Source organism: Methylobacterium sp. 174MFSha1.1 (assembly GCF_900116815.1).
Lineage (GTDB): Bacteria > Pseudomonadota > Alphaproteobacteria > Rhizobiales > Beijerinckiaceae > Methylobacterium.
Genome location: NZ_FPCB01000026.1, coordinates 54,568 through 112,238, shown reverse-complemented (window position 1 = coordinate 112,238; position 57,671 = coordinate 54,568). Strand labels below are relative to the sequence as shown.

General features: G+C 71.6%; 25 protein-coding genes and 1 pseudogene (2 of these 26 only partly in view). 9 read left to right on the top strand and 17 right to left on the bottom strand.

What is annotated here, in order from left to right; translation table 11 throughout:
* The 6 genes from BM430_RS22285 to BM430_RS22260 all read left to right on the top strand — a co-directional run.
* Positions 1-17,284, top strand: the 3' portion of a protein-coding gene (locus tag BM430_RS22285; RefSeq protein WP_210188456.1) for an Ig-like domain-containing protein. It extends 2,555 nt beyond the left edge of the window; 17,284 of the gene's 19,839 nt are visible here — the last part of the coding sequence; the start codon falls outside the window, past its left edge; it ends in the stop codon at positions 17,282-17,284.
* Between the two features lie 44 nt (positions 17,285-17,328).
* A complete protein-coding gene (locus BM430_RS22280; protein ID WP_093569434.1) occupies positions 17,329-19,044 on the top strand; it encodes a TolC family protein in 1,716 nt (571 codons plus the stop codon).
* A complete protein-coding gene (locus BM430_RS22275) occupies positions 19,041-19,793 on the top strand; it encodes an efflux RND transporter periplasmic adaptor subunit (RefSeq protein WP_093569433.1) in 753 nt (250 codons plus the stop codon). The genes BM430_RS22280 and BM430_RS22275 overlap by 4 nt, the downstream gene beginning before the upstream one ends.
* A complete protein-coding gene (locus BM430_RS22270) occupies positions 19,790-21,172 on the top strand; it encodes an efflux RND transporter periplasmic adaptor subunit (protein WP_093569432.1) in 1,383 nt (460 codons plus the stop codon). Before BM430_RS22275 ends, BM430_RS22270 begins: the two co-directional genes overlap by 4 nt.
* Positions 21,169-23,322 carry a site-2 protease family protein gene (locus BM430_RS22265; protein WP_093569431.1) on the top strand — a complete coding sequence of 718 codons (2,154 nt, stop codon included), beginning with the start codon at positions 21,169-21,171 and terminating at the stop codon, positions 23,320-23,322. Before BM430_RS22270 ends, BM430_RS22265 begins: the two co-directional genes overlap by 4 nt.
* A gap of 290 nt (positions 23,323-23,612) precedes the next feature.
* Positions 23,613-25,559: a putative bifunctional diguanylate cyclase/phosphodiesterase gene (locus BM430_RS22260; RefSeq protein WP_093569430.1), complete on the top strand. Its 1,947-nt coding sequence runs from the start codon at positions 23,613-23,615 to the stop codon at positions 25,557-25,559.
* A gap of 581 nt (positions 25,560-26,140) precedes the next feature.
* Here the strand turns inward: BM430_RS22260 and BM430_RS22255 are convergent.
* From BM430_RS22255 to BM430_RS22240, 4 genes are all read right to left on the bottom strand, one after another.
* Positions 26,141-27,145: an HWE histidine kinase domain-containing protein gene (locus tag BM430_RS22255; RefSeq protein WP_093569429.1), complete on the bottom strand. Its 1,005-nt coding sequence runs from the start codon at positions 27,143-27,145 to the stop codon at positions 26,141-26,143.
* Between the two features lie 283 nt (positions 27,146-27,428).
* Complete coding sequence (locus BM430_RS22250) at positions 27,429-29,141, bottom strand: ATP-binding protein (RefSeq protein ID WP_244539619.1); 1,713 nt, start codon at positions 29,139-29,141, stop codon at positions 27,429-27,431.
* Positions 29,138-30,655 (bottom strand): ATPase domain-containing protein, encoded by a 1,518-nt coding sequence (locus tag BM430_RS22245; protein WP_093569428.1) that lies wholly within the window; start codon positions 30,653-30,655, stop codon positions 29,138-29,140. Before BM430_RS22245 ends, BM430_RS22250 begins: the two co-directional genes overlap by 4 nt.
* Positions 30,645-30,980, bottom strand: a complete 336-nt coding sequence (locus BM430_RS22240; RefSeq protein ID WP_093569427.1) for a HigA family addiction module antitoxin — start codon at positions 30,978-30,980, stop codon at positions 30,645-30,647. Before BM430_RS22240 ends, BM430_RS22245 begins: the two co-directional genes overlap by 11 nt.
* Positions 30,981-31,311: 331 nt before the next feature.
* Between BM430_RS22240 and BM430_RS22235 the strand changes: the two genes are divergently transcribed.
* Complete coding sequence (locus tag BM430_RS22235; RefSeq protein ID WP_244539618.1) at positions 31,312-34,890, top strand: PAS domain S-box protein; 3,579 nt, start codon at positions 31,312-31,314, stop codon at positions 34,888-34,890.
* Between the two features lie 35 nt (positions 34,891-34,925).
* On the opposite strand, the gene BM430_RS22230 is transcribed toward BM430_RS22235, so the two are convergent.
* The 3 genes and pseudogenes from BM430_RS22230 to BM430_RS22220 all read right to left on the bottom strand — a co-directional run bounded on the left by BM430_RS22230 (position 34,926) and on the right by BM430_RS22220 (position 39,785).
* Positions 34,926-36,839, bottom strand: coding sequence for an HWE histidine kinase domain-containing protein (locus BM430_RS22230; protein ID WP_093569425.1), 1,914 nt, complete (start codon positions 36,837-36,839; stop codon positions 34,926-34,928).
* Between the two features lie 88 nt (positions 36,840-36,927).
* Positions 36,928-37,203, bottom strand: a pseudogene (locus tag BM430_RS34175) (hybrid sensor histidine kinase/response regulator); the annotation flags it as partial.
* A 353-nt stretch (positions 37,204-37,556) separates the two neighbouring features.
* On the bottom strand, positions 37,557-39,785 hold the full coding sequence (locus tag BM430_RS22220; protein ID WP_093569423.1) for a CHASE3 domain-containing protein: 2,229 nt from the start codon (positions 39,783-39,785) through the stop codon (positions 37,557-37,559).
* A gap of 260 nt (positions 39,786-40,045) precedes the next feature.
* Here BM430_RS22220 and BM430_RS22215 point away from each other — a divergent pair, with 260 nt between their 5' ends.
* Positions 40,046-40,288 carry a hypothetical protein gene (locus tag BM430_RS22215; RefSeq protein ID WP_093569422.1) on the top strand — a complete coding sequence of 81 codons (243 nt, stop codon included), beginning with the start codon at positions 40,046-40,048 and terminating at the stop codon, positions 40,286-40,288.
* A gap of 553 nt (positions 40,289-40,841) precedes the next feature.
* On the opposite strand, the gene BM430_RS22210 is transcribed toward BM430_RS22215, so the two are convergent.
* On the bottom strand, positions 40,842-42,332 hold the full coding sequence (locus BM430_RS22210; protein ID WP_093569421.1) for a tyrosine-type recombinase/integrase: 1,491 nt from the start codon (positions 42,330-42,332) through the stop codon (positions 40,842-40,844).
* Between the two features lie 163 nt (positions 42,333-42,495).
* Between BM430_RS22210 and BM430_RS22205 the strand changes: the two genes are divergently transcribed.
* On the top strand, positions 42,496-43,305 hold the full coding sequence (locus tag BM430_RS22205) for an IS5 family transposase (RefSeq protein WP_093569420.1): 810 nt from the start codon (positions 42,496-42,498) through the stop codon (positions 43,303-43,305).
* Positions 43,306-44,271: 966 nt separating this feature from the next.
* Here the strand turns inward: BM430_RS22205 and bcsN are convergent.
* From bcsN to BM430_RS22155, 9 genes are all read right to left on the bottom strand, one after another.
* Positions 44,272-45,312 carry a cellulose biosynthesis protein BcsN gene (gene bcsN, locus BM430_RS22195; RefSeq protein ID WP_143132100.1) on the bottom strand — a complete coding sequence of 347 codons (1,041 nt, stop codon included), beginning with the start codon at positions 45,310-45,312 and terminating at the stop codon, positions 44,272-44,274.
* Positions 45,309-47,177, bottom strand: a complete 1,869-nt coding sequence (locus BM430_RS22190) for a hypothetical protein (protein WP_093569417.1) — start codon at positions 47,175-47,177, stop codon at positions 45,309-45,311. Before BM430_RS22190 ends, bcsN begins: the two co-directional genes overlap by 4 nt.
* 188 nt (positions 47,178-47,365) lie before the next feature.
* On the bottom strand, positions 47,366-48,520 hold the full coding sequence (locus BM430_RS22185) for a family 8 glycosyl hydrolase (protein ID WP_244539617.1): 1,155 nt from the start codon (positions 48,518-48,520) through the stop codon (positions 47,366-47,368).
* Positions 48,517-51,045: a cellulose biosynthesis cyclic di-GMP-binding regulatory protein BcsB gene (locus tag BM430_RS22180; RefSeq protein WP_244539616.1), complete on the bottom strand. Its 2,529-nt coding sequence runs from the start codon at positions 51,043-51,045 to the stop codon at positions 48,517-48,519. Before BM430_RS22180 ends, BM430_RS22185 begins: the two co-directional genes overlap by 4 nt.
* Before the next feature lie 44 nt (positions 51,046-51,089).
* A complete protein-coding gene (gene bcsA / locus BM430_RS22175) occupies positions 51,090-53,453 on the bottom strand; it encodes a UDP-forming cellulose synthase catalytic subunit (RefSeq protein WP_093569416.1) in 2,364 nt (787 codons plus the stop codon).
* A 79-nt stretch (positions 53,454-53,532) separates the two neighbouring features.
* On the bottom strand, positions 53,533-54,255 hold the full coding sequence (gene bcsS / locus BM430_RS22170; RefSeq protein ID WP_093569415.1) for a cellulose biosynthesis protein BcsS: 723 nt from the start codon (positions 54,253-54,255) through the stop codon (positions 53,533-53,535).
* Positions 54,256-54,364: 109 nt separating this feature from the next.
* The gene (locus tag BM430_RS22165) at positions 54,365-55,873 is read right to left on the bottom strand and encodes a PDC sensor domain-containing protein (RefSeq protein WP_143132099.1); all 1,509 of its coding nucleotides are present in this window, start codon (positions 55,871-55,873) and stop codon (positions 54,365-54,367) included.
* Between the two features lie 1,090 nt (positions 55,874-56,963).
* The gene (locus tag BM430_RS22160) at positions 56,964-57,311 is read right to left on the bottom strand and encodes a hypothetical protein (protein ID WP_093569413.1); all 348 of its coding nucleotides are present in this window, start codon (positions 57,309-57,311) and stop codon (positions 56,964-56,966) included.
* A gap of 208 nt (positions 57,312-57,519) precedes the next feature.
* Positions 57,520-57,671, bottom strand: partial view of an HpcH/HpaI aldolase/citrate lyase family protein gene (locus BM430_RS22155; RefSeq protein ID WP_093569412.1) — the 3' end only. It continues 733 nt past the right edge of the window; the window shows 152 of its 885 coding nt (coding positions 734-885); its start codon lies off the right edge, out of view; it ends in the stop codon at positions 57,520-57,522.

Sequence of the window (57,671 nt, the reverse complement as noted above, 5' to 3'; positions counted from 1 at the left end):
GAGCGACGTCGACGGCGACGTCGTGACCTACGGGCCGGGCAGCCGCCAGCCGGCGAGCGGCCGGGTCGACATCCGTCCCGACGGCACCTTCCTGTACGTGCCGGAGGCCAATGCCAGCGGCCTCGACAGCTTCACCTACACGGTCGACGACGGCACGGTGACGCGCGAGTACACGGTCACGGTGTCGGTCGCGCCGGTCAACGACACGCCGGTCGCCGCGCCCGATGCCGCCGCCACCGACGCGAACATACCGGTCGCCGCGAGCCTGCTCGCCAACGATGCCGACGCGGACGGCGACCCGGTGGCGATCGTCGCGGTGAACGGGGCGGCCGGGCAGGTCGGCGCCCTCGTGGCGGGATCGGCCGGGGGGCGCTTCGTCGTCGCCGCCGACGGCAGCGCGACCTTCGACCCGGCGGGCGCCTTCGCCGACCTCGCCGAGGGGCAGACCCGCGCGACCTCCATCACCTACCGCATCGCCGACCCCTCGGGGGCGGCGTCGGACGCGAGCTTCACCGTCACGGTCACCGGTCGCAACGACGCGCCGGTCTCGGCACCGATTCCGGACCAGGCCGCCCAGGACGGCGCGGCCGTCGCGCTGGCCCTCGCGGGCAGCTTCGCCGACCCGGATGCCGGCGACGCGTTACGCTTCACCGCCGCCGGCCTGCCAGCGGGCCTGACCATCGATTCCGCGACGGGCCTCGTCAGCGGCACCCTCGCGGCCGGTGCCAGCGCGGGCAGCCCCTACGCGGTCACGGTCACCGCCACGGACCGCCTCGGCCTGAGCACCAGCCGCACCTTCGCCCTCGCGGTGGCGAACCCGGCGCCGGTGGCCCGGGACGATTCCTTCGCGACCGACCAGAACACGCCGGTCGGCGGCTCGGTGCTGGCGGATAACGGCGCCGGCCCGGATCTCGACCCGGACGGCGACGCCCTCGCGGTCGCCGCCGTCAACGGCGCCGCCGGCCTCGTCGGCGTGCCGGTCGCGGGCTCGGCGGGCGGCCGCTTCACGATCGCCCAGGATGGCAGCTTCGGCTTCGAGCCCGGCACCGACTTCGTCGACCTCGCGGCGGGCGAGACCCGGGTGACGCAGGCGACCTACACGCTCTCCGACGGCCAGGGCGGCACCGCCACCGGCACCGCGACCGTGGTCGTGACCGGCACCAACGACGCGCCGGTCGCGCAGGGCGACGGGATCGCGACCCGCGAGGATCAGCCGGTCACCGTCGATCCGCGCCTGAACGACACCGATGCCGAGGGGGCTCCGCTGACGGTCGCGGCGATCGACGGGCAGGCCATCGCGCCCGGCCTCACGGTCGCGGTGGCGAACGGCGCCGTGACCCTGAAAGGCGACGGCACGCTGACCTTCACGCCCGCCCCGAACGCCAACGGCGCGGTCTCGTTCAGCTACACGGTATCGGACGGGCAGGGCGGCAGCGCCACGGCCGCCGTCAGCGGCACCATCACGCCGGTCAACGACGTCCCGGTGCCGGCCGCCGACGGCTTCATCACCGCCGAGGACACGCCCGCGACCCTCGCGGTGCTGACGAACGACATCGACGTCGACGCCGACCCGCTGACGATCACCGCCATCGACGGCCGGGCGATCACCGCCGGCACGACGGTCGCGGTGGCGGGGGGCGCGATCACGCTCAACCCCGACGGAACGCTCGGCTTCGTGCCTCGGCCCGACTTCAACGGGCCGGTCTCGTTCACCTACACCGTCTCGGACGGGCAGGGCGGCAGCGCCACCGCGACGGTGAGCGGCGTGGTGACGCCGGTCCAGGACCCGCCGGTGGCGCTCGCCGACAGCTTCACCGGCACCGAGGATACGCCGGCGCTGATCGCGGTGCTGGCGAACGACCGCGACGCCGACGGCGACCCGCTGACCATCGCCGCCATCGACGGCACCGGCATCGTGCCCGGCGGCACGGTCGCGGTGGCGGGCGGCGCCGTGACGCTGAACCCCGACGGGACCCTCGCCTTCGTGCCGGCCCAGAACCTCAACGGCCCGGTCTCCTTCACCTACACCGTCTCGGACGGGCGCGGCGGCGTCGCGACGGCGACCGTCACCGGCGCCCTCGCGCCGATCAACGACGCGCCGGTGCTCGGCGACGACAGCTTCAGCGTGCCGGAGGACGGCGCCGTCACCTTCGACGTGCGCGGGAACGACAGCGACGTCGACGGCGACACCCTCGGCCTGATCCAGATCAACGGCGCCTTCATCGCGCCGGGCGGCACCATCGTGGTCGCCGGCGGCGCGGTGACGCTCAATGCCGACGGCACCCTCACCTTCGTGCCGCTCCCCGACTTCAACGGCCCGGTCTCCTTCACCTACTCGCTCTCGGACGGCAACGGCGGCAGCGACAGCGCCACCGTCTCGGGCCTGGTGACGCCGGTCGAGGACGCACCCACGGTGCTTCCCGACAGCTTCGCCGGCACCGAGGACACCCCCGTCACGATCGCGGTGCTGGGCAACGACGGCGACCGCGACGGCGACCCGCTGACGATCACGGCGATCGACGGCACCGGCATCGTCCCCGGCGACACGGTCGCGGTCGCGGCCGGCCGCGTCACGCTCAACCCCGACGGCACCCTGACCTTCGTGCCGATCACGGACGTCAACGGCCCGGTCTCGTTCACCTACACGGTGTCGGACGGGCAGGGCGGCACGGCGAGCGCCGCGGTCACCGGCGTGCTCGCTCCGGTCAACGACCCTCCGGTCGCAGCGGATGCCGCCTACGCCACCGGCGAGGACACGGCGCTGACCGCCGCCCTGCCGGCGGCCTTCGACGCGGACGGCGACACGGTCACCTACGCGCCCGGCAGCACGACGCCGGCGAGCGGCACCGTGACGATCAACCCGAACGGCACCTTCACCTACCAGCCGGCACCTGATTTCAACGGCACCGACCGCTTCAGCTACGTCGTCAGCGACGGGCGCGGAGGGCTTGCCGAGTACGACGTCGTCGTCGCCGTGGCGCCGGCCAACGACGCGCCGGCGGCGACGACGCCCCTGCCGGACCGGATGCGCACCGACGGGCAGGCGGTCAGCTTCGACGCCGCCGCTTATTTCGCCGACATCGACGGCGACCGTCTGACCTTCACGGCGACCGGCCTGCCGCCGGGCCTGACGATCTCGCCGGACGGCGTCGTCTCGGGCACCATCGACCGCGACGCCAGCCAGCGTGGCCCCAACGGGAACGGCACCTACACGGTCGTCGTCACCGCCTCGGACGGGCAGGGCGGCACCGCCAGCGACAGCTACGCCGTGGTGGTGGCCAACCCGGCCCCGGTGGCGCGCAACGACACCGCCGTCACCCTCGAGGACATCCCCGTCACCCTCAACGTGCTCGACGGCAGCGCCAGCGGCGGCGTACCGGATGCGGATCCCGACGGCGACCCGCTGCGGGTGATCGCCGCCAGCGCCGGGCACGGCACGGTGACCCTCGGCCAGGACGGGGCGATCACCTACGCGCCGGCCCCGAACTTCAACGGGGTCGACACGATCGTCTACACGATCTCGGACGGCAACGGCGGCACCGCGAGCGCCGCGGTGAGCGTGACGGTGGCGGCGGTCAACGACGCGCCCGTCACGGCCCCGATCGCCGACCGCATCCGCAACGACGGCGACGTCGACGCGATCGACGCGGGCGCGTTCTTCAGCGACCCGGAGGGCGAGGCGCTCATCTTCGCCGCGACGGGGCTGCCGCCGGGGCTCGGCCTCGACCCGGTGACCGGGCGCATCACCGGCCGGCTGGCGGCCGACGCCTCGGGCCCGACCGGAACCCTGACCTACCCGGTGACCGTGTCGGCGCGGGACGCGAGCGGCGCGACGAGCAGCGTGAGCTTCGCCTACACGGTGCTCAACCTGCCGCCGCAGGCGCGCGACGACGTGGCGACGACGGCCGAGGACACTCCCGTCATCATCCCGATCCTCAGCAACGACACCGACCCGGACGGCGATTCCGAGCGGCTGATCGCGGTCAACAACGTCGTGCTGGTGCTCAACGGCCCGGCGGTCGCCACCGCCAACGGCAGCGTGCAGCTCATCCTCGACGGCGCTGAGACCGAGGTGCTGCGCTTCACCCCCAACCCGGACTTCACCGGCCAGGAATCCTTCACCTACACGATCATCGACGGCAACGGCGGCCGTGACACCGCGACGGCCCTGGTCACGGTCACGCCGGTGAACGACGCGCCCCGGATCGTCACCCCGGTCCCCGACCGCGTGCGGGCCGACGGCCAGACCTTCACCTACGACCTCGCCGACTTCTTCCGCGACCCGGACGGCGACCGCCTCGCCTTCGCGGCGACCGGCCTGCCGCAGGGCCTCGCCATCGACCCCGTGACCGGTTTCCTCTCCGGCACCATCGCGGGCGGCGCGAGCCAGGTCGGCGGCGGGATCTACGCCGTCACCGTGACGGCCACCGACCCGGGCGGCCAGTCCCTGAGCCAGGCCTTCACCCTGACGGTGACCAACCCGGCGCCGGTCGCCCTCGACGACGCCGCGACCACCCCCGAGGACGTGCCCGTCCGCATCGCGGTCTTGGCCAACGACGTCGATGCGGACGCCGACCCGCTCGCCATCGTGGCGGCCTCCGCGGGCGCCGGCAGCGTCGCGATCGACGGCGGCGCGCTCGTCTACACGCCGGCCCCGGACTTCAACGGCACCGACACGATCGTCTACACGATCGCCGACGGCAACGGCGGCTTTGCCAGCGCCAGCGTCAGGGTCACGGTGCTGGCGGCCAACGACGCCCCGGTCTCGGCCCCGATCGCCAACCGGATCGACACCGACGGCCAGGCGCTCGTGCTCGGCGAGGCCCAGGACTTCTCGGTCTACTTCTCGGATCCGGAGGGCGGTGCCCTCACCTTCGCGGCCACCGGCCTGCCGCAGGGCCTCATCATCGATCCCGCCACCGGCCTCGTCTCGGGCACGATCGCCGGGAACGCCTCGACCGTGGGGGGCGGCGTCTACGGCGTGACGATCACCGCCTCGGACGGGACCCTGAGCACGAGCCGCGCCTTCACCTGGTTCATCGCCAACATCCCGCCCAAGGGCTTCTCCGACACCGTGTCGGCGCCCGCAGGCGCGGCCTCGGGCGACGTGCTCGCCAACGACCAGGACGACGACGGCGACCCGCTGACGGTCACCGGCGTCGACGGGGTGGCGGTCGCGCCCGGCGTGCCCGCCACGGTGCGGGGCTCGGCGGGCGGCAGCTTCACGCTCGCGGCCGACGGCGCCTTCACCTTCACGGCCGGACCGGACTTCGCCGACCTCCGGGCCGGGGAGACGCGCGCGACCAGCGTCGTCTACGCGCTGCAGGACACCGACGGCGGCGCCGACACCGCGACCCTGACGGTGGTGGTCACCGGCGCGAACGATGCGCCCGCCGCCGCGACGATCCCGGCGGTGATCCGCGCCGACGGCGACGGCCTCGGCCCGCAAGGGCTCGTCCTCGCGCCGTTCTTCGACGACGCCGAGGGCGACACCCTCGCCTTCACCGCCACCGGCCTGCCGCCGGGCCTCGCCATCGATCCCGTGACCGGCTCGGTCACCGGCACGATCGCCCGCGACGCCAGCCAGGGCGGGCCCGCCGGCGACGGCGTCTACACCGTCACCGTCACGGCGTCGGACGGCGCCTCGACCACCGCGACGAGCTTCGCCTTCACGGTCACCAACCCGGCGCCGGTCGGCGTCAACGACGCCGTGACGATCCCGGAGGACACGAGCGTCGACATCGACGTCGTCGGCAACGACGTCGATCCCGACGGCGACGCCCTGTTCGTCGATCCCGCCTTCGCCCCGGTGGCGGCCAACGGCACGGTCGCGATCAACCCGGACGGCACCCTGCGCTACACGCCGAACGTCGATTACAGCGGCGTCGACACGGTGGTGTACCGGGTCAGCGACGGCCAGGGCGGCCTCTCGACCGCGATCGTCAACGTCTCGGTCAACGCGGTGAACGACGCGCCGGTCGCGACGGCGCCCATCGCCGACGCCGTGCGCAACGACGGCGATACGCTCACCATCGACGTCTCGGGCGATTTCCGCGATCCCGAGGGCGAGCGGCTCACCTTCTTCGCGACCGGCCTGCCGCCGGGGCTCGGCATCACGGCGGGCGGCGTCATCTCAGGCACGATCGCCCCCGGCGCCTCGGGGCCGACCGGCACCCGCGACTACCTGATCACCGTCACCGCCGAGGATTCCCAGGGCGCCCGGGCGTCGAGCCAGTTCACCTACACGGTGAACAACCTGACGCCGCAGGCCCAGAACGACACCGTGATCAACGCGGTGGAGGACGTGCCGGTCCTCGTCGACGTGCTCGGCAACGACGTCGATCCGGACGGCGACACCAACGTGGTGATCCGCGTCGAGAACGTCGCGCTGGTCGTCGGCGGTCCCGCCGTCCCGACGAGCAACGGCATCGTGCAGCTCGTCGCCGGAGGGGCCGGGCGCCCGGTCCTGCTTTTCACGCCGAACCCGGACTTCAACGGCACCGAGTCCTTCACCTACACGATCGACGACGGCAACGCCGGCACCGACACCGCGACGGTGGCGATCGTGGTCGCCCCGGTCAACGACGCGCCGGTCGCCGGCACGATCCCCGACCGCGTGCGGGCCGACGGCGAGGCCGTGGACTTCGACGTCTCGGACTTCTTCTCGGATGCCGACGGCGATGCCCTCGCCTTCACGGCGGCCGGCCTGCCCCCCGGCCTGACCATCAGCCCGGCGGGCGTCATCTCCGGCACCCTCGACGCGTCCGCGTCGCGGGGCGGCGCCTACACGGTCACGGTCACGGCCTCCGACGGCGGCGCTGCCCCGGCCCAGGCGAGCTTTACCTTCACCGTCACCAACCCGGTCCCCGTCGCGGTCAACGACACCGTCACGACGACCGAGGACGTCCCGGTCACCTTCGATCCGATCTCCGGCCTCGGCACGACGAGCGGGCCCGCCGGCGCCGATGCCGATCCCGACGGCGACGCGCTCCGGATCGCCATGGTCGAGGGCCGGCCGATCGCGCCGGGCGGAACGGTGGCCGTCGCCGACGGCACGGTGACGCTCAACGCCGACGGCACGCTCACCTTCGCGCCGGCCGCGAACTTTAACGGCACGACCGTGATCACCTACGGCATCGTCGATGCGGACGGCGCCATGGCGGATGCCGCCGTGAGCCTCACGGTCGTGGCGGTCGACGACGCGCCGGCGATCGACCTCGACCCGGCGAAGCCGGGCCCCGATTCCGCCGTCGTCTTCGTCGAGGGCGGCGGTCCCGTCGCGGTGGCGCCGGGCGTAAGCCTCGCCGACGCCGAGGACGACGCCGTCGGGGTGCGGGTCGTGTTCGGCGGCGAGCCGGCCGATGCGGCAAGCGAGATCCTGCATCTCAACGGCGCCGTCGACATCCGGCGCGACGCGGCCGCGAGCGGGACGATCGCCTTCGGCGGCAGCCTGCTGGCTTACGCCTATGACGGCAACGGCGCCCTCACGGTCGTGAACGCCGCCGGCGCCGGGACGCCTCTGCCCGCCGGCACCCTGCGCTCGCTCGTGGCGGCGATCCGCTACGAGAACGTGAGCGACGCGCCGACGCCCGGCGCACGCACCCTGACCTTCACCGTGGTCGACACCGCCGGCAACGTCTCGCAGGCCGCCGTCGCGACGGTCGCGGTGGTGCCGGTGAACACCGCGCCGGGAGCGGCCGACGACGCGGCGGCGACGGGGGAGGACGCGCCGATCCTCGGCGGCGCCTCGGTGCTGGCGAACGACCGCGATCCCGAGGGCGACGCCCTCACGGTCGTGGCGGTCGCCGGCCTGCCGGCCGGTGTCGGGACCGCTGTGGCGGGCTCGGCCGGCGGCACCTTCACGATCCGGCCGGACGGCACCTACGACTTCGATCCGGGCGCGGCCTTCCAGGACCTGCAGCAGGGCGAGAGCCGCGCGACGCGCGTGACCTACACGGCCGCCGATCCGTCCGGCGCCACCGCGACGGCGACGCTCACCGTCACGGTCGCCGGCGCCAACGATGCGCCGGTCGCCGCCGACCTCGCGGTCGCGACCGCGGAGGACGGGGCCCTGGTGGGAGCCCTGCCGGGTGCGACCGACGCCGACGGCGACGCGCTCGTCTACGCCGAGGGCGCGCAGGCAGCGAACGGCACGGTCGCGGTCAGCGCCGACGGCACCTTCACCTACACGCCGGACCCCGACTTCACCGGGACCGACCGCTTCACCTACACGTTGAGCGACGGCCGCAGCACCGTGACCTACGCGGTGACGGTCGCCGTGGCGCCGGTCAACGACGCGCCGGTCGCGGCGCCGATCCCCGACCGGGCCTTCGCCGACGGCGAGCCCGTCCGCCTCGACGTCTCGGGCTTCTTCACCGATATCGACGGCGACGCCCTGCTGTTCGCCGCCGCCGGCCTGCCGGCCGGGCTCGCGATCGATCCCGCCACCGGGGTGATCGCCGGCACCGTCGACGCGGCCGCCTCGCAGACCAATGGCGGCGTCTACGCCGTCGCGGTGACGGTGCGGGACCCCTCCGGCACCACGGCGACGCAGGCTCTCGTCCTGCGGATCGCCAACCCGGCCCCGGTGGCCGAGGCCGACGCCGTCGCGACGGTCCAGGGCGTGCCGGTATCGGGTTCGGTCCTCGCCGACAACGGCGCCGGCCCCGACCGCGACCCGGACGGCGATTCCTTGAGCGTCGTCGCGGTCGGCGGCGCCGGTGCCGGAATCGGCGCCCCGCGCGCCGGCTCGGCCGGCGGCCTGTTCACGATTCGCGCCGACGGCACGTTCGACTTCGCGCCCGGCTCCGATTTCGACGACCTGCCGGCCGGGATCACCCGCACCTCGAGCATCGCCTACACGGTCTCCGACGGCCAGGGCGGCACCGCGACCGCGGTGCTCACCGTCACGGTCGCGGGCGCCAACGACGCGCCCGTCGGCAGCGACGCGACCCTCGCGGCGATCGAGGACACGCCGGCGAGCGGCCGCCTGCCGACCGCCGCCGACCTCGACGGCGACGCCCTGACCTACGCCCTCGCGACGCCGCCGACGAACGGCACGGTCGCGATCGACCCGACCGGCACCTTCACCTACACCCCGGCGCCGAACTATTCCGGGCCCGACGGCTTCACCTACACGATCAGCGACGGCACCACGGCCGTGACCTACACGGTCACCGTCGCGGTCGCCGCGGTGAACGACGCACCGGCGGCGGCCGCCGACGCCTTCGTCACGCCCGAGGACGTGCCCGTCACGATCCGGGTGCTCGCCAACGACACCGATGCCGACGGCGATCCCCTCGCGGTGACGCAGATCGACGGCGTCGCGATCCTTCCCGGCGGGAGCGTCGCAATCGGCACCGGTTCGATCGCGCTGCAGGCGGACGGCACGCTGCTGTTCACCCCGGCCCCCGATATCGATGGCCCGGTCTCCTTCACCTACACGCTGGCGGACGGGAGCGGCGGCACGGCGACCGGGCTCGTCACCGGCACGGTGATCCCGGTCAACGACGCCCCCGTCGCGGCCGACGACGCCGCGGCGACGGACCAGGACACGGCGGTCACCGGCAACGTCATCCTGGGGTCGGGGATCTCGGGCCCGGCAGGCCGCGACACCGACGTCGACGGCGACGTCCTGACGATCGTGGGCGTGGGCGCGCCCGCGGGCGGGGTCGGCGCCGCCGTCGCCGGCTCGGCCGGCGGCACCTTCACCATCCGGGCGGATGGCGGCTTCGCCTTCGATCCGGGCGCTGACTTCGTCGGCCTCCCGGCGGGCGCGTCGCGGGCGACGAGCGTCGGCTACACCGTCTCGGACGGCGCCGGCGGCCTCGCGACGGCTTTGCTCACCGTACGGGTCGACGGATTGAACGACGCGCCGGATGCCGACGCGTTCGCGCCGCTCCGGAACGCCGACGGGGAGACGGTCGCCCTCGCGGCGGGCGCGGCCTTCCGCGACGCCGACGGCGACGCGCTCGCCTTCGCGGCGACGGGCCTCCCGCCCGGGCTCGCGATCGACCCGGCGACAGGGGCGATCTCCGGCACGGTCGCGCCCGGCGCCTCGGGGGCCGCGGGGAGCGCGACCTACCGGGTGACGATCACCGCCACCGATCCGTCCGGCGCCGCCGCGAGCCGCAGCGTCGACTGGACGATCGTCAACCCGGCCCCGGTCGCCGCCGACGACGCCTTCGCGGTCGCCGAGGACGGTGTGCTGACCGGCAGCCTCGCGGTGGACAATGGCACCGGGCCGGACGCCGATCCCGACGGCGACGCCCTCGCCTACGGGCTCGTCACGGGGCCTGCCAACGGCACCATCGTGCTCCTGCCGGACGGCCGCTTCACCTACACGCCGAACCCCGACTTCGCCGGCTCCGACGGCTTCACCTACCGGGTCTCGGACGGCAACGGCGGCACCAGCCTCGCCGCCGTCACGATCACGGTGGCCCCGGTCAACGACGCGCCGGTGGCGCTCGCCGACGCCTTCGCGGTCGCGGAGGACGGCATCGTCTCGATCCCGGTCCTCGCCAACGACCGCGACGTCGACGGCGACCCGCTCGCGATCGTCGCCATCGACGGCCGAGCGGTCGCACCCGGCAGTGCGGTCGCGGTCGCGGGCGGCACCGTGACGCTGAACCCGGACGGCACGCTCACCTTCGCGGCGGCGCCGGACTTCGCCGGCCCGGTGCAGTTCGCCTACACCCTCTCCGACGGCATCGCCGCCTCGGTCGGGCAGGTGACCGGGATCGTGACGCCGGTGAACGACGCGCCGGTCAACGGGCTGCCGCCCTCCTTCACCGGGCAGGAGGACGCGCCGCTCCCGCTGCTCGGCCTGTCGATCGCCGACGCCGATGCCGGCCCCCTCACGGTGACCCTGACGGTCGATGCCGGTGCGCTCGCGGCGATCCCGGCGGGCGGCGTCACGGTCGTGGGCAGCGGCACCGGCGCGCTGACGCTGTCGGGCACGCGCGACGCCCTCAACGCCTACCTCGCCGCCTCGGCCCCGGTCTTCACGCCGCCGGCGAACGGCACCGATCCGATCACGCTGACGATGCGGACAGCGGATGACGGCGCAGGGGGGGCCGGCGGGCCGCTCGCGGACGTCGATACCGCCACGATCCTGATCGCGCCGGTGAACGACGCCCCGACGACCCAGAACCTCGCCCTGACGACGACCGAGGAGCAGCCGGTGGCCGGCGCGATCGTCGCGGCCGACCTCGACGGCGACGCCCTGACCTTCGCCCTCGTGGCGCAGCCGGCGGGCGGGACCGTCCGCCTCGATCCGGACGGCACCTTCATCTACAAGCCGAACCCGGATGCCAGCGGCGTCGAGACCTTCCAGGTCCGCATCGACGACGGCCAGGGCGGCACCGCGCTCGCGACCGTCACCGTCACCGTGCAGCCGCTCAACGACGCCCCCGTCGCCGCCCCGCTCGCCGTGGCGACGCTGGAGGACGCGCCGGTCTCCGGAACCCTGCCGCCGGCCTTCGACGCCGAGGGCGACGCGGTCGCCTACGCGCTCGCCGCCGGCCCGGCCAGCGGCCGCGCCACGGTCACGGCCGACGGCCGCTTCACCTACGTGCCGAACCCGGATTTCAACGGGACGGACCGCTTCACCTACGCAGTGTCGGACGGGACGGCGACGAGCACCTACACGGTGACCGTGACGGTCGGCCCGGTGAACGACGCGCCCGTCGCCGCCGCCGACGTCTTTGCGACGGCGGAGGACGCGCCTGCCACCCTGGCGGTTCTCGCCAACGACCGCGACGCGGATGGCGATCCGCTGACGATCACGGCGATCGACGGCCAGGCCGTCGCGCCAGGCGGCACGGTCGCGGCGTCGAACGGCGCCGTGACGCTGAACCCGGACGGCACGCTGACCTTCGCGCCGGCCCCGGACGCCAGCGGCGCGGTCGCCTTCACCTACACGGTGTCGGATGGCCGGGGCGGCACCGCCACGGCCACGGTCACCGGTACCATCGCTCCGGTCAATGATGGGCCGGTAGCGGCTGCCGACGGCTTCGCGGCCGCCGAGGACACGCCTGCGACCCTCGCCGTGCTGGCCAACGACGCCGATGTCGACGGTGACCCGCTGACGGTCACGGCGATCGACGGTCGGGTGATCGGGGTGGGCGGCTCGGTCGCGGTGGCGGGCGGGACGGTCACGCTCAATGCCGACGGCACGCTGACCTTCACGCCGGTCGCCGATTTCAACGGCCCGGTCTCGTTCGCCTACACCGTCTCCGACGGGCAGGGCGGCAGCGCGACCGCGACGGTGAGCGGGATCGTCACGCCGGTCCAGGACGCGCCCGTCGCCATCGCCGACGCCTTCACGACGGCGGAGGACACGCCCGCGACCGTCACGGTTCTCGCCAACGACCGCGACGCGGACGGCGATCCGCTGACGATCACGGCGATCGACGGGCAGGCCGCCGCGCCAGGCGGCACGGTCGCGGTCGCGAGCGGCGCCGTGACGCTGAACCCGGACGGCACGCTGACCTTCGCGCCGGCCCCGGACGCCAACGGCGCGGTCTCCTTCACCTACACGGTGTCCGACGGCCGGGGCGGCACCGCCACGGCGACCGTCACCGGCACGGTCACGCCGATCAACGACGTCCCTGCGCCGGTTGCCGACGGTTTCACGACTACCGAGGACACGCCGGTCCCCGTGCTGGTCCTCGCCAACGACGCCGATGCCGACGCAGACCCGCTGACGCTCACGGCGATCGACGGTCAGGCCATCGCGGCGGGCGCCTCGGTCGCGGTGGCGGGCGGTACGGTGACGCTCGATGCCGACGGCACGCTCCTCTTCGCCCCTGCTGCCGATTTCGACGGTCCGGTCTCGTTCACCTACACCGTGTCGGACGGGCAGGGCGGGACCGCCACGGCCGCCGTCACCGGTACGGTCACGCCGGTGAACGACGCGCCCGTCGCGACGGCCGATGCCTTCACGACGGCGGAGGATACGCTGGCGACCGTCGCGGTTCTCGCCAACGACCGCGATGCCGACGGCGATCCGCTGGCGGTCACGGCGATCGACGGGGTTACCATCGCGCCCGGCGGCACGGTCGCGGTGGCGAACGGCGCCGTGACCCTGAACGCGGACGGCACGCTGACCTTCGCGCCGGCGCCGAACGTCAACGGCGCGGTCTCCTTCACCTACACGGTGTCGGATGGCCGGGGCGGCAGCGCCACGGCGACCGTTGCGGGCATCGTCACGCCGGTCAACGACGCACCGGTTCTCGGGGACGACGCGTTCACCGTGCCCGAGGACGGCGCCGTCACCTTCGACCTGCGCGCCAACGACAGCGACGTCGACGGCGATCCGCTGACGGTCACGGCGATCGACGGCCGGGCGATCGCGGCGGGCGGCTCGGTCGTTGTCCCGGGCGGCACCGTGACGCTCAATCCGGACGGCACCCTCACCTTCGTCCCGGCGACGGACGTCACCGGACCGGTCGGCTTCAGCGCCACCGTGTCCGACGGGCGGGGCGGCTCCGCCACGGCGACGGTGGCCGGCACCATCACGCCGGCGAACGACGCGCCCGCCCTCGGGGCCGACCGGTTCACGACGCTCGAGGAGATTCCGGCGCGGATCGCCGTGCTGGCCAACGACCGCGACGCGGACGGCGACCCGCTGGCGATCACGTCGGTCGACGGCGTCGGCATCGCGCCGGGCCTCACGGTCGCGGTCGCGAACGGCGCGGTGACCCTCAACCCCGACGGCACGCTGACCTTCGCGCCGGCCCCGGACGTCAACGGCGCGGTCTCCTTCACCTACACGGTATCGGACGGCCAGGGCGGCAGCGCCACCGCGACCGTGACCGGCATCGTCACGCCGGTGAACGACGCGCCTGTCCCCACCGCCGACGGCTTCACGACGGCCGAGGACACCCCCGTCGTCATACCGGTGCTGGCGAACGACGCCGATGCCGACGGCGATCCGCTGACGGTCGTCGCCATCGACGGTCAGGCGGTCACCGCGGGCGGGTCCGTAGCGGTGGCGGGCGGGACGATCACGCTCGACGCCGACGGCACGCTCGTCTTCGCGCCGACCGCCGACTTCAATGGTTCGGTCTCGTTCGCCTACACCGTCTCCGACGGGCAGGGCGGGACCACCAGCGCGAGCGTCGCCGGCACGGTCGCGCCGGTCGACGACGCGCCCGTCGCGACGGCCGACGCCTTCACGACGGCGGAGGACACGCCCGCCATCGTCACGGTGCTGGGGAACGACCGCGACGTGGACCGCGATCCGCTGACGGTCACGGCGATCGACGGGCAGGCCGTCGCGCCAGGTCTCACGGTCGCGGTGACGAACGGCGCGGTGACCCTGAATCAGGACGGCACGCTCACCTTCGTGCCGGCCCCGAACGCCAACGGCACGGTCGCCTTCGCCTACACCGTCTCGGACGGGCAGGGCGGGACCGCCACGGCGACCGTCACCGGCACCATCACGCCGGTCGACGACGCGCCGGTCCCCGCGGCCGACGCCTTCACGACCGCCGAGGACACCTCCGTCCTCGTGCCGGTGCTTGCCAACGATGCCGACGCCGACGGCGATCCCCTGACGGTCACCGCCATCGACGGCCGGGCGATCACCTCAGGCGGCACCGTCGCGGTGGCGGGCGGCACGGTGACGCTGAACGTCGACGGCACGCTCGTCTTCGCGCCGGCCGCCGACGTCAACGGCCCGGTCTCGTTCGCCTACACCGTCTCCGACGGGCGGGGCGGCACCGCCACGGCGACCGTCAGCGGCACGGTCACGCCGGTCGACGACGCGCCGGTGCCGGGCGCCGACACGCTCGCGGCGATCGAGGACACGCCCGCCACCCTGGCGGTGCTCGCCAACGACCGCGACGCGGAGGGCGATCCGCTGGCGGTGACGGCGATCGACGGTGTCGCCATCGCGCCAGGCCTCACGGTCGCGGTCGCGGGTGGTCGCGTGACGCTGAATCCCGACGGCAGCCTCACCTTCGTACCCCAGCCCGATTTCGACGGCCCGGTCTCGTTCGCCTACACCGTGTCGGACGGCCGGGGCGGCAGCGCGACCGCGACGGTGAGCGGGCTCGTCACGCCGGTCAACGACGCGCCCCTCGCCGGCGCCGATGCGTTCACGACGGCCGAGGACACGCCCGCTACCCTGGCTGTGCTCGCCAACGACCGCGACGCGGACGGCGATCCGCTGGCGGTCACGGCGATCGACGGCCAGGCCGTCGCGCCGGGCGGTACGGTCGCGGTCGCGAGCGGCGCGGTGACGCTGAACCTTGACGGCACGCTCACCTTTGCGCCGGCCGCGGACGCCAACGGCGCGGTTTCCTTCACCTACACGGTGTCGGACGGCCGGGGCGGCAGCGCCACCGCGACCGTCAGTGGCGTCGTCGCGCCGGTCAACGATGCGCCGGTCGTCGCCGCCGACGCGCTCGCGACCTCCGAGGACCGGCCGACGGTCGTCGCCGTGCTCGCCAACGACCGCGATGCCGACGGTGATCCGCTGGCAGTCACGGCGGTCGACGGCGTCGGCATCCTGCCAGGCGGCACGGTCGCGGTGGCGGGCGGCGCCGTGACCCTCAACCCGGACGGCACGCTCACCTTCGTGCCGAATCCCGACTTCAATGGACCGGTCTCCTTCACCTACACGGCATCGGACGGGCAGGGCGGCAGCGCCACCGCGACCGTCGGCGGGACCGTCTCGCCCGTCGACGACGTGCCGACCCCCGCCGCCGACCGCTTCGTCACGGCCGAGGATACGTCGGTCCGCGTGCCGGTGCTCGCCAACGACGCCGATCCCGACAGCGATTCCCTGACGGTCACCGCCATCGACGGTCGGGCGATCACGGCGGGCGGTTCGGTCGCGGTGGCGGGCGGCACGGTGACGCTGAACGTTGACGGCACGCTCACCTTCGTGCCGGCCGCCGACTTCAACGGCCCGGTCTCGTTCGCCTACACCGCCTCCGACGGGCGGGGCGGCAGCGCCACGACCGTCGTCACCGGCAGCGTCGCGCTGGTCGACGACCCCCCGGTGGCGGGCACCGACACCTTCGTCGTGGCCGAGGACGGTGCGGTGACGATCGCGGTGCTGGCCAACGACCGCGACGTCGAGGGCGACGCGCTCAGCCTCACGGCGGTCGACGGGCGGCCGATCGCGCCTGGGGAGGCGGTCGCCGTCGCCGGCGGCCTCGTGCGCCTCGCCGCCGAGGGCACGCTGGTCTTCGTCCCGGCGCCGGACGTCAACGGCGCGGTCCGCTTCACCTACACGGTGAGCGACGGACGCGGCGGCACCGCGACCGGCACGGTCCTCGGCACGATCGCCCCCGTCGCGGATGCCCCGATCGCGGCCGACGACACCTTCGCGAGCACCGGCGCGCCCTCGGTGATCCCGGTGCTGGCCAACGACCGCGATCCCGACGGCGATCCGCTCAGCCTCACCGCGATCGACGGCCGGCCCGTCGCGCCCGGGGGCAGCGTCGCGGTCGTCGGCGGACAGGTGACGCTGCTGGCCGACGGTACGCTGCTCTTCGTACCGGACCCGGGCTTCGCCGGCGCGACGGCCTTCACCTACACCGTGTCGGACGGGCAGGGCGGCAGCGCGACCGCGGCGGTGCGCGGCACCGTCGCCCCATTCCAGGCCGGCGACAACATCACCCGCGACCGCGGCGAGGCGAGTCGCGAGCGGCTGCTGTTCGGTGCGGGCTGGATCGTCGAGGACGTGCCCCTGCTCGCGGCCGGGCCGTGCCCCGAGGTCGGGAGCTTGCGGATCCTGCCCTACGTCGTCGAGCACGCCCGGGTCCATGACGGTACCGGCCTGCGCCTGGCGGACGCCTTGCCGCGCCACGCAGATCCCGGGGTGCGCGACGTCCTGCACGAGGGCCGGCCCTTCTGCACGACATTGCGGATCACCCCGGAGGTGGTGGACCCGCTCCGGGCCTGGCGCCTGGAGGCCGGGCCGCTCCCGGTCCTCGATCTGCCGTCGGTCCCTGAGCTGCCGTCGGTCCGCGACCTGCGGCGCCCGCCCGAGCCGGTCGCCCCGGCGCCCGTCCGCCCGGTGCTCCCCGGGCCGCCGCCGACGCCCGATGCCGAGCCGATCCTGATCCGCAAGGGCGAGGTGCCGCCCTCCGACTGGATGTTCCGCGACGACCCGGCGCCGGCCGGGCCGGGCCCGGCCGAGGCTCCGGGGCCGGGCCTCGCCCACAAGCTGCGCGGCTTCGCGAACCGGTTCGAGCACGGCCAGGCGCGCCTCCACGCCGCCTTCGCCGAACCGCCGCCTCCCTCCGGGGCGGCGGGACGCCGCTGACCCCCGCAACCTCTCCGTACCCGACCCCCCGAGGCTCCTCCCGCATGATCCGCCGCTCTCTCCGCTGGAACCCGCTCCGTCGCGGACGCGCCTGGCCGAACAGGCCGGCCCGCGCGGCCGCGACAGCCCTCGTCCTCACCACCCTCGGCGCCTGCGTGATGCCGGAGCCGGTGACCGAGGGCGAGCGCCTCGACGTCGCGATCCGGGACCTCGACGCGATCACCGCCAGCCAGGCCCCGATCGAGGGGCGGATCGACCTCTACGGTGCGATGGCGCGGGCGCTGAAATACAACCTCGACCGGCGCATCCGCCTCGTCGAGCAGTTCTACGCCTCGGGCGAGTTCGACCTCGCGAAGTACAAGCTCCTGCCCGATGCCAGCATCGGCGGCGGCTATCTCGGCCGCAGCAACCAGGCCGGGTCGTCGAGCCAGTCGCTGCTCACCGGCCGCCAGTCCCTCGAGCCCTCGACCTCGCTTGAGCGCAACCGCGCCGTGGCTGACGGGCGCGTCTTGTGGAGCACGCTCGATTTCGGCGTCAGCTACGTGAAGATGCAGCAGGACGGCAACGCCGTCTGGCTCGCCCGCGAGGTCGAGCGCAAGACCACCTCCCGCATCCTCGCCGATACCCGCCGGGCCTACTGGCGCGCCTACGCGGCCGAGCGGATCGGCGCCCAGCTGCCGGCGATCGCCGACGCGGCCAACGCGGCGATCCGCAACGCCCGCCAGGCCCAGGCGCGGGGCGACCTCACGCCGGAAGCCGCCCTCGACTTCGAGCGCCGGATGCTGCGCACCCTGCGCGAGATCGAGCGGCGCCAGGAGCTGATGGCGCTCTCGCGCGCGGAACTCGCGGCGCTCATCAGCGTCGATCCGGCCCAGCCCCTGCACCTGAGCGGCCGCGAGAGCCTGCGGCCGCCGCCGCTCCCGGGCGACCTCGTGGCCCTGCGCACCGTCGCGCTGATGACCCGGCCCGAACTCTACGAGCACGATTACAAGTTGCGCATCGCCCGGCTCGAACGACAGATCGAGATCCTGGCGACCCTGCCGGGCCTGCGCATCGATTCGGGCCGCGCCTACGATTCGAACCGCTACCTCTACAACAACAACTGGTTCGACCTCGGGGCGCGGCTGTCGCTGCAGCTGACCCAGTTCATCAGCCTGCCGGCCCGCCTGCGGCAGAACGAGACCAAGCAGGTGCTGATCGAGGCGCAGCGCCGGGCGATGACGCTGTCCGTCGTCACGCAGGTCCACCTCGCGATGCGCGCCTACGGCACCAAGCTGCGCGACTTCGAGCTCGCCCGGCGCATCCTCCAGAACGAGACCCACGCCCTGACGAACGTGCGGGCCAACAAGGAGGCGACGACCGCCGGCGACGCCTCGCTGATCGAGGCGCGGGCCGGCCATGCCCTCGCGGCCCTCGACTACTACTACACCTTCGCCGAGCTGCAGGAGGCCTACGCCACGGTCCTGACCTCCCTCGGGGTCGACGTGTTCCCGGGCGCCCAGGACGGCGACCTGCCGGCCCTGACCGCCTCGCTGCGCGAGTTCGTCGATCGTGGCCTTCCGGCCGCGCTCGCCCGGCACATCACGGAAGCGCGCGAGGCGCGCCGCGTCGCCACCACCGGGGCGATCCCGCCGAAGGGCGCGGGTCCCGCGTCGGACCCGGGAGCCGAGACCGCGCCGGAGGCGAACACCGCGTCCGTCCCCCCGGCGGGGGACGCTGTCCGCCGCGAGGCCAGCGCGAACGCCGCGAGGGTCGAATGAGCCGCTGCGCCCTGTCCCGCACACAGTGGATCCTGCTCGCGCTCCTCGGCGCCATCGGCGCCCCTGTCCAGGCGGCCCATGCCCAGGAGGTGCGGGCCCTGCTGGCGGCGGACCGCGAGGCCACGCTCACCTCGGACGGGCCGCTGCTGCTCGAGCGGATCGCGGTCGATCTCGGCGACCGCTTCGAGGCCGGCCAGGTCCTGGCCCGGTTCGACTGCGCCCTGCGCGAGGCCCGCGTCGGCGCGGCGACCGGGGTCCACAAGGGCGCGCTCGCCCGCCTCGGCTCGAAGCAGCGCCTCGTCAAGCTCGGGGCGATCGGCGGCCTCGACGTCGAGCTCGCCGGGGCGGAGGCCCAGAAGGCCGAGGGGGAACTCGCCGAGGCCCGCACCGCCGCGAGCCACTGCGTCCTGCGCGCGCCCTTCGCCGGGCGGGTCGCCAAGCGGCACGCCAACGCCCACGAGGTGGTGGCCGCCGACCGGCCGATCCTGTCGATCGTCAGCGACGGGCCGTTGCGCCTCACCGCTATCGTCCCGTCGCCCTGGCTGCGGTGGCTCAAGGTCGGCGACGCGTTCACGGTCCGGGTCGACGAGACCGGGCGCAGCTACCGGGCCTCGGTCGCGGCCCTCTCCGGCCGCGTCGATCCGGCGAGCCAGTCGATCGAGATCCTCGGGCGGATCGAGGACGCGCGCGACCTGCTGCCGGGGATGAGCGGTACCGCCGCCTTCCCGACCATGCCGGCCTCGCAATGACCAGCCACCCGCCGCCCCACAGCTTCACGAACGACCGGCGCGCCCAGCGGCTCGCCGCCGCCCTCCAGCTCGAGGCGACGTTCCGGGCGGCGCGGAACGCGCAGGACCTCGCCTTCGCGGCCGTCAACGAGACCCAGCGCGTGGTGGCCTACGACACCGCCGCCCTGTTCTATGCCGGCCGCCGTCCGGTCCTGGCGGCGGTCTCGGCGGTCGCCGAGGTGGACGAGGCCTCGCCCTTCGCGCGGGCGCTGGCGCGGCTCGCCGGCCGGCTGCCGGCGAGGGTGCCTTCACCGACCGAGGCGGCGTCGGTCGTCGCGGTCCCGGCGGGGCAGGGGGCTGCCCCCGACGGGGCGTGGGGCGTGCCGCAGGAGGACTGGCCGCCGGGTCTGCCGCACCGGGCGCTGATCCTGCCGCTGCGGCGGGACGGCCGCCTCCTCGGCGGCCTGATCCTGTTCCGGCAGGCGCCCTTCGGGGAAACCGAGCGCGCGGCGGCCGAGCATCTCGCCGGAGCGCTCGCCCACGCGGCCTCCACGTTCCGCGGGGCGGGCCGGTCGTGGCGCGACCTCGCGAGCCTGCGCGGCGGCTTCGCGGCGACGGTCGCCCTCGGCCTCCTCTCGCTCCTGCCGGTGCGCCAGTCGGTGCTGGCGCCGGCCGAGATCGTGCCGCTCGACGCGGCGGTCGTCGCCGCGCCGGCGACCGGCGTCGTCGCCGGCATCCTGGTGGCGCCGAGCGCCGAGATCCGCGCCGGCGACCTGCTGTTTCGCCTCGACGATACCGAGCTGCGCGGCAAGTACGAGGTCGCGCTGCGCCAACTCGAGATCGCCCGGGCCGAACTCCTCGGCGCCCGGCAGAAGGCCTTCGGGGCCGACAAGAGCCGCACCGAGGCGGCGGTGCTGGAGCGGCGCGTCGACCTGCGGCAGGCCGAGACCGACTATTACCGCGAGCTTCTGGCGCGCGCCGAGGTCAGGGCGCCCCGCGACGGCATCGCCATCATGGGCGACCCGGAGGAGTGGCGCGGCCGCCCGGTCAAGGTCGGCGAGAAGGTGATGACGCTCGCCTCGCCGGCTAGGGCGCGCCTGCAGATCTGGATCCCGGTCGACGATGCCGTCGACCTGGAGCCCGGGGCGCCGGTCCGCCTGTTCATGAACGTCGATCCGCTGCGGCCGGTCGAGGCCCGCCTCGTCCAGGCGGGCTACGACGCCGAGATGTCGCCGCTCAACGTGCTGTCCTATCGGGTGCGCGCCGACCTCGCGGACGCGCAGGATCCCCCGCGCCTCGGGCTCAAGGGCACGGCCAAGCTCTACGGGGAGCGGGTCTCGCTGTTCTACTTCGTGTTCCGGCGGCCGCTCGCCGCGATGCGCCGGATCCTCGGCCTGTGACCGCCCTCCCGCTTCACCTCGGGGCGGGCCTGCCGGGGGGCGCCCCGCCGGCGCGCCTGCCCGGCCTGCGCCAGGAGCTCGACGTCGTCGAGGGCCCGCGCGCGCGCAGCGGCGCGCCGACCTGGACGCTGCACGATCCCGTGCGCAACACCTACTTCCGGCTCGGCTGGGTCGAGTTCGAGATCCTGGCCCGCTGGGACGCCGTCACCGCCGAGGAGCTGGCCGGCCGGGTGCGGGCGGAGACGCGCCTCGACGTCGAGGCCGGCGACGTCGAGGCGCTGGCCCGTGCGCTACAAGGCAACCACCTGGTCTCGGCCGCCGCGCCCGGCGCCTGGCGGCTCTACGCGGCCGAGCGCGCGCGGCGGCGCGCGGGGCCGTGGTCCTGGCTGCTGCATCACTACCTGTTCTTCAAGCTGCCGCTCCTGCGGCCCGACGCGGCCCTGACCCGGCTCGCCCCGCTGGCGCGGCCCCTGTTCACCCGGACCTTCGCGGGAATCGTCCTCCTCGGCCTCTGCCTCGGCCTCTACCTCGCCGGGCGGCAATGGGACGTGCTCGCCGGCCGCGTCGCCGCGATGGCCTCGCCCGAGAGCCTGTCCTGGCTGATGGCGGCGCTCGTCCTGGCGAAATGCGTGCACGAGCTCGGCCACGCGGTGGTCGCCAAGCACCTCGGGATCCGCGTGCCGAATGCGGGCGTCGCCTTCGTGGTGTTCTGGCCGCGCCTCTACACCGAGACGACCGACGCCTGGCGCCTGACCGACCGGCGCCAGCTCCTCGCCATCGACGCGGCCGGCATCGGCGCGGAGCTCGTCCTCGCGGTCGCGGCGCTGCTGCTGTGGAGCCTCGTGCCCGACGGTCCTTGGCGTGACGCCGCCCTGATGATCGCCACGGTGAGCTGGGCCTCGACGCTCGCGGTGAACCTGAACCCCTTCATGCGCTTCGACGGATATTATCTGCTGGCCGACGCCGTCGGCATGCCGAACCTCCAGCCGCGGGCCTTCGCGGTGGCCACGCAGGGATTGCGGCGGGCGCTGTTCGGAACGGAGGATCCCGCCGCCGAGCCGCTGCCGGGCCGGGTCCGGGCCTGGATGACCGCCTATGCCTGGGCGGTCTGGCTCTACCGGCTGGTCCTGTTCACGACCATCGCCCTCGTCGTCTATCACTTCTTCATCAAGCTCGTCGGCATCGGCCTGTTCCTCGTCGAGATCGGCTGGTTCGTGGTGCGTCCCGTCGTGCGGGAACTCCGGACCTGGTGGCGCCTGCGCCGCGGCGCCCGCCTCACCCGGCCGGGCCTCCTCGCCCTCGCGGCTCTGGGAGCCGGGCTCGCCGCGATCGCCCTGCCGTGGCACGGGCGGATCGAGGCGCCGGCGGTCCTGCGTGCCGAAGCCTTCCTGCGCGTGTTCCCGGCCGCCCCGGGCCGGATCGCGGTGCTGCACGTCGCCGAGGGCGCCCGGGTCGCCGAGGGCGATCCGCTGGTCACCCTCGAGGCGCCGGAGGTCGACGACCAGATCGCCGTCGCGCAGGCCCGGATCGCCGAGACGCAGCGCGAGATCGCGCTGAGCGCGACCGAGCAGGCGAGCGCCGACCGCCTCGGCGCCCTGACCGAGACCCTGGCGGCGAGCCGCCGCGAACTCGCCCTGCAGCAGGACCTCAAGGCGCGGCTCGTGATCCGCGCCGGGATGGCGGGCGAGATCCGGCAGATCGCCGACCACCTGACGCCCGGCCGCTGGCTCTCGGACAGCGACGGCATCGGCCTGATCGTCGCCCCGGAGGCGTGGATCCTTCAGGCCTACGTGGCGGAGAGCGACGTCGCGGCGCTGCGCGAGGGCGCGGCAGCGCGGTTCCATGCCGCCCAGGCGGATGTTCCGGCGCTCGACGCCGTCGTGGAGCAGGTCGAGCGGAGCGACCGGCGCACGCTGCCGGATGCCGTCCTCGCCGAGCCCCTCGGCGGGCCGCTGCCCGCGCGCCAGAAGGACGGGCGCTACGAGCCCCTGACGGCGCTCTACCGCGTCCGCCTCCGGACGGAGACGCCCCCTGACCGCTGGCGCCGCACGATCCGGGGCGAGGTCGCCATCGCGACGGAGCCGCGCAGCCTCGCCCGCCGCTGGTGGCGCGCGGCGACCGCCGTGCTCATCCGCGAGAGCGGCTTCTGATCCCACCGGCCCAGGAGACCGACGCATCTCGAATCTTCGATGCTTGGGCCCAGAAGTCCGATACCTCGGGCTGGGCGAACATTCGAGAACGGAACCGAAGGTCGTCTCCAACGACCGTTGGTTTGAGTCCGGCGCGGGTGCCGGGACGAATGCGCTCGCCCGCGACGGCGCGCGGGCGGTCCCGGCCTGCACCCCTGGCGTGGATTTGCGCCATAGCGCAACCTATAATTGAAATAACTCTTAAGCGCTGCCGGCTAGCCTCCCGGCCGTTGGCAGGATCGCGTGCCTCGATGAAGAACTGGAAAGAATTCCTCACCGGAGTGGCCGGCACCCCGCTCCGGTCCGGCATCGAGACGAGGCAGGTTGCCGAACTCAAGAAATACATCCTGTCTCTATACACGCTGCTGTCCGTCAACACGTGCGCGCTGTCGTTCACGCATTACGCCGTGGCGCCGGCCTGGATGACCCTGGGCGTGCCGGGCGCCCTCGTGGCACTCTGCGCGCTTCGGGCCGTCCACTGGCGGCGCCTGCGGGTCCCGGACCTCGCGGCGTCGGACGCCGTGCGCCAGCTTCGGGCCACCAGCCTCCTGACGGCCGTGCTCTCCGCCGCCTTCGTGACGTGGGCGATCGCGCTCGGCCGCTACGGCGGTCCGTTCGAGCAGGGGCACGTCGCAATCTTCGTCGCCGTCACGGTCGTGGCCTGCATCTTCTGCCTGACCCACCTTCCGGTCGCCGCCTTCCTGGTGACCGTCATCGTCATGGGCGTCTTCCTGGTCCACCACCTGACCAGCGGCAACCATGTCTTCGTCGCCATCGCGCTGAACACCGCCTTCGTGACGGCCGTCATGGTGCGCATCCTCGCCGACAACTTCCTGACATTCATCCGGCTCGTCGAGGCGCAGGCGCGCGCCGAACGGCTGGCGGACGAGAACGCGCGGCTCGCCCATACCGACGGCCTGACCGGGCTTCCCAACCGGCGCTACTTCTTCCAGCGTCTCGACGGCCTGCTGCAGGAGGCGGCCGGGACCGACGTGCCCTTCGGCCTCGCGATCCTCGACCTCGACCGCTTCAAGCCGATCAACGACACCTACGGCCATACCGCCGGCGACCGCGTTCTCACCGAGATCGCACGGCGGCTATCCGCCTTCGCCGGCCCGGACATCACGGCGACGCGGCTCGGGGGCGACGAGTTCGGCCTCCTCATCCGCCCGTCCCGGCCCGAGGAGGAGGTGATCGCCGTCTGCCACCGCATCTGCGAGGCGCTGCGGGCGCCGATCCGGGTCGGCGAGACGCAGGTCGTCGCGGGATGCTCCTGCGGCCTCGCCCTGTATCCGAGTGCCGGGCGCGACGCCGACGTGCTGTTCGACCGCGCGGACTACGCTCTCTACCACTCCAAGGAGCACCTGCGCGGCGCCGCGACCCTGTTCTCGCGCGAGCACGAGGATGCGATCCGCGCCGAGCTGGCGGTCGAGACCGCTCTCCTCAGCGCCGACCTCGCCGCCGAGATGGAGGTGTACTACCAACCGATCCTCGACACGGCCACGGATACGATCGCCTTCGTCGAGGGGCTGGCGCGCTGGACCAGCCCGACGCTCGGCCGCATCCCGCCCGACCGCTTCATCGCGGCGGCGGAGCGCAGCGGGATCATCCACACCGTGACGATCCTGCTCCTGCGCAAGGCGCTGGCCGATACCGCCGGTCTGCCGCCGGAGGTCGGCCTGTCCTTCAACCTGTCGTCGCACAATCTGGCATCGTCCGAGACGGTCTGCGCAATCCTGGCGGCGGTGCGCGAGAGCGGCCTCGATCCGCGGCGGCTCACGCTCGAACTGACCGAGACGGCGCTGATGCGCGACTTCGAGCGCGCCAGGGAGGCCATCGCCACCCTGCGGGCGCTCGGCGTCCAGATCGCGCTGGACGATTTCGGGACCGGGTATTCCAGCCTCGGCTACGTCCACCGCCTGCCGCTCGACAAGATCAAGATCGACCGCAGCTTCATGGCCGACATTCAGTCCGATCTCGGCCGCAGCGTGGTCGTGACGATCCTCGGCCTGTGCCGGAACCTCGGGCTCGATTGCATCGCCGAGGGCGTCGAGACACGCGAGCAACTGGCAGCAGCGCGCCGCCACGGCTGCCGGTACGCGCAAGGCCACCTGCTCGGGATGCCGATGCCGCTCGACGAGTTCCTGTTCCGCCTTCGGAGCGCCACCGCGGGCGGACGGGGCCGGATCTGGGCGTAACTCTCCCATCTCGAAACATTGACGCCGGGACCCTCGCCGCGCCGCCCGCATGCGGACACCTGACCCGTAGCCGACCAGTCTGCATGCTAACTCCTGACCCTAAGCAGGCCTTGGGAATGTCCGCTTCCTGGCGGTCCAATCTGCGAACGGACGACCGTGTTGGGTGGTTTCCGGTTTTTCTGCTCTTGAGTGCAGAGAACGAAAAGCGGACGTCCGTGGTGCGACAGAAGCTGGCCGTTTGCGGCCTGTCCCCTTCGGATTTTAAGCTGCACGTAAGCGGATGCTTTTCGCTGCCTTAAGCATTAACTTGATCCTACACGGTATAATTCCAGCAGATAGAGTTACCCTGTTGGGGCGACGCCGACCTCGCCGTAAACCCGGCCATCTAAATTGCCAATATCATCGCGCTGTTGCTGCCGACTGTGTTAGCTAATACCGTTTATGATAGTCTGTCCAAAGATCGGTTTTGTGTCTCCAGAGTTCCCCTTATTATAAACCTAAAGTAGGCGTGTCCGTCATTTTCGGATGGCGGACACGTTGGTCGTGATTGGCCGAATTCGCATGCGTTCCAGACGCGGCGTCTACCGTCGCTCCAACGGAAGGCGGACCCGCACCCGCAGCCCGTCTCTCTCAAAGGCGACATCGACCTCGGCCGCGACCTGGGCCGTCAGGATCTTGTTCAGGAGCCGTGTCCCGAACCCCTCGCGCGTGGGCAATGTCGGCGGGGGGCCGTCGTGCTCATTCCATGTCCAGGTGAGCCACGGCCCGGCGGGGCCGTCCCCGATCCTCCACGTCACCACGACCCGTCCCCCGGGATGGCCGAGCGCCCCATGGCGCAGGGCGTTGGTCGTCAGCTCATGCAGCGCCATGCTGACCGGCACCGCGACTTCCGAGGGCAGCTTGAGCCGCGGCCCGTCGAGGGTGACTCGGCCATCCTCGTCGTAGGGGTCTAGCTCGGCGCGGAGCAGACCCTCGAAGGACGCGACCTGCGCCTCGTCCTCGGTGATCAGCGCGTGGGTCCGGGCGAGCGACACGATGCGCCCGCCGAAGGCCTTGGAGAACTCGGCCATCGTGACCGACGAGCGCATCGTCGCGTTCAGGACGGCCTGGACCGTGGCGAGGGTGTTCTTCACCCGGTGGTGCAGTTCGCGCACCATCAACGCCTGGCGGTCCTCGAACGCGCGGCGCTCGGTGACGTCTCGCTGGGCCGAGACCCAGTTCGTGATGCGCCCGTCCGTGTTCCGGACCGGCGTGATCAGCCATTCGACCCGGTAGGCCGTACCGTCCTTCCTATAGTTCAGCGCCTCGCCCTGGAAGGCTTCGCCGGCCTCCAGCGACGCGCGGGTCCGGTCGAGCGCAACGCGGTCCGTCCCATCGCCTTGCAGGAAGCACGGGCTGCGACCGACCGCTTCCGCGGCATCGTAACCCGACAGCTTGGTGAAGGCCGGATTGGCGTAGACGATGACGGGGCCTGGCTCGTCGAGCTCCGCGGTGGTGATGAGGATCGCCTCGCCGGTCGCCTCGACCGCGGCCTGCAGCAGCCTCAGATCAATCCTGACCGGCCCGTTTCCCCCTGAACGCGACACTCGTTACGACTCCTGGGCTCGGTCGCGGGCCCGACAGCCACAAACCGGGCAAGGCCCTCCTCGGGGTTGACGAGGATACAATCCGCCGAGGGGCCTCAAGTTTCTGCCGGGACGGCAAGGGCGGGCGCGACGGTGTCCCGCATGCGGCAGACCTCCGAGCATCGCATCGGCGCATGCCGGGATCGATGAGGTCGTGGAGCCGACAGCCCTGGTCTGGACGGCTGGCCCCGTACCGTGCGGGGACAAGGGTCCCACGGGAGCGGACGTTCCGCAAGTGCCGGTGTCAGGATCGGCGCGCCTGGGTGCGTCGGTCACGGGTCGCCGACGCTCGCTTGCCGGACCCACTGCCGATCCGGCGCAGCACGTGGGACAGTTGCTCGGCGGAGTACGGCTTGTGCAGCAACTCAAAGCCGTGGCTCCCTTCCTCCGCCAGGACGTGGCTGTACCCGGAGGTGAGCACCACCGGCAGGTGCGGCAGGCGGCTGCGCAACGTCTCCGCCAACGCGACCCCGCCCATGCCGGGCATCACGACGTCCGAGAACACGGCGTCGAACCCGTCTCCGTCCGACCCGAGCCGGTCCAACGCCGCCTCGGCGTTGGCCGCCCATTCGGTCGCGTAGCCGAGGTCGTGCAGGATCTGGGTGGCGAAGCGACCGACCTCAACGTTGTCCTCGACCACTAGGATGCGTCGGCCGGCCCCGTCCGCCGAGGCGTCGAGGATCTGCGGTTCGCCGGCAGGCTCGGCCGGCGCGGCGACCTGGGGCAGGTAGAGCGTGAAGGTGGTCCCCGCCCCCGGCACACTCGCGACATCAATGTCGCCCCCGGATTGCTTGGCGAAGCCGAACACCTGGGACAAGCCCAACCCAGTCCCCTTGCCGACCTCCTTGGTCGTGAAGAACGGTTCGAAGATCCGTTCGATCCGGTCGGCCGCAATGCCCGTGCCGGTGTCGGAAAGCGCCACTGCGGCGAAGTGACTGCGCGAACCGGCGTGGCCGCGGATCGCTGGCATCGGCGCGTCGCAGGCCAAGCGCAGCGTCAGGGTACCCTCACCATCCATCGCGTCGCGGGCATTGACGGCCATGTTCACCAGCGCTGTCTCGAACTGGCTGCGATCGCAGCGGATGAAGCATTCTCCGTCAGGCAGATCGACGGCGACATGGATGCGGGCTCCGGTGACGGTATCCACCATGTCCGCGACGCCGTGCAGGCAATCGCCGACCTCGAAGGTCTCGGGTTTCAGCGCCTGCCGACGGGCGAAGGCCAGGAGTTGCCCGGTGAGCTTGGCCGCGCGGTCCACGGTGTCGGAGACCGCGTCCATGTACCGTCGGCGCCGGTCCTCGGGTAGATCCGGGCGACGCAGGAAGTCCACCGACGAACGGATGATGGTCAGCAGATTGTTGAAATCATGCGCCACCCCGCCGGTGAGCTGGCCGACGACCTCCATCTTCTGCGACTGGCGCAGCGCCTCCTCCGCGAGGGCGCGCTCGTCGACGGCCTCGGCGACCCGGCTCTCCAACGTGGCGTTCAGCTCGCGCAACTGGGCTTCGCGGGCGCTCAGTTCGTCGAGTCGTGCCCGTGCCTCGTACTGCCGCCTGCGACCCCGCAGGGCGGTCGCCGCGACGCTGATTAGGGTGGTCGGATGGAACGGCCGCTCCAGAAAGCTGACGTTGCCGAGGATGCGCGACAGCCGTGTCGCAATCGGGTTGCGGTCCGCGCCGCCCTGACGGGTTAGCATGATGAACGGCATGTCCGACCACGCCGGCTGCCCGGCGATCCAGCGGTCGAGCCCGGCCAAGTCGGCGGTCCGTACCGCCTCCTCGGTGACCAGCACCGCCCCGGCGGTCTCGCCGAGCGCATCCACCAACTCGGGCAAGTCCTGAACGATCACCGCGGTGAGGTCGGCATCCGCGAGCAGCGCCTGGGCCAGCCTCGCGTCACGTCCGTGCGGCGCCAGGATCAGGATATGCTCGGACGACGCGTCGTGGGGCGACCTCACGACCGGTTGCCACCCAGCAACCCCGCGTCGCCGTCACGTTGGACCAATTCCGGCACGCCGCGCAGGATACCCTGGAACCCCTGCAAAGGTTCGCCGACCTGCAATCCGTTGCTGGTGATGCGATACTCGCGGATCGTGTCCTCGTGCGCGCCGGTGCGCTTCTTCACCACTGAAATGGCGCGGCGAACCTGCCCCAAGGCCTCGAAGTATCGCAGCAGCACGACGGTGTCGGCGAGATAGGTGATGTCGACCGGGCTCTTCATGTCGCCCACCAGCCCGTGCTGGGCCACCGTCAAGAAGGTGCTCGCACCCTGTCGATTGAGGTACTGCAGCAGCTCGTGGACGTGCAGGATCAGCGCCGTCTCGTCGGGCATGGCGGCTTGGTAGCCGTTGAGGCTGTCGATCACCACGGTCTTGGCCTGTGCCTTGTCGACCTGCTGACGCACCAGGTGGGCGAACTCCCCCGGAGACAGCTCGGCGGCGTCGACCTGGTCAATCGTCAGCAGACCCTGATCGCGCAGACTGGCGAGGTCGAACCCCATCGCCCGCGTGCGGTCCAGCATCAGCCCGAGTTCCTCGTCGAAGACGAACATCGCCGCCTTCTCGCCGCGTGCGGCGGCGGCGGCGACGTACTGGATCGCGAGCAGCGACTTGCCGGTGCCCGCCGGGCCGAGGATCAGCGTGCTCGATCCGGTGTCGACACCGCCGCCGAGCAGGGCATCGAGTCCAGGAACGCCGCTCGCGAGCCGGTCCCGGGCGAACGCGGTCCTGTGCTCCAGCGCGATCAGCCGCGGGAAGACCTGCACGCCGCCGGTCCCGATGCAGAAGTCGTGGTTTCCGCCGCGGAAGCGTTGGCCGCGGTACTTCATCACCCGCAGCCGTCGCCGCTCGGCGCCGTAGTCGGGCGCCAGTTCCTCCAGCCGGATCACCGCGTGGGCGACGCTGTGGACGGTCTTGTCGAGCGCATCCGCGGTGAGGTCGTCGAGCATCAGCACGGTGGCGCCTTGGCGCGCGAAGTAGTGCTTCAGCGCCAGGATCTGCCGGCGATAGCGCAGCGAGCCGCCGGCCAGCAGGCGGATCTCGGAGAGGCTGTCGAGCACGACGAGGGACGGCTTGACCGCCTCGACCTGCTCGAAGATCGCACGGGTCGTCTCGCCGAGTTCGAGGTCCGACGAGTACAGGAGGCTCTGCTGCTGCTCGACGTCGAGTAGGCTCTCGGGCGGGATCAGCTCGTAGATCGTGAGGGCGTCAAGCAGGTCCCACCCGTGCGAGCGGGCAGTCTCCTGCAACTCCTCCCGGGTTTCCGACAGGCTGACGTACAGGCCACGCTCGCCCGTCGCCGCGCCGGTGAGCAGGAACTGCATTGCGACCGTTGTCTTGCCGGTACCGGGACTGCCCTCCAGCAGGTACAGGCGGTTGCGGGTGAAGCCGCCGCCAAGCACGTCGTCGAGGCCGGTGATACCGAGCTTCGCCTTGTCCGTACCCGCGGCTTTCGGTTCAGCGTCAGCGGGCATAGGTGGTCAGTTCTTTCATCAAGGCGGGCGGAAGGGCATGCGCAGGGATGCGCGGCAACATATCGGTCAGGTTCGTCTCGGCCAGAGCGAGGTCGTGGGCCTGCTGCAGGTCGAGCCAGAACCGGGCCGGCACGCCGCAAAGGCGCGCGAGTCGGGCGGCCATGTCCGGGGTGACGGCGGCGCGGCCGGCGAGGATGCGGTGCAGCGTCTGCCGGCAGACAAGCAACTCGCGCGCGGCCTGGATCACGGACAGGCCGAGGCCGGGCAGCACGCGGTCGCGCAGCACCGTGCCCGGATGGATCAGCTTCGCGTCCGGCGCCAGCATGCGCACCGCGCCCCATGGAAGTCGTGGCCGCGTCTGTAGCGTCCGGCAGGACAGTCGGAAAGGCCACCCCGTTTGCATGAATGACCGGAAGCATGTGGCGTAACAGCGCGTTGAGCGCCCGTATTCGAGCGGCTACTCGGGCAAGGCACCGATGGCGGTCCGGGCGCAACGCGTGTCAAGGACGACCGCTCGTCCGCCACCGGCCGGCGAGCAACCGTGACGGCTCGGAACCGGCCCGGATTCGACGGCTTGGCTCCCAAATGCGCGGCGTCGAGGGCATGGCTCGGCCAATCGAGAGACACCGAAGTTGATTGGTTCGGACGTTGGCGCGATGTCGCGTGAGGAGCTTGAGGCGGAAGTCCTGCGGCTACGGCAGGGGGCGGCGGAAGGCGAGGCGTTCGGCAGGAAGGTCCGCTCGACGCCCGCGGGCCGGGACGAGCTGTTCGCCGCGGTCGAGAAGTCCCGCTTGCCGATGATCCTGACCGACCCGAACTTGCCGGACGATCCCATCGTATTCGCCAACCGGGCCTTCCAGGAACTTTCGGGCTACGGCGCCGAGGAACTGTTGGGTCGCAACTGCCGCTTCCTGCAGGGGCCTGGCACCGACCCGGACCAGGTCCAGGCCATCCGCGACGCCCTGGCGGCCCGGCATGACATCGCCGTGGACATCCTGAACTACAGGCGCGACGGCACGCCGTTCCTCAACGAGCTGTTCATCAGCCCGATCATGGATAGGGACGGGCGCGTCCTCTACCACTTCGGCAGCCAAGTCGACGCCACGGCATACCGTGACGCCCGCCGCCGGCTCGCGGCGAACGAGCGACGGCAGCGGGCAATCTTCGACAGCGCCGTGGACTTCGCCATCGTCGTCACCGACCGCGACGGTCTCGTCACCGACTGGAACTCCGGTGCGGAGCGGATCTTCGGCTGGACGACCGCCGAGATGCGCGGGCAACCCGCCGACCGCTTCTTCACGCCCGAGGATCGCGCGGGAGGGCGCGCCGAGATCGAGATGTTTCTGGCGCGGGAGGAGGGCCGCGCCTCGGACGAGCGCTGGCACGTCCGCAAGGACGGCGGCCGGTTCTGGGCATCCGGCGAGATGAAGCTCCTGCTCGACGAGGCCGGTGAGCATATCGGGTTCACCAAGATCGCCAGCGACCGCACGGCCGAGCACGAGGCCGGGAAGGCGTTGAGGGAGAGCGAGGCGCAGCTTCGCGAGAGCGAGGACCATCTCAGGCACACGGTCGAGCTGAACCCCCAGGTCCCGTGGACCTGCGACCCGGCCGGCAACATCACCTCTTACTCGAACCGCTGGCTGGAACTGACGGGGCAAGCCCCGGGCGAACCGGACGGTGCCGGCTGGATGAAAGCCGTACACCCGGACGACATCCCGCACACGGTGGCGGTGTTCTCGGCCTGCCTCGCCTCGGGCGATCCGGTGGATGTGGACTACCGCATCAACATCGCGGGGGCCGGCGAATACCGCTGGATGCGGGCCAGGGCCCGTCCCCGCCGCGACGCGGCCGGCGCCATCGTGGCCTGGTACGGCGTGGTCGAGGACATTCACGACCGTCGTCTCGCCGAGGACGCCTTGCTCGCGAGCGAGGCCCGCTACCGGACGCTGTTCGAGACGGTCGAGGTCGGATTCTGCATCCTCAGGATGCGGTTCGACGCGGACGGTCGGGCGGTCGACTACCTGATCGAGGAGGCCAACCCGGCCTTCGCGAGGCAGACCGGCGCCGACTTCGCCGGCCGGTGGGTAAGCGAGTTCGCGCCGGACCTCGAACGGCACTGGTTCGACAGCTACGGCCGCGTCGCCCTGACCGGGGAGCCCGCCCACTTCGAGAACTACGCAGCCGTGTTCGGGCGCTGGTTCGACGTGCGCGCGCACCGGGTCGGCGACCCGCGCGACCACCGCGTTGCGGTCTTCTTCGCCGACATCACCGCGCGCAGGAACGCGGAGTTGCGGGCGGAGGCCAGCGCGCGCGAGCTCCGCCTGATCGCGGACGCGCTGCCGGTGCTGATTGCGTTCATCGACGCCGGCCACGTCTACCGCTTCGCCAACGAGGCGTACCGGGACTGGTTTTCCGTCCCGTCGGCCGAGGTCATCGGACGGGATGTCCGCGAACTCCTGGGGCCGGCCGCTTATGACGCGCGACGGGCGTTCATCGACCGGGCGCTCGGGGGCGAGCCCGTACGGTTCGAGACGGATTGGCCGCATGCGGACGGTCGCCCAAGGGTGGCCGAGATCCGCTACCTGCCGCGGCGGGACGCCGACGGCGCGGTCGACGGCTTCCACGTGTTCGTCCAGGACGTGACCGACCGGAAGCGGGTCGAGGCCATGCTTCGCTCCCAGAACGTGGAGCTTGAAGCCCAGGTGGCAGCGCGCACCGCCGAGCGCGACGAGGTCTGGCGCGCCTCAAGCGACCTGCTCTGCGTCGCGACCCTCGATGGTCGCTTCACGAGCCTCAACCCGGCCTGGCGCGCGACCCTGGGCTGGTCCGAGGAGGAATTGACGGGCCGGCCCTTCCTCGACTTCGTGCACCCCGACGACCGGGCCGCCACGCTGGCAGCGGCGGAGGGATTGGCCCGGGGCGATGCGCAACTGTCCTTCGAGAACCGGTACCGGCACCGGGACGGCGGCTACCGCTGGCTGTCCTGGAACGCCGTGCCGCGCGGGGGGCTCGTCTACTCCGTCGTCCGCGACGTCACCGAGGCAAAGGCTGCGGCCGAGGCTCTCGCGGCCGCCGAGGAGGCCCTGCGCCAGAGCCAGAAGATGGAGGCGGTCGGGCAGTTGACCGGTGGCTTGGCGCACGATTTCAACAACATGCTGGCCGGGATCGTCGGATCGCTGGAGCTCATGCAGGCCCGTATGCTCCAGGGCCGGATGGCCGACATGGAGCGCTACATCGGCGCGGCGCAGGGCGCGGCCAGGCGCGCCGCGGCGCTCACCCATCGCCTGCTCGCCTTCTCGCGCCGCCAAACCCTGGACCCGAAGCCGACCGACGCGAACCGGCTCGTCGAGGGCATGCTCGATCTCGTCAGCCGCACGGTCGGCCCGGCGATCCCGGTGGAGTTCGTAGGCATGGGCGGCCTGTGGCCGACGCTGGTCGACCCGAGCCAGTTGGAGAACGCGCTCCTGAACCTCTGCATCAACGCCCGCGACGCCATGCCGGACGGCGGCCGCATCACGGTCGAGACGGGCAACCGCTGGCTCGACGAGCGCGGCGCGCGCGAGCGCGATCTCTCGCCCGGCCAGTACGTGTCGCTCTGCGTCTCGGATACCGGCACCGGCATGACGCCCGACGTCGTCGCCAAGGCGTTCGACCCCTTCTTCACGACCAAGCCCCTCGGCGAGGGCACCGGGCTCGGGTTGTCGATGATCTACGGCTTCGCCAAGCAGTCGGGTGGCCAGGTCCGGATATACTCGGAGGTCGGGCAGGGCACGATGGTCTGCGTCTACCTGCCCCGGCACCTCGGAAACACCGACGATGCGGAGGACGTCCCCGACCTTTCGGAGGCGGCCCGGGCCAAGGCCGGGGAGACCGTGCTGGTGGTCGACGACGAGCCGACCGTGCGCATGCTGGTCACGGAGGTGCTGGAGGATCTCGGCTACGCGGCCATCGAGGCGGGCGACGGCGCCTCGGGGCTGAAGGTGCTCCAGTCGGACGTGCGCGTCGATCTGCTGGTCACCGACGTCGGCCTACCCGGCGGGTTGAACGGCCGCCAGATGGCGGACGCGGCACGCGAGAGCCGCCCCGACCTGAAGGTTCTGTTCATCACCGGCTATGCCGAGAACGCCGTCCTCAACCACGGGCATCTCGCCCACGGCATGCAGGTCATGACCAAGCCTTTCGCGTTGGAGGCGCTCGCGGCCCGCATCCGCGGCATCATCGAGGGCCGTGGCTGACGGGATGCCAAGAAGGTTCTTGGCGCGATCTGCCTTCAGGCACGCGACTGCAGGCTCTCCAGCGGTACGCCCACCGTGCACCTGACGCCTTCGGCCCGGTAGTCGATGGCCACCCGCCCACCGCCCATCCCGCGCTCGATCAGGCGCGAGCCGAAGCCCTTGCGGTCCGGCGGTGCGACCGGGGGCCCGTCCCGCTCCCGCCACTCCAGCCGGAATTCGGCATCCTCCCCGTCGCCGAACACGTTCCAGTGGACATCGACATGGCCGGACTCGTCGGAGAGGGCACCATACTTGGTCGCGTTGGTCGCGAGCTCGTGCAGCACCAGCCCGAGCATCAGCGCCGCGCTCGGCCCGATGAACAGGTTCGGCCCGGAGACGTGGAACCGACCGGCCTTGTCCTCGTGCAGGGCCAGCGTCCCCCGCACGAGGTCGAGGACGTTGGCGGTCTCGGAATGCCCCAGGAGCAGGACGTCGTGGGCCTTGCCGAGGACCACCAGGCGCGCCGCCAACGCTTCCTGCGCCGCCGGCAGGCTCGCCGCGTTGCGCAGGGTCTGCGTCGCGATGGACTGCACCATGGCCAGGGTGTTCTTGAGCCGGTGGCTGAGCTCGCGGTTGAGGATGTCCTGCGACGCCTCGGCGGCCTTTCGGTCGTCGATGTCACTGACCGCGCACACCGCCCCGACCGTCGAGCCCCGCTCGTCCTCGACCGCCTCGCCGGTGATCATGATCCAGCGCCGCGCGCCGCCCGGCCTCTGGTACAGCACCTCCAGGGCCGCGCGCTTGCATTCCCCCGCGGTGATGCGCGCGAGGGGATACTCGTGCCCCTCGACCCGGCGACCGTCCTCGTGGAAGGCCACGAACGCGCCGTAGGCATCGCTCGACGGGGCGTAGAGCGTGTCGTGGCCGAGGATTTCGGCGAGGCGCTGGTTGCCCATCAGGATGCGGCCGGAGGGCGCCTCGGCGAGCAGGATGCCGACCGGCACGGTATCCATGACCGACTTCAGCCGCGCCTCGCCGGCGGCGCGTGCCGCGTCGGCCAGCTTGCGGTCGGTGATGTCGACGGCGACGCCAGGATAGCGCAGCGGCCTGCCGTCGTCGTCGAGGAAGCACCGACCGCGGGCATTCACCCAGGTCAGCGTGCCGTCCGCGCGAAGTAGGCGGTACTCCTCGCTGAACTCGCCCCCGGTATCGAGGGCGTGCTGGATGCGCTCGCCGACCCAGCCCCGGTCGTCCGGGTGGATGCCGTCGACGAAGGCGGCGAGCGGCGCCCCCTCGGCGGCCTCTGCCGGGTCGACGCCGTACATGCTGGCGAACTGCTCCCCGGCGTAGAGCCGGTCGGCCGGGATGTCCCAATCCCACCACCCGAGGCTGCCGGACGCCGCAAAGGCGAAGGCCAGCCGCTCCTGCGACGTCCGCAATTGGTCGCGGGTCGCCCGCATTTCGTCGTTGAGTTGCCGCTCGCGCAGCACGGTCATCACCTGCCGGGCCAGCCGTCGCAGGGCGTCCGCCTGCCTCTCGGTCAGGCCCCCGGGCCGGGGCTCGCGGTCGATGACGCACAGGCTGCCCAGCACCTGCCCGTCCGGGTCCCGCAGCGGTGCCCCGGCAGAGAAGCGGATGAACGGTTCCCCGGTCACGAGCGGGTTGCTTCGGGTGCGCGGATCGACGGTCAGGTCCGGGATGGTCGAGATGTCCGACGCGGACAGCGTGTGGGCACAGACCGAGGCATCGAGGGCGGTTTCGGAGAAGGGGAAGCCTACCCAGGCCTTAAACCATTGCCTGTCGCCGGCGACGAGGCTGACGAGCGCGACGGGCGTGTCGCAGACCAATGCGGCCAGTTGGGCAATGTCGTCGAATTCCGCCTCCGGCGGGGTGTCCAGGATGTCGGTCGCCGCCAGCGCTTCGAGGCGGACCGGATCGTGCACCGGGGACGGTAGGGTAGGCTTCGGCATCTTCTCGGGGGAGTGTCGGAATCGTAGTTTAGACGAGTTGCGCGCAACCGTCTCGTGGTCTGAGGTCCGACCGCTGGAGGAATCGTCAGTTGCGCCCGATCAGCTCGTCGGCATCGTAGCCGCATAGGTTCTGGAAGGCCCGGTCGGCGAAGACGATGGGATTGTCGGGCAGGTTCGGGTCGGTGACGATCTGCGGCATGCGGGTCTTCTCCGCCGCCGTGAACAGCAGATCGGTCGATGCGACCGAGTTGAACTGCCCGTGGCCCGGACGGCGCAGGCCGTCCTGCCGCTCGGCCTCAAGCCTCGCGATGCGGGCTTCGAGCTCGCGCTCGCGCCGCCGCAGCCTCTCGATCTCCGCGTCCATGGGCCCCCCTGCTGGCGTGAGTATCGTTGGGATTTGCCCGGGACAACGGTCCGGGGTGGGCCGCGGCGACGCGGCGCAGGACGAAGCGCGTTTTCCGGTCCCTATTCGCGCCCGATGGCCGGACGTCGCCCGGGACGTTCGTGAACGTCGCGCGTCGTGGTTCGCTTCCCTGGTCGGTAGTCGTGAACGGGAGACCTCATGCAATCCGACACGCCAAGGCCAAGGGACTACCCCCTTCCGCCCATCGGCGACCCGCCGCCGGACCAGGCCCCTCGGAAGGCGATCCGCCGAGCGAGCCCCCGGCGCCACAGCCCCCCGGCCCGATCAACGGGCCCCGATGGGGACCATAGGCCTCACGAGCCCGCGTCCCTGACGGGGCGCAGTGTCACGACGTTGCCGGTCGCGGCTGACGCTGCGACACTTCCCAGGACCTCGGCGACCTTGCGGGCGAGTTGTTCGCGCTTGAACGGCTTGCCCACGAGGTGCACGCCGTCGTCCAGCCGGCCGTGGTGCACGATGCTGTTCTCCGTGTAGCCGGACATGAACAGCACCCGCACCTCGGGGCGCAGGGCCTGCACCCGTTCCGCGAGCTCGCGCCCCCGGAGCTTGCCTGGCAGCACCACGTCGGTGAGCAGCAGGTCGACCGAGGCGAGGTTGGTCCCGAACACTTGGAGCGCGTCCTCGCCGTCGACGGCTTCCAGCACCCGGTAGCCGAGGTCGGAGAGGATCGCGCAGGCGATCTCGCGTACTCCCGCCTCGTCCTCGACGACCAGCACCGTGGCCGAGCCGCGGGGCAACTCGACGGGAGCCCCCGTGACCGGCGCGGCGGCCACGGCACCGAGCGCCCGGGGCAGGTAGATCTTCACCGTCGTGCCCTCGCCGGGCTCGGAGTAGATCTTCACGTGCCCGCCGGACTGCTTGACGAAGCCGAACACCATGGCGAGGCCGAGCCCGGTGCCCTTGCCGTCGGGCTTGGTCGTGAAGAACGGCTCGAACACGCGCCTGACGATGTCCGGGGTCATGCCGTGGCCGGTGTCGGAGACCGCCACCATGGCGTAGTCGCCGGGCGTGATCTCGGCGTTGTCCCGGGCGTAGGCCTCGTCGAGGACCTTGTTGCCGAGCTCGATGGTGAGCCGGCCGCCGCCCGGCATCGCGTCCCGGGCGTTCAGCGCGAGGTTTAGGACCGCGCTCTCCAACTGGGCCGGGTCGGCCATGGCAGGCCACAGGCCGGCGGTCTCGACGTAGCGGACCTCGATGTGCTCGCCGAGCGTGCGCCGCAGGAGCGGGACCAGGTCCGGCATCGTCGCGGCGAGGTCGACGGGCGCCGGGGCGAGCGGTTGCTTGCGCGCGAAGGCGAGGAGTTGGCCGGTCAGGGTCGCGCCGCGCTGGGCCGCCCACGCCGCGCGCTCGATCCGCTGCTGCAGCCTGGCGTCGCCGTCGAGCTTGGCCCGGACGAACTCCAGGTTCCCGAGGATGACCTGCAGGAGATTGTTGAAATCGTGCGCGATGCCGCCGGTCAGTTGCCCGACCGCCTGCATCTTCTGGGCCTCGCGCAGCACGGCCTCGGCCTGGGCGCGCTTGGTCATGTCCGAGACCGTCAGGACGAAGCCGCCGTCGGGCATCGGCGTCCGGCGGATCTCCAGATGGTGTCCGTCCGAGCCCTCCCGCTCGTAGGTGACCGCCTCGCGGGGATTCCGGCTGCCGTGGCGGATCTGGTCCTCACTCTCCAGGGCGGGGCGGCCGGGTTCGCCGGTGTGCTCGGCGAAGGCGCCGTAGGCGGTGCCCGGCCGCAGCATCGCCTTCGGCAGGTCGAGCAGCACCTGGAAGCAGTGGTTCCAATTCGCGAGCTTGCGGTCGGGCCCGAACACCGCGACGCCCTGGCTGAGGCTGTCGATGGTGGTGCGCAGGCGCAGGGCCAGCGCCCGCTGCTTGGCCTCGGTCGCATGGGAGCGCGACCACGCCCGGTTCAGGAGGCGGGCCGCCCAGAGCATCGTGAGGACGGCCAGCGCCGATCCGGCGATGACCATCCAGCGCACCCAGGCGGCCCGGGCGTCGTTCTGAGCGAGGCGCTCGTCGAGCAGCCGCTGCTCGTCGCCGAGCATGCCGTCGAGCAGGGCCTCGGCGTCCCGCATGTGTGTTCGGCCGGCGTCGCCGTTGACGATGCGCAGGGCGTTCTCCAGCCCGCCGTCGCGGCGCGCCTGCAGGGTCTGGGCGAGCTCTTCCAGCTTGTGCTGGATGGCGGGCGCCAGGGCGCGGATGCGCTCCTGCTGCGCGGGGTTGTCGGCGGTCAGCTTCTGCAGCTCGCCCTGGAGCAGGCCCAGCCGGTCGCGGGCGGCGTCGTAGGGTGCGAGGTACTCGTCCCGGCCGGTGAGGACGTAGCCGCGCTGGCCGCGCTCGGCGTCGCGCAGGGCGATGGCGAGGTCCTTGGTGGTGCTGAGGATCCGGTAGCTGTGCTGCGACCATTCCCGGGCCTCGCGCGAGGCGTTGAGGCGCTCCCAGGTCACCGCGCCGACCAGGGCGACGATGGCCATGAGGACGCCGAGCACGAGGAGGTTGGCGCGCCTGACGAGGTACTGGGTCATGGTGTCCGTGACTATGCCGGCTGCTCGCGGACGCCCTTGCACGCAAGCAGCGTGCGACCATGGCCGGAAGCGAGAGACGCGGGCATCGCCTGCCCGCGGGTCCGGGGCCACTACATGGGGCGCGATTGCGGGAATTTGCGGGCGGGCCGACGGAGGGAGCGCACTTCAACGTAATGGAGATGGCCTTGCCCTGCGTCATCGTCCGCAGTGACCAGCCCCCTCGAAGCTTTGTCGGATGCGACCGTCCAACCGGAGCCGTTATGCTAAACCCCTTCTATGCCGCGTCCCTCCTCGCCGTGGAGACCCAGACGGTCATCGAGTTGCGGCTTGTGCGGATCGCCTGGGGCGCCGGAGGCCAGGCCGAGATGGTCTCGATGGTCGGCGAGAAGGTGGTGGCCGCGATGGAGACCCCCAACACTCTGATGGCGAGCGGCAGCCACGGTGATGTCATCGCGCGCTACCGGGAGCTCGTCGCGGACAACATTCACCGCCTAATGGCCTGAGCCGGCTTCGAAGTCGACAGGCGGTAAGCTTTCATAAGCCGACCTTGCGGGCGTACCTGCCCTGATTGCGCGACTTGACGAAGCAATTTTCGAGACCCGCACACGAATTTTACGTCCGTCCGTGGCCGTGTCCGCTTACGGGAAGCGCACAGCCGCGCGCGAACGACTGCGTTGGGTCGAATGCGGAACGTCCGCTTCTGGGCAAGCAGCAAGCTTCCGCTTATGGCGCGAAGCCGAACGAACCGAGGTGTGACTTCGTCAGCATACGGACGGTTCGGTCGATGCCTCTGAGGGACTGCGTAGGATCCATGATCCTATTCCGCCGTGACATGGTCACGGTCCTGCGTGCGGCACCCGGATACCTGCCAGGAAAGGGGAGGGGACTGAAGGCGACGAGAGGGTCCGGGAGACAATAACCCATCTTGAGCCGTGCCGCGCCTTTCCCATTTAACAGGCGTCGACCGTGCTCCGGTCCGATCCGATCATCACCTGCATGGTGACCTCAACGACCCTGACGGCGCCGGGGCCGTCATGCGAAAGGTAGAGGGGCGCGTCACGCGGCATGCTCGTCGCCCTCAACGCTCCCCGGTGTGGCCTTCGGCTTTGATAACTTCGGCTTGCGGGCCTCCGTCATGGCAGCACGCAAGGCCCCCGGCGGCGGAAGAAGGGGGGCCGCGGCGACCGCGGCCTGCTCAACGAGTTCGATCCACGGGTCGAGGAATGCGGCCTTCTTCTGCAGGCGTCGGGCGCGGGAGTAGGCGCTTTCCGTGACGTCCTGGGTGTCGATGCCCTCGTTGTGGTATAAGACGTACTTCGTCTCGAAGAGGGTAAAGTCGAGGAATTCTTGGGTGTGCGTCGCGTACCCACGTCGGAAATCGTGTGGGCTCGCCTCGACGCCGGGCATGATCCTCGTGTTGTGGTTCAACACCGAAACGTTGATGTGCGTGACGATGTCGCCCGCCTTCTGAGGGCGCAAGCCGGGAAACAGCCACTTCGAATTGTCGTTCCGCATCAGCATGCGCTCGACCACGGCACGGGCGGCTCCGTTGAGGGGCAAGTCATGCGTCCGGACATCCCCCCGCTTCAGAGCCGTCTTCCGGTGCGCAGGGGGAATCTTCCAGACCAGCATGTCGCCCTCAACGACGAAGCCCCTGCGTCTGGCATTCACGATGGTGCGTCGACGTTGGACCGTCAGGATCGCGAGCTCGATGGCGGCCGCCACGACCGGGTGCATGACGCCGGCGCGGCAAATGGCTAGGATGCGCCCGAACTCGGCGACCGGCGGCACGTAGCTTCCCGGTTCACCGTCCTCGTCCACGTCCTCCTGCCCAGCCTCCTTGCGTGAGCGCTCTGGGGCCTTGAGTTCCTTCATCACGCCCGGCGTGACGCCGCTGCTCAGCTTCTGCGCGCTGCTCGCCATCCACGTCCACATCGGGCGAATGCAATCCGCCAGCTTTTCCGCCCGACGCTCCCGCCCACTCCTATGCGTCTCGGCAATGACCTCGGCGAGCCGCTCAATGGTGATCAGGAAGACCTTCGTATCGTCGAAGCGCGCAAGTTCGGGCGCGTGGAGGATGGCTCGGTAATCGTTCCAGGTGTCCTCGCGCTTGGTCCTCCTCACCTCGTCGAGGTATCGCTCGCGGGCCTGGGCGAAGGTCCAGTGCTTGTCCCGGTCGAGCTTGTCGAGGAGCTCCTTGAGCGTCTCCTTCCTGGGCTCCGGCGGGGGAGGGGCAGGGACGACGCGCATCCGAACGAGCTCGGCACGGACCCAATCGTCGTCGACCTTGCTCCGCACGTCCCGGACCTGGTGCATCGCCTCGCCGGCGAGCGCTCGGGCCTGCGTGAGCGTGAGCAGGTCGATGTCCCCTAACGTCAGGCGGATGGTCCGCCCGGCGACCTCGGTCCGCCACGCCCACTTAGCGCCGCGGCGCCCGACGCGCAGCACCAGGCCGGTCTTACCGTCGTTCAGGTCGTAGGCGGCCTTTCCCGCAGGGAGGCCCTTCTTGGCCAGCTTGACGTCGGGCTCGGTGATGCCTGTGGCCACTCGGAACGCCTCGCGAACTCGGACGGGTCTCGGACGGGATTTTCTCGCCGGCGTAAACCCTGGCCGCAAGACGGCTTTTGGCCGTTTGGTGAACGCTGCCGTGGAAGCTAAGGGCAGTTAGAGCGTGTTATGAACCTATGACGTTGTGTGAGGGTTGAGGGGCATGAGCGCCGATCGCCCCGCCTATCCGTCCGACGTGTCCGATGAGGAATGGGCGCTGGTCGCTCCCTACCTGGCGCTTTTGCGCGAGGATTCGGGACAGCGCGACCACGAGTTGCGCGAGGTGTTCAACGGTCTGCGCTACATCGTGAAGACCGGCGCTCCTTGGCGGTTCATGCCCCACGACCTGCCGCCCTGGGCGGCGGTCTACCAGCAGACCCAGCGCTGGTTGGCCGCCGACTGCTTTTCCGAGGTCGCCGGAGACCTACGCGCCGTGCTGCGGGAGGCGGCGGGACGCGAGCCGGAGCCGTCTGCGGTGATCCTGGACAGCCGGACCCAACGCTCGTCGCCCGAGAGCGGCGAGCGGGCGGGCTATGACGGGGCCAAACGCAAGCGCGGGTCGAAGGTTCACCTGGCGGTGGATACGCCTGGGCATGTGGTGGCGCTGCACGTCACGCCGGCGAATGTCGATGATCGCAGCCAGGTCGGGGCGCTGACCTGCGCGGTGCAGGCAGAAACGGACGGAAGCGGAGAGAAGGCGTTCGTCGACCAGGGCTACACGGGCGAGAAGCCGGCGAAGGCTGCCGAGGCGAACGGGATCGAACTGGAGGTGGTCAAGGCACCCGAGGCCAAGCGCGGCTTCGTGCTGCTGCCGCGCCGGTGGGTGGTGGAGCGCTCGCTGGCCTGGGCGACGCGCTGCCGCCGGTTGGTCAAGGACTACGAGCGCTACGCCACCACGCTGGCTGGGATCTACATGGTCGCTTTCGTCTGTGACATGCTCAGCAAGCTCGTTCGCATAGCAAACAGTTCATAACACGCTCTAGCTTCCATAACGCCCTGTAGAGGCTCGCTTTTCCGGGCGGCCATTCCCCCTGTGGAAAACCACTACGGGCACCGCCGTCCGAAATAGCGCTCAGGAATCATAATCCTTGTGTCGGGGGTTCAAATCCCTCCTCCGCTACCACCCGTTTTAGCCCGCTCAATCAACGACTTGGCGGGCTTTTTCGCGTCCGATAGTCTGTCGAAACGTGTTGCTGTTGCCTGCAACACTGGTGCAGGCTTTTTCAACGGGTTGCGACACGGCGTAGGCTGCTCCATGCAACACGGTCGCAACACAGAAATGGGCTGAGCAGGAGCATGCGGGGCGGGCTTCGCGTCCGGTGCGTGGGCTGGCTGCGGCCCGTTCTGAGGCCAGGAGCGCTCCATGACCAAGCTCCCCACCAACGAGCCCTGGATCGGTCTTCCATCGCCGACGATGCCCCGCTGCGGCTGGCGGACGCCGCTCGCCTAGCTTTCCCTTCCGGCGGCATGACCGTTGCCAGCCTGCGCCGCGAAGCGGCTCGAGGGCGGCTTGTCATCGAGCGGATCCCCTCCGTCGTCAGGAACGAGAATAGCCGGTGCTCCCCCTCGACGGGCTCGCCCCGCCTCGACCCGCGCACGCCAGTCCACGGCCGCCAGACGCCCACGATGGCGAAAAGCAGCCGACCCTCGTGAGGAGCGAACTGCATGGGCGTCAGCCACGGCTTCCAGCACGATGCGCTTCGTCACCTAGAGAACCTCACGATCGCGTTACAATCGCGAAGCTCTCCAGCTCTTTGATTTTTTCGCATTTTCTTAGACGAACCAGTATCCACTTCGTCGGAAAATGCTCCAGCGAATAACGGCAGCGCAAATCTCTGCGCCCCGTCATGCGCTGAGATGTACCGTGGCTGCAACCGCCCTTGGCAATGACCACCTCATAGGCCCCGGCTCCGACAACTTGGGGGTGTCGGCGCACCGACTACCAGCCATAAGGCGGTGGATTCGCGTTCGCTGAGCCACGGGTCGTGCCGGCAGAACCCGGAGCGCCCGTCGCGGATGCTGCGTTGGAGCGACCCGCCGTCGGAAGGGCGTCGGTGAGGTAGCGGGCGCGGTCGAGGCCGCTGCCCGTCGGCCGCGGAATCGCCGGGATCGCGCGCTCGGACGGCGGGGGATTGACCGGTACGAGGTAGGCGGGTGCCGCGGTGGCTTGGGTGGCCGGTGCCTGGGGAACCATCACGAGGGTGCGGCTGGCATTGACCATCACGCCCGGGTTCGGCGACGGAGCGGCAGCCGATCTCTCCACGGAGGCGGGGCTCGCCGGGTCGACCGCCGGAGGCGTCGGCCTCGGCCTCCGGGGATGGCTTGCGCGAGCCGCCGTGGTCGAGCCGGGGAGCGCGCCGATCCGCAAGCCGGCCAGGTCGGCCAGGAGCACCTCGGTTGGGGTGGCGCGGCGATAGCAGTGCTGCACCCGCAGCGACGCCGAGATGGGGCCGACGATGGCACCGCGACCCAGCTCCACCCGCTGGAGCGCGTCGATCCACTGCCACGCATAGGCGCAGCGGTCGCTCACGGCGACGCCGAGGCGGCCGTAGGCGTTCTGCACCGGGCGCCGGACGATGCGGTAGAGGTTGCCGTCCTCGAGGGTCGCGAGCTCGGCGGCGATGCCGCCGCGGCTCGGCTTCTCCACCTGCGAATCGTCCCAGGCGCGGCCCGACTGGAGCACCAGGTCGATCCGGCCGCGGGATTGCGCGAGCACGATCCGCTGCCGGAGGCCCGCGCTCGTGCGCGTCTCCTGGACGGAGGCGACCGGGCCGCGGTTCGGCAGGCTGACGAGGGGCGCGTCGCGGCCCTGGTCGACGGAGGTGAAGGCGGCCTCGAAATGCGGTCCCGTCCGGCGGGCGGTGGCGGTCTGGCAGGCGCCGAGCAGGCCGAGGCCGAGGAGCACGCCTGCGGTCCGCAGGAGCGTCCCTGCCCGGGACGGTCCGCGGCTTTCGGCGGCGATGGAGGTCGATCGGCTCATCGGTCCTGTCCCGGCATCCTGGTGTCGTTGCGGCCGAGCCCCGCGGTGTCGAAGGGCCCGAACCGGTCGCCGTCGCGCGGCTGGATCGGCCGGGGCGCGCCGACGAGGGCGCCCAGATCGGCCTGCGCGAGCGTCCCGATCGCCGGGGCCGGCGGACCGGCCTGGAGGCTCGCCCGGTCGATGCCGTTCCAGCCCGGCAGGAGGCTGAAGCCGTACTGCTCGTAGGGCATCGCCCCCACGCCCACGACCCGCCGGGCGACGAGCGGCGGTGCGCCGGGCGCCTCGCGCAGGTACTCGCCGTCGCGCGGGCGGGCGAGCCGCTGCGCACCCTCGCCGAGGCGCAGCGGGTTGTCCGCGGCCACGGCGATCGGGAATTCGCCGCGGGCGACCGCCGGCGGCTTGACGCGGACGGCGACCGCCGCACGGGGCTTGGGCACCGGGCGGGGCGTCGCGGCGGCCTGCTGGACCACCGGCGCCGGGCCGCACGGGCCCGTCTCCCGCGCCTGCGGGTCGGGCTCCGCGAAGATCAGGTTGACGACCTTCGGAAAGAGGCCGTCGTAGCGGTTGACGATCTCCAGGTAGTCGCGGGTGCGCTTCAGGCGGGACAGGCTGAGCGCGTAGCCGAGGACCGAGGATTCCCGCGGCCGCCAGCTCACCGCCCGCTGGAACCACTCGGCCGCCGTCTCGAACTGGCAGGCGTTGTAGGCGTACCAGCCGAGGGCCTGGGCGCCCTCCGCGGCGCTCGTCGCCAGGACCACCTTGGCGTAGCGGTCGAGCCGGTCGGGCTCCACCGGCGCGGCGGGCCCCTCGCTCAGGCGCCGCTCCATCATGTCGAGGTAGAGGGCGAGGTTGGTCACGGAGGGGCCGCGCCAGGCGAAGGCGACCTCCTCGGCCTCGCGGTCCTGGCCCATGTCGCGCAGCGAGAGGGCGAGGCCGGTGGCGATCGCCGCGTCGCCGCCGCGGGCCATCGCCGCCTTGAACCAGTCCAGCGCCTCGCGGAACTGGCGGCGGTGATAGGCGTACCAGCCGAGCAGGCCGATCTGGGACGGCTCGCCGAGCCGGCGCACCTGGGCGGCGAGGGCAGCGAGGTCGGCGGGCTCGATCCGCTCGACGGCCTCGCCGTGCAGCACCGCCACGATGCGGGCCCGGGTCACGTCGAGGCGGATCGCCTGGAACGCGTCGCTCCCGTCGGCGCCCGTGCGCCCGAGCGCGAGCAGCGGCTCGACCTGCGCCATCGGCATCACCGCCATCGCCTTCTGCACCGTGGCGAGGCGCAAGGGAGCGTCGGTCTGCTCGGTGAGGAGCGTCCGGTAGAGCGCCGCCGCCCGGGCGAGGTCGCCGGTGCGGGCATAGGCCTCCGCGAGCGTCCAGGCGATGTCGATGTCGAGGTTGCGCAGCGTCTCGGGCGAGGCCTTCACCCGGGCGATGATTTCGTCCCAGTCCCCGTCCCTGGCCGCCGCGCGGGCGGCGCTGCGCAGGGTCCCCCGGTTCAGCTTCTGGGCGAGATCCTCCGAGGGCTGCCAGCCCGGATCGATCGACTGGCGCACGCTGATCGCCGTGCGCAGCTCGTCGAAGCGGCCGGCGGTGAAGAGATCCCACATCGGGGCCTCCTCGGGCGGGCTCGGCTTCAGGGTGTCGAGGTCGGCCGGAACGGTCCAGGCCGGGTGGCGCCGGCGCAGCCGCGCGATCTCCATCTGGACGCGCTCGCTCTGGCGCTGCGAGGCGTAGTAGCGCAGCGCGCTCTCGTCGACGATCTCGGCCCCGGTCCCGGCGGTGTCGGGCGTGTCGAGGATGACCGGCGCGCGGCGTTCGTTGAGCTGGAGGACGCCGGTGCGGACCGGGGCCGGCTGCGCCGCCGCCGGCATCGCCCATCCGAGCCCGGCCGCGAGGGCGATCAGGCACGCCCCGGCGTTCAGCCGCGGTGCGATCCCATGTCCGGAAGTTTCCTTCCGGACATGGGATCGCGAGCCCGCGCGGCGCTTGAGCGAAGCCGAAATCCGCATTGCAATAGCGATCCCGCAGGATCGCCTGACGCAATCAATCGGATTTCGTATCACCGCCCGAGACATGCGCGGTACCTCGTGTTCGCGGCCGTCAGGGCCAGCAGGTGCAGGGTGGCGGGATAGTAGTTCTCGTTCGGCGCGAGCTCGACGAGCCCGCCCGGCAGGGGCGTGCCGGAGACCGCGCAGGCCGCGAGCGCCGGGATCATCGCGTAGCCCGGCTCGGCCAGGCGCCCGGCGACGCCGTTGCCGGCGAGATCGACGATCGGCAGCCCGGCCGGGTCGGGCTCGGCCCAGAGCGCCAGAAACGGCTGGTAGGCGCGGCGCTCCGTGACCCCGGCCATCGCGAGATAGAGCGGCACCCGGACGGCGTTGTAGGAGAACTGGGGCGCGAAGCCCGCGGCGGGCCGGGGTTGGCCGCCGCGCATCGCGATCCACTCGCTCGGCAGCTGCGCGTCCCCGAACCGGGCCCGCACGACGAGGTCCTGGCCCGCCGCCGCGACGCGGCCCCACTCGAATTCCGGCGCCACGGTGGCGAGCCGCGGGAAGGCCGGGAAGATCCAGTAGGACAGGTTGACCACCGGGCCGTCGGGCCGGTCCTCGGCGGAGAAGCCGTTCATCGCGGGCAGCAGGAGCGGCGCGCCCTCGGCGCGGAACAGGATCGTGCGCCGGCCGATATCGACGGCGATCCGGCGGGCGGCGAGGCGGTAGCCCTCGTCCGACCACGCCGCCGCGGCCTCGACGAGGGCCCAGGCGACCAGGACGTCCCCGTCGGTGGCGTTGTTCGTGTCGGCGATGGCGGGCCGCTTGTCCGGCTCCCAGCGCCAGGCGAGCAGGGAATCCTCGCGCACCATCAGGTTGGCGCGGGTCCAGTCCCAGATCCGCTGGAAGGCGTCGCGGTCGCCGGCGGCGACGGCGAGCAGCATGCCGTAGCCCTGGCCCTCGCTGTGGCTGATCCGTCCGTTGCCGGTATCGACGACGCGACCTTGCGCGGTGACGAAGCGGGCCTTGTAGCTCCGCCAGGCCGCGGCGTTGCCGAGGCTGCCCAGCAGCGGCGAGGTCTCGGCGGAGGCCGGCGCCTCGGCTGCCGGCGCGGCACCGGGGCCCGGACCAGGACCCTGGCCCGCCGGCGCCTGCGCGGCGGCCGGCCCGAAGGGCAGCGCGAGCAGGAGCACCGCGGCGAGCGTGCGGGACATCGATTCGATCACAGGCTCTCCTCCTTGCCGCCGTCGCGACCGGGGCGGCGGGCATTCGGGTTGTGGCGCCCGACGTCGCGCAGCATCGCCGAGGTGCTGAGCCCGAGGCCGATCGCCGCCGCGAAGACGAGCAGGGCGTAGGCGGACGGGTTGGTGGAGAACCAGCCCGCCACGACGAGGCGCAGGTTCTCGAACGACATCCGGTCGCTGCCGAGGAAGCGTGCGCGCTTGGCCTCGTGGATGGTGAGCGTCCCGTCATTGGCGTCGAGGGTGACGACGCGGCCCTCGACCCGGTTCCAGATCGACGGGGTCGTGAGGCAGGTCACGGAGGCCTGCAGGTTGGCGGCGTTCGGGGCCGTGACGACGGTCAGGAGGCCGCCCGCATCGCTGCCGGACAGGCCCTGCCCGACGATCAGCGAGGCCTGCGCCCCGACCTCGATCTCGGGCTCCCGGACCTGATCCCCGGCCCAGGCCGAGGCCGACGAGAGGCCCGACCGCAGGGCCGCGCCGAGGCGCGCGACGGCGGCGGAAACCTGGTCGGCGAAGGCGCTCTGCGGCCGCAGGCCGCCGTTCCAGCCGGCCGGGAAGTCGCGCTCCTCCGCCTGGGCCGCGTCGGTCCGCGCCCGCCGGGGCGCGACGATCGCCGGGCGCGGCCCGACCGCCGGGAGGGCGCAGGCCGGCGGCAGGTTGTTGCGCAGCCGGTCGATGCTCGCCCCGTCCATCACCACCGGGCGCTGGCTCGGCTCGCCGAGGGGCGCCGCCGCGGCGCGGCCCTGCCAGATCTGGCGGATCTGGTCGGGGCTCAGCCCGACGGTGCGCAGAACCTCGGGCTCGAGGGCGCGGGCGGGGGCGACGACCAGGGTCGGCGCCCGCCGGTCCAGGATGCGGTCGTTGGCGAGCTCGAAGTCGATCGGCCGTCCGGCGGTCAGGGCCATCTGCACCGCGATCGTCGCGGCGGCGGCCATCGACTCGCGGTCCGGCGTCGGCACGACGAGCCGGGGACGCGCGTCCGGCGCGGTCCGGGGCAGGCCGCCGCCGAGCGTCGCCGCGAGGTCCGGTGCGCGCAGGGCGCGGGCGAGGCGCGGGGCCACCAGGGTCGAGCGGTCGAGGAGCAGGAAGCGCTGGCGCGCCGTGCCCTCCTCGCAGATCCGATCCGATCCAGTTGGCAGGAGCGCCCGGATGTCGACCCGGTTGCGCCCAGGGCGCCAGCGGCTCAGCGGCAGGGCGACCGCCTCGCCCCGGAAGGCATCGCCGCCCGCACGGGCGAGGGGCACGCTCGCGACGTTGCGGCCGTTGACGTCGACCACGATCTGCGCGCCGACCTCTAGGCCCGCGGCGTAGCCGCCGGAGAGTTCGAGGACGGCCTTGTCGTAATCCGCCGGGACGAAGTCCGCCGGCAGGGTCACCTCGAAGCCGGTGCGGAACAGGCGGCCGGAGAAGTCCCGGCTCTGCAGACCGAGATCGGAGAAGCGGAGGCTCTCGCCGCCCTGGAGGGGCAGGCCGCGAGAGAGGGCCAGCGCCTGCAGGCCCTGCGGGCTGCCGCTCGGATCACGGCTCGCGGTTCCGGCCACGATCCTCTGGGCGGCCTCGATGTCGGCCGGCTCGTCGCCCGTCACGACGATCCGGGCGGCGCGATCGCCCTGGGCCGGCTGGAACACGAGCGGCTGCGCACCAGGGGCGGCAAGGTCGCCGTCGGGCCGTCCGGCGACGATGTCGAGACCGGCCGGTCCGCCGGGCTCCGTCGCGAATTCCACCGCTACCTGGCCGAACCCGCCGGCGAGTGCCACCTGCTGGACGAGGCCGATCAGGCGCTCGAATGTGGCGAAGGTCGGGCGCCCCTTGAGGATGATGCGGACCGGCACGATGCCCCGGCCATCGGGGGCGATGGCCGGCAGGTCGCGCAGGGAGGTCGCGCCCGCGCCGCCCGCCGGCGCCACGAGGCCGGTCCAGGCGGGGTCGATCTGGGTCCACAGCTCGTAGGTCGCGTCGAGCGAGCAATCGACCCGGTGCCGCTGCACCCCGGCGATCGCGACGGCGTTGTAGCCGGGCTTCAGGAGGTCGGCGGGGATGTCGAACTCGATGATCCGGATCGCGCCCGGCGCCTTGATCTCGCTGCGGCCGACGGCGACGCCGTTGATCGTGGCGGTGAGGAACGAGGCGTCGGGCACCACCGAGATCGCCGCGAGGTAGCCGATGCGCAGGCGCAGCCGCTCGCGGGCCTGCCCCTCGGTGAGGTAGACGGGCCATTGCAGGCCGCTCTCCTCGCCGGTGAGCCGCAGGGGCGTCGTCAGGGCCTGGAACGGCCGCTGCGGCGCGGCCGCCGGCACCGGATTCCGGTCGGGCGCGGCGGCGGGCGGCCGCGACTTCGGCCGCGACTCGGGTCGGGCTTCGGGGCGGATCTCGGGAGCGCCGGCCTCGGGCATCGACAGGATCTGGGGGGCGCCGCGGCCGAGGAAGCTCTGCGCGCCGGCCGGCGCGGCGGCGCCGATGAGCAGGGCCGTCAGCATCGGCACGAGGCGGCTTGGTGCGGCGGACATGGTCGGGCTCGGATTCCGGAAGAGTGAGCTGATCGGAGGAAGGCTCAGCCGGCGCTGCCGGCCTGGGGCGTCAGCGGGTCGGACGACCGCCGTCCCCGCTCGGTCGCGGCGGGGGCGTGCTTGATCTCGGTCACGAGCTGGCGCCAGCTCGAGGCCGCGGGCTCGGGCGGCTGCGCCGCCTTCGGGGGAGGCGTGCGGCGCGAAGGGGCCGCCTGGGCCTGCGCCGCGCCCGGCTCGGCCATCCGCGCCGCGCGCCCCGCCATCAGGCAGGAGAGCGCCCGGACCGGTCCCACGAGGCCCCAGAGGATGAACTGCACCGTCCCGGAGAGGATGTCCTTGTGGGTGCGCCGGCGCTGCTGGAAGCGGACCATCGCGTCGGCGTCGCCGTACATGAGGTCGGCCAGCACGACGTAGCTTCCGGGGGTCATCGTCTCGAAGACCAACTCGCACACCGTCTCGTCGCCCGCCCCCGCGATGCCGGTGACGCGCACGGGAATCGCCGGCGCGTGGCCCAGGAGCGGCAGGCCGGCCTGCGGCGCGAGGGAGAGGCTGCCGAGCGCCCCGTCGCTGCTGCGACGCATCGGAACCACGGCGTCCATCCGGATCCGGCAGCGGGCGCTGGAGATGCGCTCGACGGTCACGTCGATGGCCATGCCGTTGAGGTTCAGCACCCCGGGCCGGTCGACCGCCAGGGAGGGAGCGGCCTCGGTCTGGCGCCGCTCGGCGGCGACGCCGAGCGCGGCCCCCGCGGTGATCAGGTTGAACAGGTTCCACATCCCGACGACGAGCATCAGGTTGGTCACGCCGGGCTCGAACAGGTAGCGCCAGGCCGAGATGCCCATCGTGACGAACAGCACCGCGAAGACGATGACGTAGGGCAGCGCCAGGGGCGACAGCTGGTCGTGGTCGAGGGTGATGTTCTTGGCCGTCACCTTGAACGTCGGCTTGCGCGGCGCGAGCATGACCGAGGCCGTCGCCTTGATCAGGAACAGGCCCTGGACGTACTCGTACAACTCCGACACGAACGGCCAGCGCACCCGTCCATAGAGGTAGTTCTGCATCATCAGGTTCACCACGATGTAGGTCGCGGTGTAGGCGATCGCCTCGTCGACGTTGGCGACGACGATCTTCATGTCGAACAGGATGTAGAGCAGCGGCGCGATCATGAAGACCAGTCGCGGCAGCGGGAACAGCCAGAACGTCATGCTGGACATGTAGCAGAGCCGCTGCAGCGGCTTCAGTCCGCCCTTGAACAGCGGGTTCTTCAGGATCATGATCTGCATCATGCCCTGGCACCAGCGCGAGCGCTGGCCGATGAAGTCCGACAGCGTCTCGGCCTGGAGGCCGGCGATCAGCGGCTTGTCGACGTAGATGCTGGTCCAGCCGCGGGAATGCAGCTCGAAGGCGGTCTCGCAATCCTCCGTGATGGTGATGCCGGAGAACCCGCCCGCCTCCTCGAGCGCCGCGCGCCGCAGCAGGGCCGCCGAGCCGCAGAAGAACGAGCCGTTCCACTTGTCGAGCCCGCACTGGCCCACCGCGTAGAACATCTCGTTCTCCGACGGCATCCGGTCGAAGGTCTTGAGGTTGCGCTCGATCGGGTCGGGATTGAGGAAGGCGTGCGGCGTCTGGACCAGGAACAGCTTCGGGTCGGCGCCGAAATGGCCGATCGTGTCGCGCAGGAACGAGCGGAACGGCACGTGGTCGGCGTCGAGCACCACGACGATCTTGCCGACCGAGTGGCGCAGGCCGTTGTTCAGGTTGCCGGCCTTGGCGTGCTGGTTGCGCGCGCGGGTGAGGTAGGAGACGCCGAGATCGGCGCACAGGGCCTGCAGCACCGTGCGGCGCGCCCGCGCCTCCTCCGCCTTGTGCGGGTCGGAATCGGCGCATTTCTGGTCCGTCCCGCCGTCGTCGAGGAGCCAGACGGTCAGCTTGCCCGCCGGATAGTCGAGGGACTTCGCCGCCGCCAGCGTCGTCGCCAGGATGTGCCGGTCCTCGTTGTAGCTCGGCACGAAGACGTCGACCGTGGGCAGGTCGTCGTCCTCCTCCTGCGGCGCCGGTCCGCGCCGGATCGGGTCGGCGTTGATCACCAGGCTGATCGCCAGGATGTAGAAGCAGTACAATTCGGCGCCGAGCAGGATCGTGCCGGCGACGAAGCCGAGGGGATCGCTGACCGGCGGCAGCGTGCTCGACACGCGCCAGTACATGTAGCGCAGCACGACGAGGCTGCCGATGGCGAGGAAGGTCAGGCGGCCGGTCCGGCCCTTCGCCAGCGGCCAGAGCAGCAGCATCAGGACGATCGCACCGAGGCTCATCTCCAGCTGGACGGCCGGCCCGAGGGGCTGGGCCAGCAGCAGCAGGATCAGGGCGGCGCTGGCGAGCCACGCGGCGCGCGCGAGGAGAGGGGGCATCCGGCCGCTCCGGGAGGGGTGGGAGGTCGTGGGTTGAGGGCGTGGGGGAGAGGGCTGGCGCGGCGACCGCGGCCGGCGTTCAGAACGCGATCCGGCCGTCGACGCTGGTGTAGTAGCCGCCCTTGCGGACCCGGTCGTAGGAATAGCCGGCCCCGAAGGAGAACTTCATCGGTCCGACCGCGAAGCCGGTCACGTGACCGCCCGCGCGCCAGCCGTTGAAGAAGTTGTCGCCGAGCAGCGTCCCTTCCGGGCCGATGAACACCCCGGGCGCGACGGCGAAGCCGGCGCGGAAGCGGGCGTAGTAGGCGTTGAACAGCGTCGAGTAGGAGGCATTGACGGCGACGAGCGTGTTCTCCGTCGGGTTGGCGTAGAAGTCCGCCGCGACCTTGACGCCGAGGCCGGTTCCAACGACCGGATTGCCCGGATCGAGGATCGACAGCTCGTTGCTGCGCACGTTCATGCCGATGTAGCCGGCGAGCGCCGCCTGCTGCCAGATCCACTCGTAGCCGAGCAGGACCGTGCCCTCCTGCTGGACCCCGGTGACCGTCTGGCGGACCGCAGCGCCCGGATAGGAGTAGGTCCCGGCGACGCCCTGGAGGCGCACGCGCAGGCCGCTCTGCAGGAGGGTGTCGACCGGCGCGATGGTGGCCGTGAGCGAGCCGAAGGCGGAGTTGTTCGTGGTCACGGTCGAGCCGGCATCGACGGCGACGATCCACTCGTCGCGGTCGACCTCGCGCTCCACGCCCGTGTACCAGTCGGCCGCGACGCTGGCCGTCGGCTCCAGAGCGAGCAATCCCAACAAGACCGAAGATTTCGGCAACCAGTCCAACACCGCTGACCCCCAGAAAGCCGCGCGTTTTCGCGTGTGTTATGAGGAAGAATTTCATATTTATTGGTTAATATCGAGTTAACTACGCAGCGATACCGCCGTCGACCTGCTCGATGTCGGCCTCAGCGAGCCGTCGCATTGGTCCGTCGACGCGCTCCTCCCGACTGCTCGCGACACGTCCGGCGGTTGTGCTGGACAGCGCGTGACCGGCAATCTCGCGGCTCAACGCGTAGACCCTCGCGGTCTCTGAGGTGCCGAGCGTCGCGACGCGGAAGGCCAGCCAGCGTCCGGCAGTCCGCTCGGTGCCAGGGCGGGTCGCCACGATCACGTCGCGGATACTGCCCCGCTCCACCGCGACGGCATCGAGGGCGCCTTCGAGGGCAGGCCGGTCCGCAGGCCGGAGATGGGCGAGGACGTCGCCGAGCGCGCAGGCGCGCTCGGGCACCGAGCCCGCGGCCGCGCCGTCGCCGTCGGTCCAGACGACCTGGCCCGTCGACCGGTCGATCTCCCAGCACGTCGAGCCGGACAGGGTGCGGATGGCCCGGATGCGATCCTGGCTGCGGGCGAGCGCGATGCGCTTTTCCCGGAGCAGGCGCTCGTAGCCCTGGCTCCGGTCGATCGCGGCGCGCAGGGCATCGGTCAGTCGGAGGAGATCGCGCGTCACCGGCCGCCCCATCGGACGATGCACCTCCTCCTGCCGACAGAGCGCCTCGGCATCGGCGATCGCCCGGGTGAGCCGCCCGCCCAGGACCCATCCGGCAGCTCCCGCGAGCCCTGCAGCGGCCGTCAGCAGGAGGAGCGGGAGCCCGGCGGCCTCGGCTTCCGCCTCGGGCGAGCGAACCGCCACCAGCCACCCGGGCCCTCCGCGCTCCAGATCGCCGACGGCAGCCGTGAATTCCGGGCCGCCGGGCTCCGGGCCGGACCGGTGCAGGGCGCGGCCGGTGCCGTTGAGGACCGTGACGGAAAGATTGCGCCCGGCCTCGGGAAGGATCCGTCGGGCCGCGGCGACCACGGTGTCGGCCCATTCTGGCGTGAGCTGGACGGCGACGACGCCCAGGCTCGACCGCGCTCCCACGGGGGCTGACACGATGATGTTGCGAGGAAGCCTAACGCCGGCCCGGCTTCCCTCGGCCGCATCCCCGACGATGCCCCCGACGAGAGCCTTAGTGAACCACGGGCTTCCGGAGAGGTCGGAACCAACGATTTGCCCACGGGCGGTGGCCCGGACGCGTCCCGCCCGGTCGGCGACGAGGATGTCGGCATAGTCCGGGTGGAGTTGCTGCCACTTGGCCAGCAGGAGGTCGATCGCTGCCGGATCGGTAACTTGGACGGACAAGCTCTCGGCGACGATGCTCACGTCCTGGCTCACGGCGAGCAGTGCGCTCTCGAGCCGCTCGGCCAGAACAATCGCGCTCTGCTGTGAGGTGAGCCCTCGTCCTCGCGACCCATCGGGTGCCGCGCCGGTGAGGACGGCGATGCCGCCCAGCCCGGATGCGCAGACGAGCAGAAGCGTGAGCAGGCTGCGCACCGACGTGAAAAGGCAAGGGCCCATCGATACTCTGGATTGGTTGGGATCGGGTGAGAGGTTCAACGCCGGAACTTGTTAGGGCTCCAACTCAGCAGAACATGGTTAACAATGAGTTAACGCTAGTATTTACGACAATGTAATGCATGTTTTTTGCAATGCGGAATATTCGGCTGGACAAAGAACATCAAAACGATCAAATTTTAGTCGAAAATAGTAAACGAGGCAGAGGGCGAATGATGAAGGTTCGATTAGAGAGCGGAAAAGGATGAAATTTTTGCCTAGTGCGGGTGGCGGGGCGTCCCACTGGGGCCTCTTATTGCCTCCTCAACCGGATCAACGGCGAAGCCACCGGACGGGAGCAGGGTCAGGCCGCGGGCACTGCGATCATGCCCAAGCACGGGGTTTTCGTTGCGCTGTTACTGAGGGCTCAACCGTAGCACGCGCGCCACACCGCGGCGGCCCTGTCCCCGACTGCGCTCGGGTGAACCACTCCGGGTTTTTCGGAGGCTGTTTGTCTTGGGTCAGGCGAAGGCTCGGTCACCGCCGTTGGCGGGATAGCGCGTTTCGGCCTCGGCAGTTCGAAGCCGAGTGCGTCCTTCCGGTCGATGCGGCCACGCGCGGCCGCGGCCGCGCGGCGATCCGAGAGGGTCTCGCACAACTGCAGCACGGTGACGAGCGCCAGCCGTCAGGGCGCCCCGGCCGGACGGCCGCGGGAGGAGAACGACGCCGTGGACTGCGCGTTGGTGAACACGGTGCCAAGCTCATCCCGCAGCCGCAGGCCGGCATTGCCCGAGGGAACGCGGCTCGGGCCACGGCGGTCTGGCCGGGAACCTCGGCGGGCGAGCTTGGCTGAAGCGACAGGACGAGCCTTCCGCGAGCATCGGACGGTGCTGCCACATCAACGAGCCAACCAGACGGAAGGATTCGCCAGAAGTATCAGAGGCTGTTTGACCAATCGGCAGCATCGTATCCCACCCACAACCTCATCCAGAGATGTTAGTCGATTGAAAATCGACTGACCTCGAAGGAGGCCTCCAGGGATCGCGGAGAGTCCTGGAGCCCTCCGTCGAGGCCCGCTGCGTGGGCACCTCAGGGTGAGGGCGTGGGTGGGACAGACATCTGAAGATGTCAAAATCGCCCGAACCGACCGAATTCAGGCCAGAGCAAGCTCCGCGGCCCGCCGCGGGGATTGCAGCACCGTCTCGGCCTCGCGGCGCGACAGGCTCTCGACCAGGGCGGCCCAGCGCATGCCGACCTCGTGGCCGAGGGTGAGCCGGCCGGCCTCGTCGTAGCGGCGCCAGCCGCATCGCGGCGCGCCGTCCGCCCCGACCTCGTCGTAGGTCTCGTAGCGCGCGACCAGGCGGTCGTCGCGGTCGTATTCCTGGTGGAACCAGCACATCCCGAACACCCGGCCGCCGCGGCCGAGCATGCCGGCGCTCTCAAGCCGGTGCTCGCCCGGGATGCGGAAGATGGTCTCGAAGGCGGGAGGCGCGCAGCGCATAGGGGCATCTCCGTCGCGGATCTGTCGAGGGAGCGGCGCCGGCACGGACGGGGCGCCGAAACGGTATCGCGAAGTCGGGCCCGGCGGCGCCGGGCGAGGCGGCTCCGGGAGCGCCCCCGGAGATCGCGCGTTAATTATTCCTAAACAATTTGTGCGCTGCAACCATCCGGGCGTCAAGCCCGGATGATTCGGTTCGCAGCCGCGCGAATCACTGACCTTTCGCGGCGATCGCCTCGGCCCAGGCCACCGAGCGGCGGGCCATCGGGATGTGCTGGCGCTCGAACATGCGGCCATTGATCTGGATCGCGCCGCGCTTGGCGTTCTCGGGGCGCTCGTAGACCTCGATCACCATGCGGGCCA

Bases quoted from the DNA above. Each gene is read 5' to 3' on its own strand.
- BM430_RS22230 (WP_093569425.1), bottom strand. From the start codon at position 36,839: ATGCCGAAGCCTACCCTACCGTCCCCGGTGCACGATCCGGTCCGCCTC.
- BM430_RS22190 (WP_093569417.1), bottom strand. From the start codon at position 47,177: ATGCCGGCGGCGGCGCAGCCGGCCCCGGTCCGCACCGGCGTCCTCCAG.
- BM430_RS22220 (WP_093569423.1), bottom strand. From the start codon at position 39,785: ATGACCCAGTACCTCGTCAGGCGCGCCAACCTCCTCGTGCTCGGCGTC.
- BM430_RS22280 (WP_093569434.1), top strand. From the start codon at position 17,329: ATGATCCGCCGCTCTCTCCGCTGGAACCCGCTCCGTCGCGGACGCGCC.
- BM430_RS22160 (WP_093569413.1), bottom strand. From the start codon at position 57,311: ATGCGCTGCGCGCCTCCCGCCTTCGAGACCATCTTCCGCATCCCGGGC.
- BM430_RS22215 (WP_093569422.1), top strand. From the start codon at position 40,046: ATGCTAAACCCCTTCTATGCCGCGTCCCTCCTCGCCGTGGAGACCCAG.
- BM430_RS22275 (WP_093569433.1), top strand. From the start codon at position 19,041: ATGAGCCGCTGCGCCCTGTCCCGCACACAGTGGATCCTGCTCGCGCTC.
- BM430_RS22245 (WP_093569428.1), bottom strand. From the start codon at position 30,655: ATGCCCGCTGACGCTGAACCGAAAGCCGCGGGTACGGACAAGGCGAAG.
- BM430_RS22270 (WP_093569432.1), top strand. From the start codon at position 19,790: ATGACCAGCCACCCGCCGCCCCACAGCTTCACGAACGACCGGCGCGCC.
- BM430_RS22260 (WP_093569430.1), top strand. From the start codon at position 23,613: ATGAAGAACTGGAAAGAATTCCTCACCGGAGTGGCCGGCACCCCGCTC.
- BM430_RS22205 (WP_093569420.1), top strand. From the start codon at position 42,496: ATGAGCGCCGATCGCCCCGCCTATCCGTCCGACGTGTCCGATGAGGAA.
- BM430_RS22235 (WP_244539618.1), top strand. From the start codon at position 31,312: ATGTCGCGTGAGGAGCTTGAGGCGGAAGTCCTGCGGCTACGGCAGGGG.
- bcsN (WP_143132100.1), bottom strand. From the start codon at position 45,312: ATGAGCCGATCGACCTCCATCGCCGCCGAAAGCCGCGGACCGTCCCGG.
- BM430_RS22240 (WP_093569427.1), bottom strand. From the start codon at position 30,980: ATGCTGGCGCCGGACGCGAAGCTGATCCATCCGGGCACGGTGCTGCGC.
- BM430_RS22180 (WP_244539616.1), bottom strand. From the start codon at position 51,045: ATGTCCGCCGCACCAAGCCGCCTCGTGCCGATGCTGACGGCCCTGCTC.
- bcsA (WP_093569416.1), bottom strand. From the start codon at position 53,453: ATGCCCCCTCTCCTCGCGCGCGCCGCGTGGCTCGCCAGCGCCGCCCTG.